56 protein-coding genes (1 of these 56 running past the window's edge) are annotated in these 41233 nt (G+C 72.7%); 9 read left to right on the plus strand and 47 right to left on the minus strand.

Annotated features, from left to right (window positions below; genetic code table 11):
* Positions 1-546, plus strand: the 3' portion of a protein-coding gene (locus ACI782_RS10975; RefSeq protein WP_456909023.1) for a TIGR04222 domain-containing membrane protein. Its footprint begins 177 nt before the window's first position; only the last 546 of its 723 coding nucleotides appear in the window; its start codon lies off the left edge, out of view; it ends in the stop codon at positions 544-546.
* A gap of 64 nt (positions 547-610) precedes the next feature.
* On the opposite strand, the gene ACI782_RS10980 is transcribed toward ACI782_RS10975, so the two are convergent.
* From ACI782_RS10980 to ACI782_RS11020, 9 genes are all read right to left on the minus strand, one after another.
* The gene (locus tag ACI782_RS10980; protein WP_456909025.1) at positions 611-1804 is read right to left on the minus strand and encodes an alpha/beta fold hydrolase; all 1194 of its coding nucleotides are present in this window, start codon (positions 1802-1804) and stop codon (positions 611-613) included.
* Positions 1804-2940 carry an alanine racemase gene (gene alr / locus ACI782_RS10985; RefSeq protein WP_456909027.1) on the minus strand — a complete coding sequence of 379 codons (1137 nt, stop codon included), beginning with the start codon at positions 2938-2940 and terminating at the stop codon, positions 1804-1806. The genes ACI782_RS10980 and alr overlap by 1 nt, the downstream gene beginning before the upstream one ends.
* The gene (locus tag ACI782_RS10990; protein ID WP_456909029.1) at positions 2937-4394 is read right to left on the minus strand and encodes an NAD(P)H-hydrate dehydratase; all 1458 of its coding nucleotides are present in this window, start codon (positions 4392-4394) and stop codon (positions 2937-2939) included. Before ACI782_RS10990 ends, alr begins: the two co-directional genes overlap by 4 nt.
* Positions 4391-4783: a holo-ACP synthase gene (locus ACI782_RS10995; RefSeq protein WP_456909031.1), complete on the minus strand. Its 393-nt coding sequence runs from the start codon at positions 4781-4783 to the stop codon at positions 4391-4393. Before ACI782_RS10995 ends, ACI782_RS10990 begins: the two co-directional genes overlap by 4 nt.
* 159 nt (positions 4784-4942) lie before the next feature.
* Positions 4943-6805 carry a glutamine--fructose-6-phosphate transaminase (isomerizing) gene (glmS, locus tag ACI782_RS11000; protein ID WP_456909033.1) on the minus strand — a complete coding sequence of 621 codons (1863 nt, stop codon included), beginning with the start codon at positions 6803-6805 and terminating at the stop codon, positions 4943-4945.
* A gap of 192 nt (positions 6806-6997) precedes the next feature.
* A complete protein-coding gene (gene glmM / locus ACI782_RS11005; protein ID WP_456909035.1) occupies positions 6998-8341 on the minus strand; it encodes a phosphoglucosamine mutase in 1344 nt (447 codons plus the stop codon).
* A gap of 11 nt (positions 8342-8352) precedes the next feature.
* A complete protein-coding gene (gene rpsI / locus ACI782_RS11010; protein WP_456909037.1) occupies positions 8353-8772 on the minus strand; it encodes a 30S ribosomal protein S9 in 420 nt (139 codons plus the stop codon).
* Positions 8769-9212 carry a 50S ribosomal protein L13 gene (gene rplM, locus ACI782_RS11015; RefSeq protein WP_456909039.1) on the minus strand — a complete coding sequence of 148 codons (444 nt, stop codon included), beginning with the start codon at positions 9210-9212 and terminating at the stop codon, positions 8769-8771. Before rplM ends, rpsI begins: the two co-directional genes overlap by 4 nt.
* Positions 9213-9538: 326 nt before the next feature.
* Entirely contained in the window at positions 9539-10033 is a 495-nt protein-coding gene (locus tag ACI782_RS11020) for a beta-class carbonic anhydrase (protein WP_456909041.1), read from the minus strand.
* A 123-nt stretch (positions 10034-10156) separates the two neighbouring features.
* Here ACI782_RS11020 and moeA point away from each other — a divergent pair, with 123 nt between their 5' ends.
* Genes moeA through ACI782_RS11035 form a run of 3 tightly spaced genes read left to right on the plus strand, consistent with a single transcriptional unit; the run spans position 10157 to position 12395 of the window.
* On the plus strand, positions 10157-11359 hold the full coding sequence (gene moeA / locus ACI782_RS11025; protein ID WP_456909043.1) for a molybdopterin molybdotransferase MoeA: 1203 nt from the start codon (positions 10157-10159) through the stop codon (positions 11357-11359).
* Positions 11356-11904 (plus strand): cyclic pyranopterin monophosphate synthase MoaC, encoded by a 549-nt coding sequence (moaC, locus tag ACI782_RS11030; RefSeq protein WP_456909045.1) that lies wholly within the window; start codon positions 11356-11358, stop codon positions 11902-11904. The genes moeA and moaC overlap by 4 nt, the downstream gene beginning before the upstream one ends.
* A complete protein-coding gene (locus ACI782_RS11035) occupies positions 11901-12395 on the plus strand; it encodes a MogA/MoaB family molybdenum cofactor biosynthesis protein (RefSeq protein ID WP_456909047.1) in 495 nt (164 codons plus the stop codon). The genes moaC and ACI782_RS11035 overlap by 4 nt, the downstream gene beginning before the upstream one ends.
* Positions 12396-12551: 156 nt before the next feature.
* Here the strand turns inward: ACI782_RS11035 and fdhD are convergent, their stop codons facing one another.
* On the minus strand, positions 12552-13379 hold the full coding sequence (fdhD, locus tag ACI782_RS11040) for a formate dehydrogenase accessory sulfurtransferase FdhD (protein WP_456909049.1): 828 nt from the start codon (positions 13377-13379) through the stop codon (positions 12552-12554).
* Between the two features lie 42 nt (positions 13380-13421).
* Between fdhD and mobA the strand changes: the two genes are divergently transcribed.
* Positions 13422-14033 carry a molybdenum cofactor guanylyltransferase gene (mobA, locus tag ACI782_RS11045; RefSeq protein WP_456909051.1) on the plus strand — a complete coding sequence of 204 codons (612 nt, stop codon included), beginning with the start codon at positions 13422-13424 and terminating at the stop codon, positions 14031-14033.
* Positions 14034-14042: 9 nt separating this feature from the next.
* Positions 14043-14705: an NAD(P)H-binding protein gene (locus tag ACI782_RS11050; protein WP_456909053.1), complete on the plus strand. Its 663-nt coding sequence runs from the start codon at positions 14043-14045 to the stop codon at positions 14703-14705.
* Between the two features lie 47 nt (positions 14706-14752).
* On the opposite strand, the gene truA is transcribed toward ACI782_RS11050, so the two are convergent.
* From truA to rpsL, 37 genes are all read right to left on the minus strand, one after another.
* Entirely contained in the window at positions 14753-15637 is an 885-nt protein-coding gene (gene truA / locus ACI782_RS11055; RefSeq protein ID WP_456909055.1) for a tRNA pseudouridine(38-40) synthase TruA, read from the minus strand.
* Positions 15609-15992, minus strand: coding sequence for a hypothetical protein (locus tag ACI782_RS11060; RefSeq protein ID WP_456909057.1), 384 nt, complete (start codon positions 15990-15992; stop codon positions 15609-15611). The genes truA and ACI782_RS11060 overlap by 29 nt, the downstream gene beginning before the upstream one ends.
* Positions 15989-16678, minus strand: coding sequence for a 50S ribosomal protein L17 (gene rplQ / locus ACI782_RS11065; protein ID WP_456909059.1), 690 nt, complete (start codon positions 16676-16678; stop codon positions 15989-15991). The genes ACI782_RS11060 and rplQ overlap by 4 nt, the downstream gene beginning before the upstream one ends.
* Before the next feature lie 158 nt (positions 16679-16836).
* Positions 16837-17910, minus strand: coding sequence for a DNA-directed RNA polymerase subunit alpha (locus tag ACI782_RS11070; protein ID WP_456909061.1), 1074 nt, complete (start codon positions 17908-17910; stop codon positions 16837-16839).
* Between the two features lie 138 nt (positions 17911-18048).
* Positions 18049-18675, minus strand: a complete 627-nt coding sequence (gene rpsD / locus ACI782_RS11075; protein WP_456909063.1) for a 30S ribosomal protein S4 — start codon at positions 18673-18675, stop codon at positions 18049-18051.
* 35 nt (positions 18676-18710) lie between these two features.
* Positions 18711-19118: a 30S ribosomal protein S11 gene (gene rpsK / locus ACI782_RS11080; protein WP_014377968.1), complete on the minus strand. Its 408-nt coding sequence runs from the start codon at positions 19116-19118 to the stop codon at positions 18711-18713.
* A gap of 98 nt (positions 19119-19216) precedes the next feature.
* Positions 19217-19597 carry a 30S ribosomal protein S13 gene (gene rpsM, locus ACI782_RS11085; protein ID WP_091380978.1) on the minus strand — a complete coding sequence of 127 codons (381 nt, stop codon included), beginning with the start codon at positions 19595-19597 and terminating at the stop codon, positions 19217-19219.
* 14 nt (positions 19598-19611) lie between these two features.
* Entirely contained in the window at positions 19612-19725 is a 114-nt protein-coding gene (rpmJ, locus tag ACI782_RS11090) for a 50S ribosomal protein L36 (protein WP_012950458.1), read from the minus strand.
* 72 nt (positions 19726-19797) lie between these two features.
* A complete protein-coding gene (gene infA / locus ACI782_RS11095) occupies positions 19798-20019 on the minus strand; it encodes a translation initiation factor IF-1 (protein WP_012950459.1) in 222 nt (73 codons plus the stop codon).
* Positions 20020-20315: 296 nt separating this feature from the next.
* A complete protein-coding gene (map, locus tag ACI782_RS11100; RefSeq protein ID WP_456909065.1) occupies positions 20316-21176 on the minus strand; it encodes a type I methionyl aminopeptidase in 861 nt (286 codons plus the stop codon).
* A 15-nt stretch (positions 21177-21191) separates the two neighbouring features.
* On the minus strand, positions 21192-21818 hold the full coding sequence (locus ACI782_RS11105) for an adenylate kinase (protein WP_456909067.1): 627 nt from the start codon (positions 21816-21818) through the stop codon (positions 21192-21194).
* Between the two features lie 8 nt (positions 21819-21826).
* The gene (gene secY / locus ACI782_RS11110; RefSeq protein ID WP_456909069.1) at positions 21827-23137 is read right to left on the minus strand and encodes a preprotein translocase subunit SecY; all 1311 of its coding nucleotides are present in this window, start codon (positions 23135-23137) and stop codon (positions 21827-21829) included.
* 185 nt (positions 23138-23322) lie between these two features.
* A complete protein-coding gene (gene rplO / locus ACI782_RS11115; protein WP_456909071.1) occupies positions 23323-23766 on the minus strand; it encodes a 50S ribosomal protein L15 in 444 nt (147 codons plus the stop codon).
* A gap of 13 nt (positions 23767-23779) precedes the next feature.
* Positions 23780-23959 (minus strand): 50S ribosomal protein L30, encoded by a 180-nt coding sequence (gene rpmD, locus ACI782_RS11120; protein ID WP_456909073.1) that lies wholly within the window; start codon positions 23957-23959, stop codon positions 23780-23782.
* A 1-nt stretch (position 23960) separates the two neighbouring features.
* Positions 23961-24575, minus strand: a complete 615-nt coding sequence (gene rpsE / locus ACI782_RS11125) for a 30S ribosomal protein S5 (protein WP_026857030.1) — start codon at positions 24573-24575, stop codon at positions 23961-23963.
* Positions 24576-24615: 40 nt separating this feature from the next.
* Entirely contained in the window at positions 24616-25026 is a 411-nt protein-coding gene (gene rplR, locus ACI782_RS11130) for a 50S ribosomal protein L18 (RefSeq protein ID WP_456909075.1), read from the minus strand.
* Positions 25026-25565: a 50S ribosomal protein L6 gene (gene rplF / locus ACI782_RS11135; RefSeq protein WP_456909077.1), complete on the minus strand. Its 540-nt coding sequence runs from the start codon at positions 25563-25565 to the stop codon at positions 25026-25028. Before rplF ends, rplR begins: the two co-directional genes overlap by 1 nt.
* A gap of 12 nt (positions 25566-25577) precedes the next feature.
* The gene (rpsH, locus tag ACI782_RS11140; RefSeq protein WP_456909079.1) at positions 25578-25982 is read right to left on the minus strand and encodes a 30S ribosomal protein S8; all 405 of its coding nucleotides are present in this window, start codon (positions 25980-25982) and stop codon (positions 25578-25580) included.
* Positions 25983-26136: 154 nt separating this feature from the next.
* Entirely contained in the window at positions 26137-26322 is a 186-nt protein-coding gene (locus ACI782_RS11145) for a type Z 30S ribosomal protein S14 (protein ID WP_113838243.1), read from the minus strand.
* Between the two features lie 22 nt (positions 26323-26344).
* Positions 26345-26929, minus strand: a complete 585-nt coding sequence (gene rplE / locus ACI782_RS11150; RefSeq protein ID WP_456909082.1) for a 50S ribosomal protein L5 — start codon at positions 26927-26929, stop codon at positions 26345-26347.
* Between the two features lie 5 nt (positions 26930-26934).
* Entirely contained in the window at positions 26935-27270 is a 336-nt protein-coding gene (rplX, locus tag ACI782_RS11155) for a 50S ribosomal protein L24 (protein WP_456909084.1), read from the minus strand.
* Between the two features lie 2 nt (positions 27271-27272).
* Positions 27273-27641, minus strand: coding sequence for a 50S ribosomal protein L14 (rplN, locus tag ACI782_RS11160; protein WP_012950472.1), 369 nt, complete (start codon positions 27639-27641; stop codon positions 27273-27275).
* Between the two features lie 231 nt (positions 27642-27872).
* Positions 27873-28184, minus strand: coding sequence for a 30S ribosomal protein S17 (gene rpsQ, locus ACI782_RS11165; RefSeq protein WP_456909086.1), 312 nt, complete (start codon positions 28182-28184; stop codon positions 27873-27875).
* Positions 28181-28414 (minus strand): 50S ribosomal protein L29, encoded by a 234-nt coding sequence (gene rpmC, locus ACI782_RS11170; RefSeq protein ID WP_072919070.1) that lies wholly within the window; start codon positions 28412-28414, stop codon positions 28181-28183. The genes rpsQ and rpmC overlap by 4 nt, the downstream gene beginning before the upstream one ends.
* On the minus strand, positions 28414-28830 hold the full coding sequence (gene rplP, locus ACI782_RS11175; RefSeq protein WP_091362954.1) for a 50S ribosomal protein L16: 417 nt from the start codon (positions 28828-28830) through the stop codon (positions 28414-28416). Before rplP ends, rpmC begins: the two co-directional genes overlap by 1 nt.
* 3 nt (positions 28831-28833) lie before the next feature.
* Positions 28834-29748 carry a 30S ribosomal protein S3 gene (rpsC, locus tag ACI782_RS11180; RefSeq protein WP_456909089.1) on the minus strand — a complete coding sequence of 305 codons (915 nt, stop codon included), beginning with the start codon at positions 29746-29748 and terminating at the stop codon, positions 28834-28836.
* Positions 29748-30182: a 50S ribosomal protein L22 gene (gene rplV / locus ACI782_RS11185; RefSeq protein ID WP_456909091.1), complete on the minus strand. Its 435-nt coding sequence runs from the start codon at positions 30180-30182 to the stop codon at positions 29748-29750. The genes rpsC and rplV overlap by 1 nt, the downstream gene beginning before the upstream one ends.
* Positions 30183-30233: 51 nt before the next feature.
* Positions 30234-30515: a 30S ribosomal protein S19 gene (gene rpsS, locus ACI782_RS11190; protein ID WP_089402109.1), complete on the minus strand. Its 282-nt coding sequence runs from the start codon at positions 30513-30515 to the stop codon at positions 30234-30236.
* 23 nt (positions 30516-30538) lie between these two features.
* Positions 30539-31372 (minus strand): 50S ribosomal protein L2, encoded by an 834-nt coding sequence (gene rplB / locus ACI782_RS11195; RefSeq protein ID WP_387987748.1) that lies wholly within the window; start codon positions 31370-31372, stop codon positions 30539-30541.
* A 48-nt stretch (positions 31373-31420) separates the two neighbouring features.
* Positions 31421-31723, minus strand: a complete 303-nt coding sequence (gene rplW, locus ACI782_RS11200; RefSeq protein ID WP_448610260.1) for a 50S ribosomal protein L23 — start codon at positions 31721-31723, stop codon at positions 31421-31423.
* The gene (gene rplD / locus ACI782_RS11205; RefSeq protein ID WP_456909093.1) at positions 31720-32499 is read right to left on the minus strand and encodes a 50S ribosomal protein L4; all 780 of its coding nucleotides are present in this window, start codon (positions 32497-32499) and stop codon (positions 31720-31722) included. Before rplD ends, rplW begins: the two co-directional genes overlap by 4 nt.
* Positions 32496-33161 carry a 50S ribosomal protein L3 gene (gene rplC / locus ACI782_RS11210; RefSeq protein ID WP_456909095.1) on the minus strand — a complete coding sequence of 222 codons (666 nt, stop codon included), beginning with the start codon at positions 33159-33161 and terminating at the stop codon, positions 32496-32498. The genes rplD and rplC overlap by 4 nt, the downstream gene beginning before the upstream one ends.
* A 15-nt stretch (positions 33162-33176) precedes the next feature.
* Positions 33177-33482 (minus strand): 30S ribosomal protein S10, encoded by a 306-nt coding sequence (rpsJ, locus tag ACI782_RS11215; RefSeq protein WP_014742859.1) that lies wholly within the window; start codon positions 33480-33482, stop codon positions 33177-33179.
* Between the two features lie 166 nt (positions 33483-33648).
* Positions 33649-34842, minus strand: a complete 1194-nt coding sequence (gene tuf, locus ACI782_RS11220; RefSeq protein ID WP_456909097.1) for an elongation factor Tu — start codon at positions 34840-34842, stop codon at positions 33649-33651.
* Positions 34843-35015: 173 nt separating this feature from the next.
* Positions 35016-37115 (minus strand): elongation factor G, encoded by a 2100-nt coding sequence (gene fusA, locus ACI782_RS11225; RefSeq protein ID WP_456909099.1) that lies wholly within the window; start codon positions 37113-37115, stop codon positions 35016-35018.
* A gap of 102 nt (positions 37116-37217) precedes the next feature.
* Positions 37218-37688: a 30S ribosomal protein S7 gene (rpsG, locus tag ACI782_RS11230; protein ID WP_456909101.1), complete on the minus strand. Its 471-nt coding sequence runs from the start codon at positions 37686-37688 to the stop codon at positions 37218-37220.
* Position 37689: 1 nt separating this feature from the next.
* On the minus strand, positions 37690-38064 hold the full coding sequence (gene rpsL, locus ACI782_RS11235; RefSeq protein ID WP_012950487.1) for a 30S ribosomal protein S12: 375 nt from the start codon (positions 38062-38064) through the stop codon (positions 37690-37692).
* Positions 38065-38635: 571 nt separating this feature from the next.
* Here rpsL and ACI782_RS11240 point away from each other — a divergent pair.
* The 3 genes from ACI782_RS11240 (at position 38636) to ACI782_RS11250 (ending at position 41056) form a co-directional block, all read left to right on the plus strand.
* Positions 38636-39613, plus strand: coding sequence for a hypothetical protein (locus tag ACI782_RS11240; RefSeq protein ID WP_456909103.1), 978 nt, complete (start codon positions 38636-38638; stop codon positions 39611-39613).
* Between the two features lie 103 nt (positions 39614-39716).
* Positions 39717-39932 carry a hypothetical protein gene (locus ACI782_RS11245; RefSeq protein WP_456909105.1) on the plus strand — a complete coding sequence of 72 codons (216 nt, stop codon included), beginning with the start codon at positions 39717-39719 and terminating at the stop codon, positions 39930-39932.
* 80 nt (positions 39933-40012) lie between these two features.
* Positions 40013-41056, plus strand: coding sequence for an LLM class F420-dependent oxidoreductase (locus tag ACI782_RS11250; protein ID WP_456909107.1), 1044 nt, complete (start codon positions 40013-40015; stop codon positions 41054-41056).
* The last annotated feature ends 177 nt before the right edge of the window (positions 41057-41233 follow it).

The following is a 41233-nucleotide window of genomic DNA, read 5'->3' on the forward strand; positions in this document are numbered from 1 at the left end:
TACGAGGTCGCCTTCCTCGCCGGTGGTGTGCCGCGGGTCGTCGACACCGCCCTCGTGGCGATGGTCGAGGCGGGGCGCGTCCGCGCGCGGTCCCCCGGCCAGCTCGCCGTCGTCGAGCCGTCCCGGCGGCACCCCGTCGAGGCCGCCGTCCTCGACGCCGTCGGCACCCGCGGGCACCGTTCCGTCGACGTCGTCCGGTGGCGGCTCGCCGACGACGACCGCGTCCGCGCCGTCGGCCGGCGGCTGGCCGCCGAGGGGCTGGTGAGCCGCTGGAGCGGGGTCCTGCGCCGCGGCGACCGGCCTCCGCTCCGGACGGCCGCGGGACGGCGTGCCCTGCGCACCTGGGAGCCGACCGACCGCGCCCTGGACGGCGGGAGCGCGGTCCTCGTCGCCCGGCACGGCCGCACGCACGTCACCGACGTCCTGCTGCGTGCCTCGGTCTTCGAGTGCCCGTCGTCCCCGCGGCCGCCGACGTCACTCGGGGACCGCATCCGGCGCGGCCGCGGCGGTTGGTGGGAGGAGCACGTTCCCCCCGATCCCTTCTGAGACGCCGGCCGTTCCACGGGGTCCGCCTCCCCGGCGCCGCGGCTCCTGGACCGCTCCCGGGCGCTCAGGCGACGTCCGGGAGCCGGGCCACCACCCCCCGCAGCAGCGCCGACAGCGCGGCGGTCACCTCGTCGGGCTTCTCGAGCAGCACCATGTGGCCGGCGTCGGCCACCGTCACGTACTCGACTCTGCCGTCCCCCGCCCACCCGAGCCGCGCCACGATCGCGTCGCTGTGCTCACCGGGGATGAGCGTGTCCTTCGCGCCGGTCAGCACCAGCGTCGGGACGGCGCGCAGCGGCTCCAGGGCGGCCGTGTGGTCCATGCCGGCCAGCGCCGGGTAGAACTCCGCGATCACCTCCACCGGAGTGCCGGCGATCATCGAGTCGACGTAGCGGCCGAGGGCCGGGTCGACGTCGGCGGAGGCGAACGACAGCCCCCAGGTCACTTGCGAGATCAGGTCCGCGGCCAGGCGCCGGGTGCGCTCGGCGAGAGCCGGACGGCGGCGCATGGTGAACGCCGCGACCGGCAGGAGCGCGGCCCGCACCCGCGTCAGCAGCTCCGGCATCCCGAAGTCGAGGTCGGCCAGGTTCCCGCTGGAGGTGCTCAGCAGCGCGGCGCCGACGACCTTGGTGCCGAACAGCTCCGGCCGCAGCGCGGCCAGCGCCATGATGGTCATCCCGCCCATCGAGTGGCCGACCAGCACCACCGGCCCCCGCGGCACCCGGGACTCGACGACCCGCGCGAGGTCGCGGCCCAGCTGCTCCATCGTCGAGTGCTCGGCCGGCCCGCGACCGGAGGAGCCGTGGCCGCGCTGGTCGTAGAAGACCAGCCGGGCCTTCGGGCGGGAGCCGTTGGCGGTGGCCAGTTCCGCGCCCAGCGCCCGCCGCTGGAAGGCCCACGACGCCATCGACAGCGTGTAGCCGTGCACGAAGACGACGGTCAGCGGCGCGTCCGCCGGCCCCACCTCCTCCACGTCGAGCAGCACGCCGTCGTCGGCGAGCACGAGCGCCGTCCGGTCGGCCCGCCGCGCGTCCGGTCCGAGCGGGTCGTCCTCGCGCAGCTCGGCGTCCGACGCGCCGGCCGGCAGCCCCGCCGCAGACCCCAGCCGCTCGGCGCCCACCCGGCGCGCCGCGGCGCGGCTGAGCCCGATGCCGACCGCGGTGCCGGCGGCAGCCAGGCCGAGGACCGCGCCCACGATGCCGACGCGGTGGTGCGGGGATCCCTTCCGCGCCGTCGCCTGCTTCTTGGCCGCCGCCATCAGACCGCACCCGCCGAACCGACGTGGCGGCGGGTGAAGCGGCCCCCGATCCGGGTGACCAGCTCGTAGTGGATGGTGTCGACGGCGTCGGCCCACTGCTGCGCGGTCGGCTCGCCGCGGTCGCCCGGCCCCCAGAGCACGACCTCGTCGCCGGCCCGCACCTCGGCGTCGCCGACGTCGAGCACGAACTGGTCCATGCAGACCCGGCCGGCGATGGTGCGGTGCGCCCCGGCGGCCAGGACGGGGGCCCGGTTCCCCGCCGCCCGCGGCACCCCGTCGGCGTACCCGACCGGCACGAGGACGAGGGTGGTCTCGGTCTCCGGGAAGTAGGTGTGCCCGTAGGAGACGCCCACCCCGGCCGGCACCCGCTTGGTCAGCGCGACCGCGGCCCGCACGGTCATCGCGGGGCGCAGCCCGTGGACCGCGGGGTCCCCGCCCAGCGGGTCCAGGCCGTAGATCGCGACGCCGGGCCGGACCATGTCGTACCAGGTGTCGGGCAGGGCGACGGTGGCCGCGGAGTTGGCCAGGTGCCGCCGGGCGTCGGTCAGCCCGGCCCGCCGGGCGATGGCGACGGCCTCCTCGAACACCCGCACCTGCGCACCGATCGTCGGGTGCGTCGGGGCGTCGGCGTAGGCCATGTGGCTCCACAGCCCGACGACCTCGACCTCGCCCCCGGCCTGCGCGCGGGCCGCGGCGGCGACCAGACCGGGCCAGTCGGCCTCGGTGGCGCCCTCCCGGGACAGGCCGGTGTCGGCGAACAGGTGGAGCCGGGCGGTGCGGCCCGTGGCGCGGGCGGCCGCGAGCACCTCGTCCAGCGCCCACTCGGCGTTGACCGACAGCTCGACGTCGGCGTCCAGCGCGGCGGCGTAGTCGGTGCCCGGGGCGTGCAGCCAGGCGAGGACCGGGGCGGTGATGCCGGCCGCCCGCAGCGCCAGGGCCTCCTCCAGGACGGCGACGCCGAGCGCGTCGGCCCCGCCGGCCAGGGCGGCGCGGGCCGCGGGGAGCATGCCGTGCCCGTAGCCGTCCGCCTTGACGACCGCCATGAGGGGCCGGCCGACCCGCTCGCACAGCACGGCGGTGTTGGCGGCGATGGCGTCCAGGTCGACGACGATCTCCGCTCGCGCTCGAAGGGTCACGCCCTCGAGTCTCCCAGGCGGTCGGCCGGCGCCCCGTGCAACCGGGCCAGCGTCGCGGGCAACCGGCGGACCAGGTCGCCGGCGATCAGCGGGCCGTGCTCGGCGGCCGCCTGCCCCGCCCGGCCGTGCACGTGGGCGGCCACCGCCGCCGCCTCGACCGCGGGCAGCCCGGTCGCCAGCAGCGCCCCACCGATGCCGGAGAGCACGTCGCCGGTGCCGGCGGTGGCCAGCCAGGGGGTGCCGGTGCCGTTGACGTACGCGGTGCCGTCGGGCGCGGCGACGACCGTGGCGTCGCCCTTGAGCAGCACGACGACGCCCAGGTCCGCGGCCAGCCGGCGGGCCGAGCCGACCCGGTCCGGGGTGACGTCGGCGCCGAAGCGCGCGAACTCGCGGTCGTGCGGGGTCAGCACGGTGGCGGCGCCGCGGTCGCGCACCAGGCGCGGCTGCTGCGCGGCCATCGTCAGCGCGTCGGCGTCCACCAGGACCGGCAGGTCGGTGGCCAGCACCTCGGCCAGCACGCTGCGCGCGTCGTCGTCGGTGCCCATGCCGGGGCCGACGACCCAGGCCTGCACCCGGCCGGCGTCGCCCGGCCGGCCCTCGGTGACGATCGCCTCGGGCCACGCGGTCCGCACGCCGGCCGCGGCCGTCCCGGCGTAGCGGACCAGGCCGGGACGGGCCCGCAGCGCGGCGCCCGTGCAGAGGACGGCGGCCCCCGGGTAGGTCGACGAGCCGGCGACGATCCCCACCACGCCCTGCGTGTACTTGTCGTCGCCTGCGTGCGGCGGCCGGATGCGCGCCGCGGCGTCGGCATCGGTCAGCCGGTGGACCGACGCGGCCGGCAGCTCCAGCCCGATGTCGACGAGGTGGACCGTCCCCGCGTACCCGCGGCCCTCCCCCACCACGAGCCCGGCCTTGACCGCGCCGAAGGTGACCGTGTGCTGCGCCGGGAACGCCGCCCCCGGGACCGCGCCGGTGCTGGCGTCGACTCCGCTGGGCACGTCGACGGCGACCATCAGGCCGGGCCCCGCCGCCGCCTGCTCGACCAGCGCGGCGGCCGCCGGACGCAGCTCGCCGGTGGCGCCGATGCCGACGATCCCGTCGAGCACGAGGTCGGCGCGGTCCAGCCCGGTGGGCCCGTCGGGTCCGGTGACCCGCCCACCGGCAGCGCGCAGGGCGGCCAGGCCTGCCGGGTGCGCGCGGTCGGCGTCCAGGAGGACGGCGGTCACCCGCGCGCCGCGCCGGGCGAGGGCGGCGCCGGCGAACAGCGCGTCCCCGCCGTTGTTGCCGGCGCCGACCAGGGCGGTGACCCGGATCCCGACGGCGCGGCCCAGCAGCCGCAGGCACGCCGTCGCCAGCCCGGTGGCGGCCCGCTGCATCAGCGTGCCCTCGGGCGTGGTGGCGAGCAGCGGCGCCTCCGCGGCGCGCACCTCGTCGGCCGTGTAGAGCCCGATCACGGCACGGCGTCCCCGCCGGGGAGGCCCTCCGCGACCACCACGGCCGACGCGATGCCGCCGTCGTGGCTCAGCGACAGGTGCCAGGAGGTGACGCCGAGCTGGGCGGCCCGGCCGGCGACGGTGCCCCGGACCTCCAGGTGCGGCCGCCCGTGGGCGCCGACGGTCACCTCGGCGTCGTGCCACTGCAGGTCCCCGGGTGCCCCCAGCGCCTTGGCGAGCGCCTCCTTGGCCGCGAAGCGGGCGGCCAGCGACTCCCCGGTGCGCGGCGTGCCCGACGGCGTGGTCTGCTCGGCGGCGGTGAACAGGCGGTCGCGCAGCCCGGGCGTGCGGGTCAGCGACGCGGCGAAACGGTCCACCGGCACCACGTCGATGCCGACCCCGATGATCACGGCGCCAGTCTGCCCTGCCGCCGTCCCCCCCGCCGTCCCGGTGCGAGGCCGGCCTCAGCACAGCGCCGCCGACCTCGCGGTGTGCGGCGAGGTCGGCGGCGACGGTGTGCGGTCGGCGGTCAGCTCACTCGACGGCGCCCTGCGTCGGTTCCGGCTCCGTCACTCGACGGTGACGGACTTGGCCAGGTTGCGCGGCTGGTCGACGTCGTAGCCGCGGGTGTCGGCGATCTCGCAGGCCAGGACCTGCAGCGGCACCGCGGTGACCAGCGGCGCCATCAGCGTCGGGGTCTGCGGCACGCGGATGATGTGGTCGGCGTAGGGGACGACGTCCTCGTCGCCGTCCTCGGCGATCACGATCGTGCGCGCGCCCCGGGCCCGGACCTCCTGGATGTTGGAGACCACCTTGCCGTGCACCGACTCCCGCGCCCGCGGCGACGGCACCACGACGACGACCGGCGTGCCCCGGTCGATGAGCGCGATCGGGCCGTGCTTGAGCTCGCCGGCCGCGAAGCCCTCGGCGTGGATGTAGGCGAGCTCCTTGAGCTTGAGCGCACCCTCGAGCGCCACCGGGAAGGCGACGTGCCGGCCGAGGAAGAGGATCGTGTCGGCGTCGGCCAGGGACCGGCCGAGCGCGCGCACCGGCTCCATCTGGTCCAGCACCTCGCGCACCGCGTCCGGCGTGCGGCGCAGGTCCTCGACGATCGCGGCGACCTCGTCGGCGAACTTGATGCCCCGGACCTGGGCGAGGAAGAGCCCGACCAGGTAGCAGGCCACGATCTGCGCCAGGAAGCTCTTGGTCGAGGCGACCGCGACCTCGGGCCCGGCGTGGGTGTAGAGCACCGCGTCGGACTCGCGCGGGATGGTCGACCCGTTGACGTTGCAGATCGCCAGCACGCGGGCCTTCTGCTCCTTGGCGTGCCGCAGCGCCATCAGGGTGTCCATGGTCTCGCCGGACTGGCTGATGACGACGACCAGCGTGGAGCGGTCCAGCACCGGGTCGCGGTAGCGGAACTCGCTGGCCACCTCGACCTCGACCGGGATGCGGGTCCAGTGCTCGATGGCGTACTTGGCGATCAGCCCGGCGTGGTAGGAGGTGCCGCAGGAGACGACGAAGACCTTGTCGATCTCGCGCAGCTCCTGGTCGGACAGGCGCACCTCGTCGAGCACCAGCTCACCGTTGTCGCCGAGCCGGCCCAGCAGGGTGTCGGCGACCGCCTGCGGCTGCTCGGCGATCTCCTTGAGCATGAACCAGTCGTGGCCGCCCTTCTCGGCGGCCGCGGCGTCCCAGTCGACGGTGTAGGCGGTCGGCTCGACGACGGTGCCGTCGAAGCCGGTCACGGTCAGCCCCCGCACGCGGTCGATCTCGACGACCTGGTCCTGGCCGAGCTCGCGGGCCTCGCGGGTGTGCGCGATGAAGGCGGCGACGTCGGAGCCGAGGAAGTACTCGCCGTCGCCGACGCCCACCACCAGCGGGCTGTTGCGGCGCGAGGCGACGAGGGTGTCGGGCTCGTCGGCGTGCGAGGCCACGAGGGTGAAGGCCCCCTCGAGCCGACGGCTCACCGCGCGCATCGCCTCGGCCAGCCGGCCCGGGCCCTCCGGGGTGGCCGCGTACTGCGCCGCGAGCAGGTGCGCGGCGACCTCGGTGTCGGTCTCGGAGGTGAACTCGACCCCGGCGGTCTCGCACTCGACCCGCAGGGCGGCGAAGTTCTCGATGATCCCGTTGTGGACCACCGCCACCTTGCCGTCGGCGGAGACGTGCGGGTGCGCGTTGCGGTCGGTCGGCCCGCCGTGGGTGGCCCACCGCGTGTGCCCGAGGCCGATGGTCGCCTGGGGCAGGGGCCGGTCGGCGAGGACCTTCTCCAGGTTGGCCAGCTTGCCGGCCTTCTTCGCCGTCGCCATCGCCCCGTCAGCGAGGACGGCGACCCCCGCCGAGTCGTAGCCCCGGTACTCGAGCCGGCGCAGCCCGTCCAGGACGACGTCCAGGGCGTTCTGCGGGCCGACGTATCCCACGATTCCGCACATTGTGCCGAGGGTACCGGCGGGGGCCGGACCGATCCGTCCCCGCGCCCCACTTGTCCCCCGCAGGAGCGAGACGCTCGCCTCACTCGAGGCTGACAGGGGTCGACGGGCCGGTCGACGGTGACCCGGGTCGCCGTCCGCGCCGGCCCCCTCCCGGGTCCCGCCCCGAGCTCGCGAGGGTCGGGGAGGAGGGGGTCAGTCGACGGAGGCGACGACCTCGGCCAGCCGGCCGGCGATGCCGTCGGCCTGCTCCTGGGTGGGCGCCTCGACCATCACGCGGACCAGCTGCTCGGTGCCCGACGGGCGCAGCAGCACCCGCCCGTCCTCGCCCAGCTCGGCCTCGCAGGCGTTCACCGCGGCGGCGACGGCGTCGCTCTCCACGACGGCGAGCCGGTCGCGGACCGGCACGTTGACCAGCACCTGCGGCAGGCGCACCACGACCGACGCCAGCTCCGCGAGGGACGAGCCGGTGGCCGCCATCCGCGACAGCAGCGCCAGGCCGGTCAGCAACCCGTCGCCGGTGGTCGCGTGGTCGAGGAACACCAGGTGCCCGCTCTGCTCGCCGCCGAGGCTCAGCCCGTGCTCCCGCAGGGCCTCGAGCACGTACCGGTCGCCGACGGCGGTCGTGTGCACCGCGATGCCGGCGTCGCGCATGGTGTGGTGGAAGCCGAGGTTGCTCATCACCGTCGCGACGACGGTGTCACCGGAGAGCTCACCGCGCTCCTTGAGCGCCAGCGCGCACACGGCGAGGATCGCGTCGCCGTCGACCTGCTCCCCGGTCGCGGTCACCGCGAGGCACCGGTCGGCGTCCCCGTCGTGGGCGATGCCCAGGTCGGCACCGTGCGCCCGGACCGCCTCGGTCAGCGGCCCCAGGTGGGTGGAGCCGATGCCGTCGTTGATGTTCCAGCCGTCGGGCTCCCCGCCGATGACGTGCACCGTGGCGCCGGCCCGGCGGTAGACCTCCGGGGCGACGGTCGCGGCGGCGCCGTGCGCGCAGTCGACGACGAGCGTGAGGCCGGCCAGCGGCTGGGGCACGGTCGACAGCAGGTGCTCGACGTAGGCGTCGGCACCGGCCGGGATGTCGCGCACGCGGCCGATGTCCGCGCCCGAGGGCCGCGGGCCGGACCTCTCGCCGGAGGTGACGATCTGCTCGATCGCGGCCTCGACGGCGTCCGGGAGCTTGTGCCCGCCGCGGCTGAACAGCTTGATGCCGTTGTCGGGCATCGGGTTGTGACTGGCGGAGATCATCACGCCGAGGTCGGCGCCGGTGTGCGCCGTGAGGTGCGCGATCGCCGGGGTGGGCAACACCCCGGCCCGCAGCACCTCGGCACCGGCACTGGCGAGGCCCGCCACGACGGCGGCCTCGAGCATCTCCCCGCTGGCGCGGGGGTCGCGGCCGACGACCGCGACGGGACGCGAGGTCCCGTCGCGGCCGGCGAGCACGCCGGCAGCAGCACGTGCCACCGAGAGGGCCAACTCCGGCGTGAGGTCGGCGTTGGCCCGACCCCGGACGCCGTCGGTCCCGAACAGGCGACCCACGGGCGTACCGGTCAGCGCTTCGAGTACTGAGGCGCCTTGCGCGCCTTCTTCAGGCCGTACTTCTTCCGCTCGGTGACGCGGGCGTCACGCGTGAGGAAGCCGGCCTTCTTGAGGGCCGGACGGTCCTCGGCGTCGACCTCGACGAGCGCGCGGGCGATCGCCAGGCGCAGCGCGCCGGCCTGCCCGCTGACGCCGCCACCCCGGAGGATGCCGACGACGTCGTACTGCTCGGCCCGCTCGACGGTCACCAGGGGCTCACGGATGAGCTGCTGGTGCACCTTGTTCGGGAAGTACTGCTCGATGCTCCGGCCGTTGAGGCGGAACTGGCCGGTGCCGGGCAGCAGCCGCACGCGGACCACGGCCTCCTTGCGCCGGCCTACGGTCTGCACCGGACGCCCCTCGGCGTCGGTCACGGTCAGTGCGCTGGTCACTGGGCCACCTGCTTGATCTCGTAGGGCTGGGGCTGCTGCGCGGCGTGCGGGTGCTCCGGCCCGGCGTACACCTTCAGCTTCTTGAGCATCTGACGGCCCAGGCTGTTGTGCGGCAGCATCCCCTTGATCGCGCGCTCGATGACGCGGTCGGGGTGGGTCTTGAGCTGGTCGCCCACGTTGATGGTCTTCAGACCGCCCGGGTGACCGGAGTGCCGGTAGGCGTTCTTGGTCTCCCGCTTGGTGCCGGTCAGCGCGACCTTGCCCGCGTTGACGATGACGACGAAGTCGCCGACGTCCACGTGCGGGGCGTACTGGGGCTTGTGCTTGCCGCGCAGCAGCTGCGCGGTCTGGCTGGCCAGTCGACCGAGCACCACGTCAGTGGCGTCGATGACGTGCCACGCCCGGCTGACCTCGCCGGGCTTGGGGGTGTACGTGCGCACGGCGCTCGTGTCCTCCGTCGTCGTCGGATCGGCTGGTGGGATCGCCTCACCGAGCACGGGAGACGGTGCAGCACGCGCGGGCACCAGCCGGCCCGCGCGCCAGCCGACGACGATACCAGCCGGCTCCTCCCGCCCCCTCAGCCGTCGACGAGGTCCCGCTGCGCGGGCACAGCTCGTCCGTCCGGGCGACGTCGTCGGCCCGCGGCGGCGCCGAGCACGCCGACGCCGACCAGGTGACTGCCGAACCCGACGTGACAGCGGTGGGAGAAGGCCCCGTCGGCCCCGGCCCTCCAGGAGCCGCGGAGCCGCAGGTCACGACAGGTGGGTCAGGACTCCAGGGCGACCGGGCGCAGCCGGCCGGTCGCGACGTCGTACACGGTGCCGCTGACCTCCCGCGAGACCAGGTAGGGGCAGTCGCGCAGCAGCCGCATGGACTCCCGGACGTCGTCGTCGACGTCGGTGAACGCCCGCGCCGCCCACGGCGGACGGCGGCCGGTGGCCTGCTCGACGAGGTCGGCGAAGGACGTGTCGTCGGTCGCCTGCAGGCCGCAGTTGGTGTGGTGCACGAGCACGATCTCGCGGGTGCCGAGCAGGTGCTGGGAGATGGTCAGGGACCGGATGGTGTCCTCGGTGATCACCCCGCCGGCGTTGCGGATGACGTGCGCGTCACCCACGGCCAGGCCCAGCAGCGGGAACAGCGGCATCCGGGAGTCCATGCACGCCACGATGGCCAGCGCCCGCGCCGGCCGCACCGGCAGCTCGCCGGGGAACTGGCCCACCCACTCCTCGTTGGCCGCCAGGATCCGTTCGATCTCCGCCACGTCCGCCCCTCCCGCCTGCGACTGCGCCGACCCTAGCCGCGGCGCCGGCCGGCCTCACACCGGGACGGCGGTGATCACGGAGCTGTCCGGGGCCCCGGGTGCGGACGCGGGCGATCGGTCAGGATGTGCCCCGTGCGCACGGTCGAGGAACACCAGGCGGTCGTCGCCGCCCTCCTGCCGGACATGGCCGACGAGGAGGTGGCGCTCGCCGCGGCGCACAACCGCGTCCTGGCGCGGGACCTGACCGCCGCGGTGCCACTGCCGGGCTTCGACAACTCCGCGATGGACGGGTACGCCGCGCGGTGGGCCGAGGTGTCCGCTCTGCCGGTCCGGCTGCCGGTCGCCGACGACATCCCGGCCGGGCGCACCGACGTCCGGCCGCTGGCGCCGGGGACGGTGCAGCGGATCATGACCGGCGCCCCCCTGCCGGCCGGCGCGGACGTCGTCGTGCCGGTGGAGCTCACCGACGGCGGCACCCAGGTGGTCGAGATCCGGGACGCCCCCGCGGCCGGCACCCACCTGCGCTGCGCCGGGGAGGACATCGCCGCCGGTGCGGTGGCGCTGACCGCCGGCACCCCGCTGGGCGCCGCCCAGCTCGGCCTGGCCGCGGCCGTCGGGGCGCGGACCCTGACCGTCCGGCGCCGCCCACGCGTTTTGGTGCTCTCCACCGGCAGCGAGCTGGTCGAGCCCGGGGCGCCGCTGCTGCCGGGGCAGATCTACGAGTCGAACTCCGCCCTGCTGGTCGCCGCGGTCGAGGACGCCGGCGGCACGGCCCGGCGGCTGCACTTCGTCCCCGACGACGTCGAGCAGTTCCTCGGCACGGTGCGCGCCGAGCTGGCCACGGCGGATCTGCTGGTGACCAGCGGCGGCGTGAGCGCGGGCGCCTACGAGGTGGTCAAGGACGCCTTCCGGGCGCTGGGCACCGTCGAGTTCGTCAAGGTGGCCATGCAGCCGGGCGGTCCGCAGGGCGCGGGCACGGTGGACGGCGTCCCGGTGGTCACCCTCCCCGGCAACCCGGTGAGCTCGTTCGTCTCCTTCGAGGTCTTCGTGCGCCCCGCGCTGCGCCGGGCGCTGGGACACGCCTCCCCCGGCCGGCTGCGCGCCCCCGCGACCCTGACCGCGCCGCTGCGCTCCCCCGCCGGGCGCCGTCAGTTCCTGCGCGGACGCTACGACGGCGGGCAGGTATCCCAGGTCGGCGGCCCCGGGTCGCACCTGGTGGCCCACCTGGCCCGCGCCAACTGCCTGGTGGTCGTCCCCGAGGACGTCACCGAACTGCCCGCCGGCGCCGAGGTCGACGTCGTGCTGATCGAAGGAGCCCTCCAGTGACCGGTGACCCCGCGAGCATCGACCCGACGGCCGACAACCCGACCCGCGGCGAGGGGGTGGACTCGCCCCTCGCGGAGACGCCGCGGCTCACCCACGAAGACGCCGCCGGCGCCGCGCGCATGGTCGACGTCTCGGCCAAGCCCGTGACGGCCCGGGAGGCGACCGCGGCCGGGCGGGTCTTGATCAGCCCCGAGGTGGTCGCCCTGCTGCGCGGAGAGGGCGTGCCCAAGGGCGACGCCGTCGCCGTGGCGCGCATCGCCGGGATCGCCGGGGCCAAGCGGACGCCGGACCTCGTGCCGCTGTGCCACCCGATCGCCCTGCACGGCGTCACCGTCGACGTGACGGTCGCCGACGACGCGGTCGAGATCACCGCGACCGCGCGCACCGCCGACCGCACCGGGGTGGAGATGGAGGCGCTGACCTCCGTCGCCGTGGCCGGGCTGACCGTCATCGACATGGTCAAGGCGGTCGACCCGCGGGCCACGATCACCGACGTCCGGCTGCTGGCCAAGTCCGGCGGGAAGAGCGGGGAGTGGCGGCGGTGAACGGCCTGCCCGACGACGCGCGCGCCGTGGTGGTGACCGCCTCCAACCGCGCGGCTGCCGGGGTCTACGCCGACCGCAGCGGGCAGGCGCTCGCCGAGGGGCTGCGCGAGCTGGGCTTCACCGTCGGGGGCCCGCACGTGCGCCCCGACGACGTCGCCGAGCTGGAGGTGGTGCTGCGTGAGGCGGTCGCCTCCGGCGCGGACGTCGTCCTCACCACGGGCGGCACCGGGCTGTCGCCCACCGACGTCACCCCCGAGGCGACCCGTGCGGTGCTCGAGCGGGAGGCGCCCGGCATCGCGGAGGCGGTCCGCCGCCACGGCGAGCCGGGGGTGCCGACGTCGGTGCTCTCCCGGGGGCTGGCCGGAACGGCCGGGCGGACCCTCATCGTCAACCTGCCCGGCTCGACCGGCGGCGTGCGCGACGGGCTCGCGGTGCTCGGCCCGCTGCTGCCGCACGTGGTCAGCCAGCTCCGCGGCGGCGACCATGCCTGACGTCGTCCTCCGGACGACACCGCGGCCAGGTGCCGTCCCCGACCGACGCTGAGCTCACTCCGGCGACCCGCCGGGGACCCTCCGGGCCCGCCGCCCGGCCACCGCCTCGCAGGGCGGCTCAGTTGCCGAGTGCGCGAGCACTGGACTTCTGCGCTCTCACACTCCGGTGATGCGCTCCGGGCAGGTGTAGACGTTGCAGCCGTCACCGCGGAGGAACCCGACCAGGGTGATGCCGACGTCGGCGGCGAGCTCCACCGCCAGTGACGACGGCGCCGACACCGCGGCCAGCACCGGGATGCCCGCCATCGCCGCCTTCTGGGTGAGCTCGAAGCTCGCCCGGCCGCTGACCATGAGCACGTGCCCGGCCAGCGGCAGCCGGCCCGACCGCACCGCGTCGCCGACCACCTTGTCGACGGCGTTGTGCCGGCCGACGTCCTCCCGCAGCGCGACCAGCTCGCCGGCGGCGGTGAACAGGCCGGCCGCGTGCAGTCCGCCGGTCTTGTCGAACACCTGCTGGGCCGCGCGCAGCCGGTCGGGCAGCGCGAACAGGGTGGGCAGGTCCAGCCGGACGGGGTCGGCCGCGACGTCGTGGCGGCTCCTCGTCCGGATCGCCTCGATGCTGGCCTTGCCGCACACCCCGCACGAGCTCGAGGTGTAGAAGTTCCGGTCCAGCGCGGTGTCCGGCGCCTCGACCCCGGGCGCGAGGTCGACGTCCACGACGTTGTAGGTGTTGCGGCCGTCGGGGTCGACCGAGTCGCAGTAGCGCAGCCCCAGGACGTCGTCGGCGCCGCCGATCACGCCCTCGGTGGCCAGGAAGCCGTGCACCAGGTCGAAGTCGTCCCCCGGGGTCCGCATGGTCACCGCGAGCGGCGTGCCCGACAGGCGCATCTCCAGTGGCTCCTCGGCCGCCACGGTGTCCGGTCGGGTGGTGCGCGCCGAGCCGCGGATCCGCAGCACCGGCGTCCGGCTCGTGACTCGTCCCACGAGGCGCGACGCTACCCACGTCCGCGCCCTACGGTGCTGCCTGTGCCCGCGCTGCCGCCCTATGCCGCCGTCGTCCTGGCCGGCGGCCGCGCCGCACGGATGGGCGGGCAGGCCAAGCCGCAGCTCGACGTGGGCGGCCGCACCATGCTGGCCGCCGTCCTCGCGGCGGTCGCGGACGCGCAGCCGCGAGTGGTCGTGGGACCGCCCCAGCCGGTACCGCCGGACGTCGTGGTCGTCCGCGAGGAGCCGCCCCGGGGCGGGCCGGTCGCCGCGATGCGGGCCGGGCTGGCCGCCGTCCCCACGGAAGTGGTCGCGGTGCTGGCCGGCGACCTGCCGTTCCTCACCCCCGCGCTGGTCCTCGCCCTGCGCGAGCGGCTGACCGGTGACGGCGTGCTCGTCGTCGACGACACCGACCGCGACCAGCTGCTGCTCGGCGTCTGGCGGACGGCGGCGCTGCGGGCCGCCCTCGACGGTGTCACCGGCCCGACGTCGGTGCGCAAGGTGCTCGCCCCGCTGGCGGTGCGGCGCCTGCGCCCGGCCGTGCCGCCGGGGCAGCCGCCACCGTGGACCGACTGCGACACCCCCGCCGACCTCGCCCGCGCCCGGGCCGCGGCCGCGGAGGCGGCGCGGGTGGGACGGCGGCGCCGCGGGTAGCCCGGACCCGTGCGCATCGTCGTCGCCGGAGCCCACGGGCAGGTCGCCCGCCGCCTCGGTCGCCTGTTGGCCGGCCGCGGGGACACCGTGGTCGGCATCGTCCGCAACCCCGACCACGAGGCCGACCTGAGGGGCGACGGCGTCGAGCCGGTCGTGCTCGACCTCGAGCAGGCCGCGGTCGACCGGGTCGCCGAGGTCGTGCGCGGCGCCGACGCGGTGGTGTTCGCCGCCGGGGCGGGTCCGGGCAGCGGCGCCGCCCGCAAGCACACCGTCGACCGCGGTGCGGCGGTGCTCCTGGCCGATGCCGCCGAGCGCGCCGGCGTCCGCACCTACCTGCTGGTCTCCTCGATGGGCGTGGAGCAGGCCCGCCACGGCACGCCCCAGGGCATGGACCCGGTGTTCGCCGCCTACCTGCAGGCCAAGCTCGCCGCCGAGGACGTCATCCTCCCCCGCCCCGGGCTGGACACCGTGGTGCTGCGGCCCGGACGGCTGACCGACGACCCCGGCACCGGCCGCGTCACGCTGGCCCACGGCGTCCCGTACGGGGAGGTGCCGCGGGACGACGTCGCCGCCGTGCTGGTCGCCCTGCTCGACGCACGGAAGACCGACGAGGTCGTGGAGCTCGTCAGCGGGTCCACCCCGATCGCCGAGGCCGTCACCGCCCTGCCCTGACGGCCGGTCCACGGCACGCGGGGGCCGGGACGGACCGGGGGCCTTCCTCAGTCGCGCCGGGCGCGCGTGACCAGCGCGCGGGCGGCCAGCTCACCGACGGGCGGGTAGTCCACCGCCACCAGCGTGAGACCGGCGGCGGGGGCCACGACCACCTCACCGGCGCGCTCGCTTCGCGGGAGCAGCGAGGCCGGCCACTCGGGGGGACGCCGCCCCTCTCCCACCGCGAGCAGAGCCCCCACCAGGCTGCGCACCATCGAGTGGCAGAACGCGTCCGCCGAGGCTCGCACGAGCACCAGGTCGCCGTCCCGCTCGGCCGACAGCGCCAGCAGCGTCCGGACGGTCGTCGCGCCCTCCCGGCGGCGGCAGAAGGCGGCGAAGTCGTGCTCGCCGAGCAGCAGCCCGGCCGCGAGCGACATCGCCTCGACGTCGAGGGCCCGCGGCCACCCGACGGTGTCGAACCGGCGCAGCGGCGGCGGCCCCGCGTCCACGTCGGTGAGCCGGTAGACGTAGTGCCGGCGGAGGGCACCGAAGCGGGCGTCGAAGTCCGGCGGCGCCTCGGTCACGGCGGTCACCGCGATGTCGGGCGCGAGCACGCCGCGGAGCCGGCGGACCAGCTTCGGCCGCTGCTCGTCCCACGTGCTCCGCGGGACGTCGGCGTGGGCCACCTGACCGGTCGCGTGCACCCCGGCGTCGGTCCGCCCGGCGACGGTCAGCTCGACCGGGGTGCGCAGCACCGTCCCCAGCGCCGCCTCCAGGTCCCCTTGCACCGTGCGCTGCCCCGGCTGGCGCGCCCAGCCGTGCAGCGCCGTGCCGTCGTAGGCGACGTCCACCCGGAGACGGACGAGCCCGCCACCGGGATCGGTGGCGGGCTCGTCGTCGTGGTGCCGGCTGGTCAGTGACCGCTCACTTCGGGTCGGGCGCGGCGTCGCCACCCTCGGTGTGGGTGCCGGCCGTCGCGGCGTCCATCGTCTCCGCCGCGTTCACCTCGGCGGCGGCCGCCTTCTCGAGCTCCGGGGAGAGCGCCGGGTCGTCCACGAGCACGGTGTTGACCGGCTCGGGCTGCGGGGTCACCGCGCCGTCGTCCTGCCGCTCGTCGTCCGGGTTGAAGACGTCGGTCACGACCTGCTGCGCCTCGGGGTCGACGTCCCCGCCGGTCACAGCCGGGGAGGTGTCGCCGCCGGGCCCGGTGGTCTCGCCCGCGAGGGTCGCGCCCTGGTCACCGCCGCTGGCGGGCACCCCGGCGGCGCCGGCGTTGCCGCCCTCGCCCGGGTTCGCCCGGTCGCTCATCGCGTGCCGTCCGCGTCCTCGGCCTGGGTGTCGACGGCGTCGCCGCTGACGTTGCTGCCGGCCTCCGCCTCGTCCGCGACCTCGCCACTCTCGGCGGCCTCGGTGTCGACGGCGTCGCCGCTGACGTTGCTGCCGGCCTCCGCCTCGTCGACGACCTCGGCGCTCCCGGCGGCGTCGGTGGTCTCGGCGGCGTCGGTGGTCTCGGCGGCGTCGGTGGCCTCCAGCGCCTCGGCGGTGACCTCACCGGCGGCCGCAGCCGCGCCGGCGCCGGCGGCGAACCGGGTGCCGCGGGCGCGCTCGGCCTCGCCGACGGCCTGCTGGGCCACGGTCTGCCCCTCGACGAGCTCGATCACGGCCATGGGGGCGTTGTCGCCCTTGCGCGGACCGACCTTGGTGATGCGGGTGTAGCCACCGGCCCGGTTCTCGTAGCGCGGACCGATCTCCGCGAACAGGGTGTGGACGACGTCCTTGTCCCGGATGACGGTCATCACCCGGCGACGGGCGTGCAGGTCACCGCGCTTGGCGAAGGTCACCAGCTTCTCGGCGAACGGGCGCAGCCGCTTCGCCTTCGCCTCGGTGGTGGTGATCCGCCCGTGCTCGAACAGCGACGTGGCCAGGTTGGCCAGCATCAGCCGCTCGTGCGCGGGGGACCCGCCGAGACGGGGGCCCTTGGTGGGGGTGGGCATGTCGGTCCTTCCTCAGGCGGCCGGGCCGCGGTGCCGGCTGCGTTCCGTGGTGCTGCTGTCGATCGGCGCGCTCCGCGCGCGGTGGTGCGTCCGGACCCAGTGTGGCGGCCCGGAGGGCGGGGCCGGACGGCGGGTCCCCCCGCCGTCCGGCAGTCACCTCAGAGCTGCTCGGTCTCCTGGTAGGAGCCGTCGTCGTACTGCGCCTGGTCGTAGGCGGCGTACTCACCGTGCTGCTGGTAGGCGTCGGTCTCGTAGCCCTCGTCGTAGCTCTCGACCGAGGTCGGGATGAACCCGGGAGGGCTGTCCTTGAGCGCGAGGCCCATCGCCGCCAGCTTCATCTTGACCTCGTCGATCGACTTGGCCCCGAAGTTGCGGATGTCGAGCAGGTCCGCCTCGGAGCGGGTGACGAGCTCACCGACGGTGTGCACGCCCTCGCGCTTGAGGCAGTTGTAGGACCGGACGGTGAGGTCCATGTCCTCGATCGGCATCGAGAAGTTCGCGATGTCGGCGGCCTCGGCCGGGCTCGGCCCGACCTCGATGCCCTCGGCGTCGATGTTCAGCTCGCGGAGCAGGCCGAAGAGCTCGACCAGGGTGGAGCCGGCGCTGGCGATCGCGTCGCGCGGGGCGATCGACGGCTTGGTCTCGACGTCGACGACCAGCCGGTCGAAGTCGGTCCGCTGCTCGACGCGGGTGGCCTCGACGGCGTAGGTGACCTTGAGCACCGGCGAGTAGATGGAGTCGACGGGGATCCGGCCGATCTCCTGGCCCGGCTGCTTGTTCTGCGGCGCGGGCACGTAGCCGCGGCCGCGCTCGACGACCAGCTCGATCTCCAGCCGGCCCTTGCCGTTCAGCGTGGCGATGTGCAGCTCGGGGTTGTGCACCTCGACACCGGCCGGCGGCGCGATGTCCGCGGCGGTGACCTCGCCCGGGCCCTGCTTGCGCAGGTACATGGTCACCGGCTCGTCGGAGTCGGAGCTGACGACCAGGCCCTTGAGGTTCAGGATGATCTCGGTGACGTCCTCCTTGACCCCGGGCACGGTGGTGAACTCGTGCAGGGTCCCCTCGATCCGGATGCTGGTGACAGCAGCGCCGGGGATGGAGGAGAGGAGGGTGCGGCGCAGGGAGTTGCCGAGGGTGTAGCCGAAGCCCGGCTCGAGCGGCTCGATGACGAACCGCGAGCGCTGCTCGGAGAGGGTCTCCTCGGTCAGCGTCGGACGCTGTGCGATGAGCATTGCGGTGTTCTCCTTGGGGTCCTCCGGCGCCCGCCATATGACGCCGTGAGGGGTGGTGCGGGCTCCGGCGGGCATCCGTCCGCCCGCAGGAGCCGCTCCGGGACCGGGCCGTCGGACCCGGCCCCGGAGTGCGAGCTCTTACTTGGAGTAGAGCTCGACGATCAGCTGCTCCTGGACCGGGGTGTCGATCACCTGGCGGGGCGGGACGCTGTGCACGAGCACGCGCAGCTGGTTGCTGATGACCTCCAGCCACGGCGGCACGGGACGCTCACCGGCGCGGGCCTGGGCGATCTGGAACGGCACCATCGCCTTGGACTTCTCGGCGACCTCGATGATGTCGTTCGCGCTCACCCGGTAGGACGGGATGTCGACCTTGCGGCCGTTCACCCGGATGTGGCCGTGGCGGACCAGCTGGCGGGCCATGTCGCGAGACTCGGCGAAGCCGGCCCGGTACACGACGTTGTCCAGCCGCGACTCCAGGATCTGGAGCAGGACCTCACCGGTCTTGCCGGTCTTGCGGTTGGCCTCTTCGTAGTAGCCGCGGAACTGCTTCTCCAGCACGCCGTAGATGCGGCGGGCCTTCTGCTTCTCACGCAGCTGCAGCAGGTACTCGCTGTCCTTGCTGCGGCCCCGGCCGTGCTCGCCCGGCGGGTACGGCCGGATCTCGATCGGGCACTTCGGGGACTCGCACTTGCTGCCCTTGAGGAACAGCTTCATCTTCTCGCGCCGACACAGGCGGCAGTCGGCTCCGGCGTAACGGGCCACGTCAGGTACTCCTCGTTCGTCTCGTCAGTGGCCGGTCAGACCCGGCGGCGCTTCTTCGGGCGGCAGCCGTTGTGCGGCTGCGGCGTCACGTCCTGGATCTGACCCACCTCGAGGCCGGTGGCCTGGAGGGATCGGATGGCGGTCTCACGGCCGGAGCCGGGGCCCTTGACGAAGACGTCGACCTTGCGCATGCCGTGCTCCTGCGCCTTGCGCGCGGCGTTCTCGGCAGCCATCTGCGCGGCGAAGGGCGTCGACTTGCGCGAGCCCTTGAAGCCGACGTGGCCGGCGGAGGCCCAGCTGATCACGTTCCCGTTGGGGTCGGTGATCGACACGATGGTGTTGTTGAAGGTGCTCTTGATGTGCGCGGCGCCGTGGGCGACGTTCTTCTTCTCCTTGCGGCGGACCTTCTTGGCACCAGCCGCGGCGCGAGCCCTGGGAGGCATGTCTCTCCGGTTTCCTTCTGATCAGTGGCCAGATGCAGCACGCGGGCGCGCCGTCGCTCCCGCCCTCACGGGTCGCCTGCGACGGCGCGCTGCACGGCTTACTTCTTGCCGGCCTTCTTCTTGCCGGCGATGGTCTTGCGAGGACCCTTGCTCGAGCGAGCGTTGGTGCGGGTGCGCTGACCGTGGACGGGCAGGCCGCGACGGTGACGCAGGCCCTGGTAGCAGCCGATCTCCACCTTGCGGCGGATGTCGGCGGCCACCTCGCGGCGCAGGTCCCCCTCGACGCGGAAGTGCTCGTCGATGTAGTCACGCAGCTTCAGCAGGTCCTCGTCGGTGAGGTCCTTGGCGCGCAGGTCGGGGCTGACGCCCGTCGCGGCCAGGGTCTCCTTCGCGTGGGTCTTGCCGATGCCGTAGATGTAGGTGAGCGCGATCTCCATCCGCTTCTCGCGGGGCAGGTCGACGCCGGCCAGTCGTGCCATGTCCAGGTACTCCCTCAGCCCTGCCGCTGCTTGTGGCGGGCGTTGTCGCAGATGACCATGACCCGGCCGTGCCGGCGGATCACCTTGCACTTGTCGCAGATCTTCTTCACCGACGGCTGGACCTTCACCGGTGCCGCCCCTCATTCCTCAGATCGTGAGCCGCGCGCGCCCGCCCCGGACGGGACGGCACGCAACGGCAGTTACTTGTACCGGTAGACGATGCGACCGCGGGTCAGGTCGTAGGGCGAGAGCTCCACGACCACGCGGTCCTCGGGCAGGATGCGGATGTAGTGCTGGCGCATCTTGCCGCTGATGTGGGCGAGCACCCGGTGCCCGTTCTGCAGCTCGACCCGGAACATCGCGTTGGGCAGCGGCTCGACGACGCGACCCTCGACCTCGATGGCCCCGTCCTTCTTCGCCATACCCGACACGGCCTCCCGGCTCGACTGCGCCCACGCGGAGACCCGCCGGACGCGCTGGTTGATTGCAGAACAGGTGGTGCAGACACTCCCGCGAGGGCGCCCCGTGTCGTACGGCCACAGCACGACAACAGGACGGCGCGAGCGCCAACGGCCACTGTACCCCGCTCCGGCGCGCCTCTCCAACCCGGTCCCGTGTGATCCAGGAGGGTGGAGAGCTCACCCCGAGCGACGGTTCGGCCCCGTCGCAGGGTCCCAGCGCGCGCGGAGCGGGTGCTGGGGGGCGAAGGGGTCCCCTCTCAGGTGCGGGGGGTGATCCCGAAGGGAGCCAGCCCCGCGACGCCGCCGTCCTCCGCGGTGAGGACCCAGGGGCCCTCCGGCGTGATGGCGACGGTGTGCTCGAAGTGGGCCGCACGGGACCCGTCCTTGGTGACCACGGTCCAGCCGTCCTCGAGCTCGACGGTGGCCGGGTCGCCCACGGTGACCATCGGCTCGATGGCCAGCGCCAGCCCGGGGACCAGCCGCGGACCCCGGCCGGGACGGCCGTAGTTGAGCACGTGCGGGTCCTGGTGCATCTCGGTCCCGATGCCGTGGCCGCCGTAGTGGTCGACGATCCCGTAGGAGTGCGTCTCGGCGGTGATCGCCCGCTCGACGGCGTGGCTGATGTCGGTCAACCGGCCACCGGCGACCGCCCGGGCGAGGCCGGCCCACATGGACCGCTCGGTGACGGCGATCAGGGCGGCGTCCTCGGCCGACGGCGGCCCCACCGTCACGGTGACCGCCGAGTCACCGTGCCAGCCGTGCAGGATCGCCCCGCAGTCGATCGAGATGTTGTCGCCCTCGGCCAGCGCGCGGTCCCTACTGGGGATGCCGTGGACGATCTCGTCGTTGATCGACGCGCAGATGCTGCCGGTGAAGCCGTGGTAGCCCAGGAAGGACGGGACCGCGCCTGCGCTGCGGATGTGGTCCTCGGCTATGGCGTCGAGCTCCCCGGTGGTGACGCCCGGCCGCACAGCCGCACGCACCGCCGCGATCGCACCGGCCACGACCAGCCCTGCGGCCCGCATGAGCTCGATCTCGTGCGGCGTCTTGATCTGGATCATCCGTCCACTCCACTTCGCCAGCAGCGGGAGGCGTCCGAGGATCCCGGCGGCCGTCATCTGCGCCGCCGTCCCTCAGCCCGCGCTCGGCTGCCCGGTCGGCCCCTCGGGCTGCGCGGCCACCTCGGCCCCGGCCACCCCGAGGGCCGCCATCGCCCGCGCGGTGACCTCCTCGATCGAACCGATCGCGTCGATGCGGGCCAGCAGCCCCTCGGCCTCGTAGAACCCCGACAGGGGCGAGGTCTGTTCCCGGTAGACCTGCAGCCGGTGCCGCACGGTCTCGGGCTTGTCGTCGTCGCGCTGCACCCACTCGCCGTCGACCAGCATGCGCCGGCCGGAGAGCCGGCGGACCAGCTCGTCCTCGTCGACGACGAGCTCCAGGACGCGGTCGAGGGCGTGGTCGAGGTCGCGCAGCGACTCGCGCAGCTGCTCGGCCTGCGCGATGGTCCGCGGGAAGCCGTCGAGCAGGAAGCCGCCCTTGGCGTCGGCCTCGGCCAACCGGTCCCTCACCATCGCGACGGTGATCTCGTCGGGCACCAGGTCACCGGCGTCCATGTAGACCTTGGCCTCGAGGCCCAGCTCGGTCCGGCCGCTGACGTTGGCCCGGAAGATGTCGCCGGTGGAGATGGCCGGGACGCCGAGCTGGCCGGCGATGATCTGTGCCTGGGTGCCCTTGCCCGCCCCCGGGGGGCCGAGCAGCACGACGCGCACTACTTCAGGAACCCTTCGTAGTTGCGCTGGTTGAGTTGCGTCTCGATCTGCTTCACCGTCTCCAACCCCACTCCGACCATGATCAACACCGCGGTCCCGCCGAACGGGAAGTTCTGGTTCTGTCCCTGCTGCGTGATCGAGAGGAACAGGTTGGGCAGCACGGCCACCAGGCCCAGGTAGATCGACCCGGGCAGGGTGATCCGGGACAGCACGTACTGCAGGTACTCGGCGGTGGGCCGGCCCGGCCGGATACCGGGGATGAAGCCGCCGTAGCGCTTCATGTCCTCGGCCCGCTCCTCCGGGTTGAAGGTGATCGACACGTAGAAGTACGTGAAGAAGACGATCAGACCGAAGTAGATCGCGATGTGCGCGGGGCTGCTCTGGTCGATGACGTAGTTCTCGAAGAACCGCCGCACCGGACCGGTCTCGTTCCCCTGCAGCTGCGTGATCAGCTGCGGCAGGTACAGCAGGGACGACGCGAAGATCACCGGGATCACGCCGGCCTGGTTGACCTTGAGCGGCAGGTACGTCGAGGTGCCGCCGTACATGCGCCGCCCGACCATGCGCTTGGCGTACTGGACCGGGATGCGCCGCTGCGCCTGCTCGACCCAGACCACCGTCCCGATGATCACGACGGCGATGACGCAGACGACGGCGAAGACGAAGCCGCCGCGGGTCTGCAGGATCGAGCCGCCCTCGGCGGGGATCCGCGCGGCGATCGAGGTGAAGATCAGCACGGACATGCCGTTGCCGATCCCCTTCTCGGTGAGCAGCTCACCGAGCCACATGATCACGGCCGTGCCGGCGGTGAGGGCGATGACCAGGACCACCGTCGTCCAGATGGACGTGTCCGGGATGATGTCCTGCGAGCAGCCGGGGAACAGCTGACCGCTGCGGGCCAGGGCGATGATGCCGGTGCTCTGCAGGATCGCCAGGGCGATCGTGAGGTAGCGGGTGTACTGGGTCAGCTTCTGCTGGCCCGACTGCCCTTCCTTCTTCAGCTGCTCGAAGCGCGGGATGACCACGACCAGCAGCTGCACGATGATGCTCGCCGTGATGTACGGCATGATGCCGAGCGCGAACACCGACAGCCTGAGCAGCGCGCCACCGGAGAAGAGGTTGACCAGCGAGTAGAGGTCCCGCTGGTCGGAGGCCTGCGCCTGCTCGAGACAGCTGTTGATGGCCTCGACCGAGACGCCGGGCCCCGGGATCGCGGCGCCCAGCCGGTACACGGCGATGATCGCCAGGGAGAACAGCAGCTTGCGCCGGAGGTCTGGCGTCCGGAACGCCGCGGCGAACGCCTGCAGCACGTGCCCTCCCCTGCTCGGTCGGATGAGGTTAGCAACGGTGGGGTGCGGACCCGTCCAGCACCCGCTCAGGAGGGTGAGGTCGGCGGTCCGCCGCTCGGGGTCGGCCCGGCCCGGGAGCGACCGGACCGAGCAGCAGACGACCCCCGGGGCGGCGGTTCGAGTCGCACCCCGGGGGTCGTCGTCGATCAGATGCGGGTGGTGCTGCCCCCGGCCGCGGCGATCTTCTCCGCGGCGGACGCCGAGAACGCGTGCGCGTGCACGTGCACCTCGACACCGCCCAGGTCGCCGGTGCCGAGCACCTTCACCGGCTGGCCGCGGCGCACCGCGCCGGCCTCGGCGAGGGAGTCGGGGTTCACCGAGCCGCCCTGGGGGAACAGGGACGCGATCCGGTCGAGGTTGACGACCTGGAAGACGACCTTGTTCCGGTTCTTGAAGCCCGAGAGCTTCGGCAGCCGCATGTGCAGCGGCGTCTGCCCGCCCTCGAACCGCGCGGACGTGTTGCCGCGCGCGCCGGTGCCCTTGGTGCCGCGACCGGCCGTCTTGCCCTTGGAGCCCTCACCGCGACCCACGCGGGTCTTCGGGGTGTGGGCGCCCGGGGCCGGACGCAGGTGGTGGACCTTCAGTGTCATAGCGAGTCTTTCCTCAGACTTCCTCGACGCGCACGAGATGCGGCACCGTCGCGACCATCCCGCGGATCTCGGGACGGTCCTCCTGGACGACCGAGTCGTTGATCCGCTTGAGACCGAGCGACCGCAGCGTCTGGCGCTGGTTCGGCTTGGTCCCGATGGCGGACTTGACCTGGGTGACCTTCAGCTGCGCCACGTCAGACCCCCTGACCCGCACGGGCACGCAGCATGGCGGCCGGAGCGACGTCCTCGAGGGGCAGACCACGGCGGGCCGCGATCTCCTCGGGACGGACGAGGTCCTTCAGCGCCTGCATGGTGGCGTGCACGATGTTGATCGGGTTGGAGGACCCGAGGCTCTTCGAGAGCACGTCGTGGATGCCCGCGCACTCGAGGACGGCGCGCACCGGGCCACCGGCGATGACACCGGTACCGGGGCTGGCGGGCTTGAGCAGCACGACGCCGGCAGCGGCCTCACCCTGCACCGGGTGCGGGATGGTGCTGGCGATCCGCGGCACCTTGTAGAAGTGCTTCTTGGCCTCCTCGACACCCTTGGCGATCGCCGCGGGCACCTCCTTGGCCTTGCCGTAGCCGACGCCCACGGTGCCGTCGCCGTCGCCCACGATCACCAGCGCGGTGAAGCTGAAGCGCCGACCGCCCTTGACGACCTTGGACACGCGGTTGATGGCCACCACGCGCTCGATGTAGTTGCTCTTCTCGGCAGGCGCGCCGCCGGGCCCCCGCCCGCCGTCACGACGGTCGCGGCGGTCGTTGCCGCCGCCGGCGCCGCCGCCGCGTCGCTGTGGTCCTGGCATCAGACGTCCCTCTCGATCTGCTCGTTCGCGGTGTAGCTCATCAGAAGTCCAGACCGCCCTCGCGGGCCCCGTCCGCCAGGGCGGCGATGCGCCCCTGGTAGCGGTTGCCGCCGCGGTCGAACACCACCGCGGTGATGCCCGCGGCCTTGGCCCGCTCGGCGACCAGCGCGCCCACCTGGCGGGCGAGCGTGGACTTGTCGCCCTCGGCGCTGCGCAGGCTCGGGTCGAGCGTCGAGGCACTGACCAGGGTACGGCCGGCGGTGTCGTCGACGACCTGCACGTGGATGTGCCGCGTGCTGCGGTTGACCACCAGGCGCGGACGCTCCGGCGTGCCCGAGACCCGCTTGCGCAGCCGGTTGTGCCGGCGCAGGCGGGAGACCCGCCGCGCGGTGCTGACGTCGGTGCCGACGGGCTTGTGGACCCGTGCGGCAGCCTTCTCGGTCTGTGCCATCACTTACCCGTCTTCCCGACCTTGCGCTTGATGACCTCACCCTGGTAGCGCACGCCCTTGCCCTTGTACGGGTCCGGACGGCGCAGCTTGCGGATGTTGGCCGCGACCTGCCCCACCTGCTGCTTGTCGATCCCCTCGACCCGCAGGCGGGTCGGCGTCTCGACGGCGAAGGTGATGCCCTCCGGGGCGCGCACCGGCACCGGGTGGCTGTAGCCCAGGGCGAACTCGAGGTCCGAGCCGCGCGCCTGGACGCGGTAACCGACACCCACGATCTCGAGGGTCTTGGTGTACCCCGTGGTGACGCCGGTGATCATGTTGGCGATCAGGGTGCGCGACAGGCCGTGCAGGGCGCGGCTCTCCCGCTCGTCGTCGGGGCGCTGCACGCTCAGCGTGCCGTCCTCGTCGCGGGCCACGGTGATGGGTGCCGCGACGGTGTGGCTGAGCGAGCCCTTGGGCCCCTTCACGTTGACCGTCTGACCGTCGATGGCGACGTCCACGCCACTGGGCACCGGAATCGGGAGTCGTCCGATCCGTGACATCTGCTCGTCCCCTTACCAGACGTAGGCGAGGACTTCCCCGCCCACGCCCTTCTTGTTCGCCTGCCGGTCGGTCAGCAGACCGGTCGAGGTGGAGATGATCGCCACCCCGAGGCCGCCGAGCACCTTGGGCAGCGCGCTGGACTTGGCGTACACCCGCAGGCCGGGCTTGGAGACGCGCCGGACACCGGCGATGCTCCGCTCACGGTTGGGGCCGTACTTGAGGTCGATGACGAGCTCCTTGCGGGTGGAGCCGTCCTTCTCGACCTCGGCGACCCGCCAGCCGGCGATGTACCCCTCCTGCTGGAGGATCTCCGCGATGTGCGTCTTCAGCTTGGAGGACGGCATCGTCGTGGAGTCGTGGTACGCCTGGTTGGCGTTCCGGATCCGCGTGAGCATGTCCGCGATCGGGTCGGTCATCGTCATGGGTGTGGTGCCTCTCTCGCCGCGGTTCCTCACGCGGGTGTCGCGCGGGCCTCTCGGCGATCGGTGGTGCTCGCTAGGTGACTTGCTGGAACGGCCCGGCTGCAGGGGCCCACGGCGCGCGGAGCGTGTCGTGGGGCAGCCGGGTCCTTCACCAGCTGGACTTGCTGACGCCCGGGAGCTCGCCGGCGTGGGCCATCTCCCGCAGGCAGATCCGGCACAGGCCGAACTTGCGGAAGACGGCGTGCGGACGACCGCACCGCTGGCATCGGGTGTAGCCGCGGACCGCGAACTTCGGCTTGCGGGCCGCCTTGTTGATCAGCGCCTTCTTGGCCATCTGTCTGTCTCCTCGCCCCGGCTCAGCGGGTGGTGGTCACGACGGGCTGGCCGGCGAACGGGAAGCCCAGCAGGCGCAGCAGCTCGCGACCCTCCTCGTCGTTCGTGGCGGTGGTGACCAGCGTGATGTCCATGCCGCGGGGACGGTCGATCTTGTCGACGTCGATCTCGCGGAACATCGACTGCTCGGTCAGCCCGAACGTGTAGTTGCCGTGACCGTCGAACTGCTTGGCGGACAGGCCGCGGAAGTCACGGATGCGGGGCAGGGCCAGCGACAGCAGCCGGTCCAGGAACTCCCACATGCGGTCACCGCGGAGGGTGACCTTGGCGCCGATCGGCATGCCCTCGCGCAGCTTGAACTGCGCGATGGACTTGCGGGCCCGGACGACGGCCGGCTTCTGACCGGTGATCGCGGTGAGGTCGCGGACCGCGCCGTCCATCAGCTTCGCGTCGCGGGTCGCCTCGCCGACGCCCATGTTGACGACGATCTTCGTCAGCCGCGGGATCTGCATGACGTTGTCGTACTCGAACGTCGACTGCAGCGCCGGGGCGATCTCCGCGCGGTAGCGCTCGAGCATGCGGGGCAGCTCACGGGTGGGTGCACTCATGTCGGTCAGAGGTCCTTACCGGTGCGCCGCGAGACCCGGATGCTGCGGCCTTCCTCGTCCTTGCGGTAGCCGACCCGGGTCGGCTTGTCCTCGGAGTCGATCACCATCACGTTGCTGACGTGGATGGGAGCCTCCTGCGTGACGATCCCGCCCGACTGGGCACCACGCTGGTTCGAGCTGATCCGGGTGTGCTTCTTGACCCGGCCGACGCCCTCCACGAGGACCTTCTGCTGCTTGGGGTAGGCGGCGATCACGCGGCCCTTGGCACCCTTGTCCTTGCCGGACAGCACCACGACGGTGTCGCCCTTCTTGACCTTCATCGAGGGGGTCTTCTCCGCCATGGTCACAGCACCTCCGGGGCGAGCGAGATGATCCGCATGAAGCGCTTGTCGCGGAGCTCACGGCCGACGGGGCCGAAGATGCGCGTACCGCGCGGGTCGCCGCTGTCGCGGATGATGACCGCGGCGTTCTCGTCGAAGCGGATGTAGGAGCCGTCCGGACGACGGCGCTCCTTCACCGTGCGGACGACGACGGCCTTGACCACGTCACCGCGCTTCACGCCGGCGCCGGGAAGGGCGTCCTTCACCGTGGCGACGATGACGTCGCCGATGCCCGCGTAGCGTCGCCCGGAACCGCCGAGCACCCGGATGCAGAGGATCTCCTTTGCCCCGGTGTTGTCGGCGACCCGCAGTCGCGACTCCTGCTGGATCACGTCCTACTCCCTGGTGTTTCGTGGTGACAGCCGGGCCGGAACGGTGAACCGGCTGTCCGATACCCACGTGCGGACGCACCGGCAGCGACAGCCGCCGGTGCGTCCGAGGCACGGGTACCGGGATGCGGCGCGCACCCGGAGGGCGCGCCAGTCGTCCAGCGTACCTGCTCCTGGATCTCCCCCGGAGGGGTGCTGGTCACTCGGCCCGCGCGCGGACCGGGTGACCAGCGCTCACTTCGCCTTCTCGAGGACCTCGACCAGCCGCCACCGCTTGGTGGCCGACAGCGGCCGGGTCTCCATGATCTGCACGCGGTCACCGATGCCGGCGACCTGCTGCTCGTCGTGGGCCTTCAGCTTGCTGGTGCGACGGATGACCTTGCCGTAGAGGCCGTGCTTCACGCGGTCCTCGACCTCGACGACGATCGTCTTGTCCATCTTGTCGCTGACCACGAGGCCCTCGCGGACCTTGCGGTAGCCACGGCCGGCCAGGCCGGGACCCGTCGCAGCCGCGGTGTTCGGCTGCGCCGACTGGGGCTCGCTCATGCCACACCCTCGTTCGGGGCGACCGAGAGGCCCAGCTCGCGCTCGCGCATGATCGTGTAGATCCGGGCGATGTCGCGGCGGACGGTCTGCAGCCGCCGGTTGTTGTCCAGCTGGCCGGTGGCCACCTGGAACCGCAGGTTGAACAGTTCTTCCTTGGACTCGCGCAGCCGCGTGGCGAGCTCCTCGGCGGAGAGCTCACGCAGCTCGGGAGCGGTCAGACCGGCGGCCATCACACCTCTCCTTCGCGAGTGATGAAGCGGCACTTCATGGGCAGCTTGTGGATGGCGCGGCGCATGGCCTCGCGGGCCACGGGCTCGGCGACACCCGAGAGCTCGAACATGATGCGGCCGGGCTTGACGTTGGCCACCCACCACTCGGGCGAACCCTTACCGGAACCCATGCGGGTCTCGGCCGGCTTCTTGGTGAGCGGGCGGTCCGGGTAGATGGAGATCCAGACCTTGCCGCCACGACGGATGTGCCGCGTCATGGCGATACGGGCCGACTCGATCTGCCGGTTGGTCACGTAGGCCGGCTCGAGCGCCTGGATGGCGTACTCGCCGAAGTTGATGGCGGTGCCGCCCTTGGCACGACCCGAACGGCTCGGGTGGTGCTGCTTGCGGTGCTTGACGCGCCGTGGGATCAGCACGTGTCAGCCCTCCGTGGTGTTCTGCGCGGCCGTGTTCTCGGCCGCAGCGGTCGCCTCGGCGCCGGCGTTCTCGGCGACGGTCTGCTCGGGAGCGACCTCGCCCGACGTCGCGGCCACGGCGCTGTCGGTGGTGTCGACGGCCGGGCCGGTCGAGGACTCCGCCGCGGCGCGGCCGGCCTCGGTGCCGCCGGCAGTGGTGCCGGACGAGCCGGACCGGCGCGGGCGCTGGGCGCGCTCACGACGCTGCTGGCGCGCCGCGAGGGCCTCGAGGGCCTCCCGCTCGGCACGCGAGCCGCTGACGTCGCCCTTGTAGATCCAGACCTTCACGCCGATGCGGCCGAAGGTCGTGCGGGCCTCGTAGATGCCGTAGTCGATGTTCGCGCGCAGCGTGTGCAGCGGCACACGGCCCTCGCGGTAGAACTCCGACCGGCTCATCTCGGTGCCGCCGAGGCGACCGGAGCACTGCACCCGGATGCCCTTGACCTGCGGGCTGCGCTGCGCCGACTGCATGGCCTTGCGCATGGCGCGCCGGAAGCTCACCCGGCTGGAGAGCTGCTCGGCGACGCCCTGGGCGACCAGCTGCGCGTCGGCCTCGGGGTTCTTCACCTCGAGGATGTTCAGCTGCACCTGCTTGCCGGTGAGCTTCTCCAGCTCGCCACGGATGCGGTCGGCCTCCGCGCCGCGGCGGCCGATCACGATGCCGGGCCGGGCGGTGTGGATGTCGACGCGGACGCGGTCGCGGGTCCGCTCGATCTCCACCTTGGAGATCCCGGCCCGCTCCATCCCCTTGCTCATGAGCTTGCGGATGGCCACGTCTTCCTTGACGTAGTCCTTGTAGAGCTTGTCGGCGTACCACCGCGACTTGTAGTCGGTGGTGATGCCCAGTCGGAACCCGTGCGGGTTGACCTTCTGACCCACTAGCGGGTCCCTCCCTTCGTGTTGCTGCTCTGCTGGGTGGCCGGCCCGGACTGACCGGTGCGCCGGCGGGCCGTGCGCGACTTGCCGGCCAGGTCGGCGTTGGCCGACACCTCGGCCACCTCGACCGTGATGTGGCAGGTGCGCTTGTTGATCCGGTACGCGCGGCCCTGGGCCCGCGGGCGGATGCGCTTGAGCGTCGGGCCCTCGTCCACGTACGCCGCGCTCACGACCAGCGCGGCCGGGTCCAGCCGCAGGTTGTGCTCGGCGTTGGCGACGGCGCTGGCGACGACCTTGAGCACCGGCTCGCTGGCGGCCTGCGGCGCGAAGCGCAGCAGGGCCAGGGCCTCGTCGGTCGGCAGGTAGCGGATGAGGTCCACCACCCGGCGTGCCTTCATGGGGGTGACGCGGACGAACCGGGCCGTAGCCCGGGCCACCGGCGCCTCCTGTCCCACCTGGGAAGTCATGTGGATTCTCTCTCTACCTGGTCAGCCGCGCCGGGACCGGCGGTCGTCCTTGACGTGCCCACGGAAGGTGCGGGTGGGCGCGAACTCGCCGAGCTTGTGCCCGACCATGGCCTCGGTCACGAACACCGGGACGTGCTTGCGACCGTCGTGGACGGCGATGGTGTGCCCGAGCATGTCGGGGATGATCGTCGAGCGGCGGGACCAGGTCCGGATGACGGTCTTGGTGCCCTTCTCGTTCTGCGCGTCCACCTTCTTGAGCAGGTGGTCGTCGACGAACGGGCCCTTCTTCAGGCTGCGTGGCATGTCTGTCGGACTCCTCTACCCGCTCAGCGCTTCTTGTTGGTGCGCCGGCGGCGCACGATCAGGGCGTCACTGGCCTTCCGCTTGCGCGTCCGGCCCTCCGGCTTGCCCTTCGGGTTCACCGGGTGGCGACCACCGGAGGTCTTGCCCTCACCACCACCGTGCGGGTGGTCCACCGGGTTCATGGCGACACCGCGGACGGTCGGGCGCTTGCCCTTCCACCGCATGCGGCCGGCCTTGCCCCAGTTGATGTTCGACTGCTCGGCGTTGCCCACCTCGCCGACGGTCGCGCGGCAGCGGACGTCGACGTTGCGGATCTCGCCCGAGGGCATGCGCAGCTGCGCGAAGCGACCCTCACGGGCCACCAGCTGGACGCTGGTGCCGGCCGAGCGGGCGATCTTCGCGCCGCCACCCGGACGGAGCTCGATGGCGTGGACGACGGTGCCGACGGGGATGTTCCGCAGCGGCAGGTTGTTGCCCGGCTTGATGTCGGCCGAGGGGCCGCACTCGACCGTGTCGCCCTGCTTCAGGCGGGCCGGCGCGATGATGTAGCGCTTCTCGCCGTCCGCGAAGTGGAGCAGCGCGATGCGCGAGGTGCGGTTCGGGTCGTACTCGATGTGCGCGACCTTGGCCGGCACGCCGTCCTTGTCGGCCCGGCGGAAGTCGATCACCCGGTAGGCGCGCTTGTGCCCACCGCCCTGGTGCCGAGCGGTGACCTTCCCGTGGACGTTGCGCCCGCCGCGACCGTGCAGCGGCCGGACCAGCGACTTCTCGGGGTGGTCGCGGGTGACCTCGGCGAAGTCGGCGACGCTGGAGCCACGGCGGCCCGGCGTCGTCGGCTTGTACTTGCGGATAGCCATTGCTGACTCAGTCCCTGTCTTCTATCTCTGGTCCGTTGGTCCGGCCGCTCAGGCGCCCGGGCCGCCGAAGATCTCGATGCGGTCGCCCGGCGCGAGCGAGACGATCGCCCGCTTGGTGTCCTTGCGCTTGCCGAGCTTGTTGCCCCGGCTGCGCTTGCGCTTGCCCTGGCGGTTGATGGTGTTCACGCCGAGGACCTTCACGTTGAAGATCTGCTCGACCGCGATCTTGATCTGCGTCTTGTTGGCCTCGGGCAGGACGACGAACGTGTACTGGTTCTCGTCGAGCAGGCCGTAGCTCTTCTCCGAGATGACCGGGGACAGCAGGACGTCCCGGGGGTCGCGGACGCTCACTTGGTCTCCTCAGCGGTGTCGAGGTCCAGGTCGGTGGTGCCCTGGGCCGGCTGGATCGACGGGATGGCGCCCGGGACGTCCGGCGTCGTGAGGTCGGGCTTCTCGACGCCGCGGCGCTTGCCGGTGGCCGGACCGGCCACGAACTCGGCCAGCGCGGCCTCGGTGAAGACGACCTCGTCGGACACCAGGACGTCGTAGGTGTTGAGCTGGCCGGCCTCGATGAGGTGCACCTGCGGCAGGTTGCGCAGGCTGACCCAGTTGAGGACGTCCTCGCGGTCGAGCACGACCAGGACCCGCTTGGCGGTGGTGATGGCCTCGAGGGTGGCCAGCGCGGCCTTGGTCTTCGGGGCGTCGCCGTCCACGAAGGTGCTCACGACGTGCACGCGCTCCTCGCGGGCCCGGTCGGAGAGGGCACCGCGCAGCGCGGCGGCCTTCATCTTCTTCGGGGTCTTCTGCGAGTAGTCGCGCGGCTGCGGGCCGTGGACGGTGCCACCGCCCTCGAACTGCGGCGCGCGGGTCGAGCCCTGGCGGGCGCGGCCGGTGCCCTTCTGGCGGTACGGCTTGGCGCCACCACCGCTGACCTGACCACGGGTCTTGGTCGCGTGCGTGCCCTGGCGGGCGGCGGCCAGCTGGGCCACCACGACCTGGTGCATCAGCGCGACGTTGGCCGTCGCGTCGAAGAGCTCACCGGGCAGCGTCACGCTGCCGGAGGTCTCCCCGGCCGGCGTCCGGACGTCGACCTGGCGGTCGGTCCGGGTCTGGGTCGACTGGGTCACTGGTCGTCACTCCCCACGGGGCCGCCCTTGACGGCCGAGCGGACGAGCACGAGGCCGCCCTTCGGACCGGGGATCGCGCCCTTGATCAACAGCAGCCCGCGCTCGGCGTCCACCTTGTGGACGTTGAGCGAGAGGGTCGTCGTCTTCACCGCGCCCATGCGGCCGGCCATGCGCAGGCCCTTGAAGACGCGGCCGGGGGTCGAGGCCCCGCCGATGGAACCGGGCGACCGGTGCTTGCGCTGGGTGCCGTGCGCGGCGCCCAGGCCGCGGAAGCCGTGCCGCTTCATGACACCGGCCGTGCCCTTGCCCTTGCTGGTGCCGATGACGTCGACCTTCGCGACGCCGTCGAAGACCTCGGCGGTCAGCTCCTGGCCGACCGTGTAGTTCGAGGCGTCCGCGGTGCGCAGCTCGACCAGGTGACGACGCGGCGTGACGCCCGCCTTGGCGAAGTGCCCGCCCTCGGGCTTGTTCACCTTGCGCGGGTCGATCTCACCGAACCCGAGCTGGACGGCGGAGTAGCCGTCGACCTCGGGGGTGCGCACCTGGGTCACCACACACGGGCCCGCCTTGACGACGGTCACCGGCACGATGCGGTTGTTCTCGTCGAAGACCTGGGTCATGCCCAGCTTCTCGCCGAGGAGACCACGGAATGTGCTCGCCATGTCTGCTGACTGCCCTTACTGGATGTTCACGTCGACCGAGGCCGGCAGGTCGATGCGCATGAGCGCGTCGACCGTCTTCGGCGTCGGGTCGAGGATGTCGATGAGCCGCTTGTGCGTGCGCATCTCGAAGTGCTCGCGCGAGTCCTTGTACTTGTGCGGCGAGCGGATGACGCAGTACACGTTCTTCTCCGTCGGCAGCGGCACCGGGCCGACCACGCGCGCACCGGTCTTGGTCACCGTGTCGACGATGCGCCGCGCCGAGGCGTCGATCGCCTCGTGGTCGTAGGCCTTCAGCCGGATGCGGATCTTCTGTCCCGCCATCGCTGTCTTCTGCTCCTGCCGATCGGTGTCTGTTCTAGCTGGGAACGCCGGGTGGTCCTGACCTCATCCGGTCCGGCCCCAGCGGGGAGGGTGGCGATGCACACACGGCACGCCACCCGGGGACGGGCGGCGGCACACAGGTGCGACCGCCGCCCGTCGGGGGGTGTTACTTGAGGATCTTGGTGACGCGACCAGCGCCGACGGTGCGGCCACCCTCACGGATGGCGAACCGCAGGCCCTCCTCCATGGCGATCGGCTGGATCAGCTCGACCGTCATCTCGGTGTTGTCGCCCGGCATGACCATCTCGGTGCCGGCCGGCAGGGTCACGACGCCGGTGACGTCCGTGGTCCGGAAGTAGAACTGCGGACGGTAGTTGTTGAAGAACGGCGTGTGCCGGCCACCCTCGTCCTTCGAGAGGATGTAGACCGAGCCCTCGAAGTTGGTGTGCGGGGTGATCGAGCCGGGCTTCACGACGACCTGGCCGCGCTCCACGTCCTCGCGCTTGATGCCGCGCAGCAGCAGACCGACGTTGTCGCCGGCCTGGCCCTGGTCGAGCAGCTTGCGGAACATCTCGACGCCGGTGACGGTGGTCTTGGTCGACGAGGAACGGATGCCGACGATCTCGACCTCCTCGTTCACCTTGACGATGCCGCGCTCCACGCGACCGGTGACGACGGTGCCGCGACCGGTGATGGTGAAGACGTCCTCGACGGGCATGAGGAACGGCTTGTCGATCTCACGCTGCGGCTCGGGGATCGCGGTGTCGACGGCGTTCATCAGCTCCATGAGCTTGTCGCCCCACTCCGCGTCGCCCTCGAGGGCCTTCAGCGCCGAGACGCGGACCACGGGGACGTCGTCGCCCGGGAACTCGTACTCGCTGAGCAGCTCGCGGACCTCCAGCTCGACGAGCTCGAGGATCTCCTCGTCGTCGACCATGTCGGCCTTGTTGAGCGCCACGACGATGTAGGGGACGCCGACCTGGCGGGCCAGGAGGACGTGCTCCTTGGTCTGCGGCATCGGGCCGTCGGTCGCGGCGACCACCAGGATGGCGCCGTCCATCTGCGCCGCACCGGTGATCATGTTCTTGATGTAGTCGGCGTGCCCGGGGCAGTCGACGTGCGCGTAGTGACGGTTCTCCGTCTGGTACTCGACGTGGGCGATCGAGATCGTGATGCCGCGGGCCTTCTCCTCGGGCGCCTTGTCGATCTGGTCGAACGCCGACGCCTCGTTGAGGTCCGGGTACTTGTCGTGCAGCACCTTGGTGATCGCCGCGGTCAGGGTGGTCTTCCCGTGGTCGATGTGCCCGATGGTGCCGATGTTGACGTGCGGCTTGGTCCGCTCGAACTTGGCCTTGGCCACTGGGTTCCTCTCCTCGTGGTCTCGCGTCGTGCGCGAACTCTGGGGTGGGCTTGCTGGGGCCCGGACGGGGGGCTACCCCCGTCCGGCAGGTCACTCGCCGGTCGCCTCGGCGATGTCCATGGCTCGGCGCCGGGTTCGTTCCGCGCCGCGGGCCGTGGACGGCCCTACGGTGCTCACTCTCCCGTCGCCTTCGCGATGATCTCCTTGGCGACGTTGGCCGGGACCTCGGCGTACGAGTCGAACACCATGGTGTAGCTCGCCCGCCCCTGGGTGCGGCTGCGCAGGTCGCCCACGTAGCCGAACATCTCCGAGAGCGGGACCAGGGCCCGGACGACGCGGGCGCCGGAGCGCTCCTCCATCGCCTGGATCATCCCGCGCCGGGAGTTCAGGTCGCCGATGACGTCACCCATGTAGTCCTCGGGCGTGACGACCTCGACGGCCATCATCGGCTCGAGCAGGGCCGGGCTGGCCTTGCGTGCGGCCTCCTTGAAGACCATCGAGCCGGCGATCTTGAAGGCCATCTCCGAGGAGTCGACCTCGTGGTACTGCCCGTCGATGAGGGTCGCCTTGACGCCCACGACCGGGTAGCCGGCGAGTATGCCGTACTGCATGGCGTCCTGCATGCCCTGGTCGACCGAGGGGATGTACTCCTTCGGGATGCGACCACCGGTGACGGCGTTGACGAACTCGTAGGTGGCGGAGTCGCCGCTGATCTCCAGCGGCTCCAGGGTCACCTGGACCTTCGCGAACTGGCCGGACCCACCCGTCTGCTTCTTGTGGGTGTAGTCGACCTTCTCGACGGCCTTGCGGATCGTCTCGCGGTAGGCCACCTGGGGCTTGCCCACGTTGGCCTCGACCTTGAACTCGCGCCGCATGCGGTCGACGAGGATCTCCAGGTGCAGCTCGCCCATGCCGGAGATGACCGTCTGACCGGTCTCCTCGTCGAGGCGGACCTGGAAGGTCGGGTCCTCCTCGGCGAGCTTCTGGATGGCGGTGCCGAGCTTCTCCTGGTCGCTCTTGGTCTTCGGCTCGATGGCGACCGAGATGACCGGGGCCGGGAAGGTCATCGACTCCAGGATCACCGGCTTCTGCGGGTCGCAGAGGGTGTCACCGGTGGTGGTCTGCTTCAGGCCCACGACGGCGACGATCTGGCCGGCGCCCACGCCCTCGCGCTCCTCGCGCTTGTTGGCGTGCATCTGGTAGATCTTGCCGATCCGCTCCTTGCGGTCCTTGGTGCTGTTGAGCACCGGGGACCCGGAGGAGACCTTGCCCGAGTAGACCCGGACGTAGGTCAGCTTGCCGAGGTGCTGGTCGGTCTGGATCTTGAAGGCCAGCGCGGAGAACGGCTCCTCCTCGTCGGCGTGCCGGATGACCTCGGTCTCGCCGTCGAGCGCGGTGCCGACGATCGCCTCGATGTCCAGCGGGCTGGGCAGGTAGTCGATGACGGCGTCGAGGAGGGGCTGCACGCCCTTGTTCTTGAACGCCGTGCCGGTCAGGACCGGGTTGACCTGCGCGGAGATGGTGGCCTTGCGGATGGCCGCCTTCAGCTGCTCGACGGAGATCTCCTCGCCGCCGAGGTAGGCCTCCATGAGGTCGTCGTCGGTCTCGGCGATCGTCTCGAGCAGCTTCTCGCGGTACTCGGCGGCCTGGTCGGCGAGCTCGGCCGGGATCTCCTCGACCGAGTAGTCCTCGCCCATCTGGGTCTCGCCACGCCAGGTCAGCGCGCGCATCCCGACCAGGTCGACGACGCCGATGAAGTCGGCCTCGGCGCCGATCGGCAGCTGCAGCACCGCGGGGTTGGCACCCAGGCGCTCGACCATCATGTCGACGCAGCGGAAGAAGTTCGCGCCGGTGCGGTCGAGCTTGTTGACGAAGCACATGCGCGGGACGCCGTACTTCTCCGCCTGCCGCCAGACCTGCTCGGTCTGCGGCTCCACCCCGGCGACACCGTCGTAGACCGCGACGGCACCGTCGAGCACCCGCAGCGACCGCTCCACCTCGACCGTGAAGTCGACGTGCCCGGGGGTGTCGATGATGTTGATGTCGTGGCCGTTCCAGGAGCACTTCGTCGCGGCGGACGTGATGGTGATGCCGCGCTCCTGCTCCTGCTCCATCCAGTCCATCGTGGCCGCGCCGTCGTGGACCTCACCGATCTTGTAGTTGATACCGGTGTAGAAGAGGATGCGCTCGGTCGTCGTGGTCTTGCCGGCGTCGATGTGCGCCATGATCCCGATGTTGCGGGTCTTGGCGAGGGTGGCCTTGGTGTCGGCCATTCGTCTCTCCTCTTTGGTTCGCAGTGCGCGTGCAGGTGGTCTGCGGGGTGGCCCGGACCACCCGCCGGCCGCGGGGGCTGGCGGAGCCAGCCGGGATGGCACTTACCAGCGGTAGTGCGCGAAGGCCTTGTTCGACTCGGCCATCTTGTGGGTGTCCTCGCGGCGCTTCACCGCGGCACCGAGGCCGTTGCTCGCGTCGAGCAGCTCGTTCATCAGGCGCTCGGTCATCGTCTTCTCCCGGCGCGCCCGGCTGTACTGGATCAGCCAGCGCAGGCCCAGCGTGGTGCTCCGTGAGGCGCGGACCTCGACCGGGACCTGGTAGGTCGCACCACCGACGCGGCGGCTGCGGACCTCGAGGGCGGGCTTGACGTTGTCCAGCGCGCGCTTGAGGGTGACCACCGGGTCGGTGTCGGTCTTGGTGCGGCAGCCCTCGAGGGCGCCGTAGACGATCGACTCGGCGACCGAGCGCTTGCCGTCGACGAGCACCTTGTTGATCAGCTGGGTCACCAGAGGCGACTGGTACACCGGGTCGGCGACCAGCGGCCGGCGCGGCGCGGGGCCCTTGCGCGGCATGTCAGCTCTTCTCCTTCTTCGCGCCGTACCGGCTGCGAGCCTGCTTGCGGTTGCGGACACCCTGGGTGTCGAGCGACCCGCGGATGATCTTGTAGCGCACGCCGGGCAGGTCCTTCACGCGGCCGCCGCGCACGAGCACCATCGAGTGCTCCTGCAGGTTGTGACCGACGCCCGGGATGTAGGCGGTCACCTCGATGCCACTGGTGAGGCGGACACGAGCGACCTTGCGCAGCGCCGAGTTCGGCTTCTTCGGCGTCGTCGTGTAGACGCGCGTGCACACACCACGACGCTGAGGGGAGCCCTTCAGCGCCGGGGTCTTGGTCTTCTCGACCTTGTCCTCGCGGCCCTTGCGGACCAGCTGGTTGATCGTGGGCATGGGTGGCCTGGATCTCCTACCTGCGCTGGGTCGTGCTGTGGATGGTGCTCTGGTCTGTCGTGCTCGGGGTGCCGGTCCTGCTGGGGTCGTACCCGGCCCGGGCCGTGACCCACCTCCGGTCCCCGCGGTCGGGCGTGTCGCCTTCCCCGGGACCGGCCGGCGATGTCAACCGGATCGGTCGCCCCCCGCGACTCGGCGCCACCACCTGGTCGGCAGGCGCACCGCGAACGGGAGCAGGCCCAGGGCACCCTGGGCACGGCTGACCACGATACCCGCGTGCCAGAACCCGGTCAAAGCCGGGTCCGCCACATGTCGACAGGCAGTGGTCAGCCCACCCGTCGGACCCGTACGCCGCGGTCAACGCCTCCTCCGGCCGGGGTGTTCCCGGACGTGGCGGACCGGGCAGGGGCCCGGCGGTGCGGGCGACTGTACCGGCTCCATGGCGCCCGGCGGACCGAGCGGCCCGCGACACCCCGGGGCCTCGGGCGGTCGGGAGGGCGCCTGCGCGGCTGTCGTACCCCAGCCCTACGGTCGGTGTCAGGACGCCCACCGACCGCCACCGGAGGATGCCGTGCACGTCGACCTGGCCCGCGAGCTGAAGACCCATCTGGCCGCGCGGCTGGCCGAGACCGGGGAGCGGGTCACCGCCCTGGACGCCCGTGGCGACCGCGGCTGGGCCCGACCGGCCCTGGGCCTGGCCCCCATCGGTCCGGGGCAGGCCCACCTGGCCATCCGGCTGGCGGTGAAGGACGACGCCGACGTCCTCCTGGCCGGCCTGGACGACGCCGTGCTCGAGGAGATCGACGTGCGGGTGATCGGGCCGGTCCGGGCGCTGTCCTCCCCCACCCCGGACCAGCTGCAGCGCCGGACCCGCCCCCTCTACCCCGGCCTGTCGGTGGGCCACGTCGCGGTCACGGCCGGGACGCTCGGCGGGTTCGTGCGGGTGGACGGTCGGCTGGCGCTGCTGTCCAACAACCACGTGCTGGCCGCGAGCGACTCCGCCTCGCTCGGCGACCCGGTGCTGCAGCCGGGCCCCGCCGACGGCGGCGCGCTCGCCACCGACCGCGTGGGCACCCTCGCGGCGTTCGTCCGGTTCCGGGGCGACGGCGGGACCAACCTGGTCGACGCCGCCGCCGCCGTCCTCGACCCGGAGGTGCCGGCCGAGCCGGGTCGCCTCCCGGGCGGCCCACTCGGCGACGAGGCACCGGACGTGGACGACGTCGACCCCGACGAGCGGGTGGAGAAGGTCGGCCGCACCACCGGGCACACGCTCGGCCGGATCACCGCCGTGGAGGTCGACGGGGTGACTGTCCAGTACGACGACGCCGTCCACACCTTCGACGACCAGGTGGAGATGGAGGGGCTCAGCGGGGACTTCAGCGCGGGCGGCGACAGCGGCTCGGTCATCTGGCGGAGCTCGGACCGGGCACCGCTGGGCCTGCTGTTCGCCGGCAGCGAGACCGGCGGGCGCAACGGCGGCGGGGTCACCTTCGCCAACCCCATGGCCAGCGTGCTGGAGCTGCTCGACCTCGAGTGGGTCGCCGGCTGAAAGGAGGACGCCCGGCCCGTGCCCCCGTCGCGAGACTGCGAGGGGTGAGGAGGACGAGTCCTCCTACTGTCGCGCCGGACTGATCGGGGGCACCATGGGTGCCATGACCGACCGCGCCTCCGCCCGAGCCGCCAAGAGCGCCCTCAGAGCGCGGCTGGGCGCCGACCCCGACGTCGTCGGCGTGGGCGTCGCCCGGGGCGAGAGCGGTTACGTGGTCAAGGTGGACCTGGCCGACGCGCACGCGGCCAGCCGTGTCCCCGGCGTGGTGGACGGCGTCCGCGTCGTCACCGAGGTCGTCGGGGTGGTTCGGGCCCTCTGAGCCCGGGTCGGGCGCACGTCACCTGTCGATACGGTCGCAGTGCGGCACCGACGACGGTGCCGCCGACCTGAGGAGTGGACGTGCGCATCGGCATCCAGGCCAGCTACAGCGGCGGCTTCCGCGAGACCGCCGCGGAGATCCGCGACCTCGAGTCCGCCGGGCTCGACCTCGCGATGGTGGCGGAGGTCTACACCTTCGACGCGGTGAGCCAGCTCGGCTACCTGGCCGCGGTGACCGAGCGGGTCGAGCTGATGAGCGGCATCTTCCCGATCTACAGCCGGACCCCGGCCCTGACCGCGATGACCGCCGCCGGCCTGGACTTCGTGTCCGACGGACGGTTCACCCTGGGCCTGGGCGCCTCCGGCCCGCAGGTGATCGAGGGCTGGCACGGGGTCCCCTACGACGCCCCGCTGCAGCGCACCCGCGAGATCGTCGAGATCTGCCGGCAGGTGTGGCGCCGTGAGCGGCTGGTCCACGACGGGCCGAAGTACACCGTCCCGCTCCCGGCCGAGCGGGGCACCGGCCTGGGCAAGCCGCTCAAGCTGATCAACACGCCGGTGCGCGAGCGGATCCCGGTACTGCTGGCCGCCCTCGGCCCGAAGAACGTCGAGCTCGCCGCGGAGATCGCCGAGGCCTGGGAGCCGATCTTCTTCGTCCCCGAGAAGGCGGCGTCGGTGTGGGGCGAGTCCCTGGCCGCGGGCCGGGCCAAGCGCGACCCGGCGCTCGGCGACCTGCAGGTCATGACCGGCGTCCCGGTCGCCGTCGGGGAGGACGTCGAGGGCCTCCTCGACGCCGTCCGCCCGCAGCTGGCCCTCTACATCGGCGGCATGGGCGCACGCGGCAAGAACTTCTACAACGACCTCGCCCGACGCTACGGCTACGAGGACGAGGCCCGCACCATCCAGGACCTCTACCTCGACGGCCGGAAGGACGAGGCGGCCGCGGCGGTGCCCGACGAGCTGGTGCGGGCGACGTCGCTCATCGGGCCGGAGTCGTACGTCGCCGAGCGGGTCGCCGCATTCCGCGAGGCCGGCGTGACGACGCTGATGCTGCAGCCGCTCGACGGCACCCCCGAGGGCCGGCTGCAGACCGTCGAGACGATGCGCCGGATCGCGGACGGGTAGGCAGCCACCTTCCGTCACGTGACGGTAGAGGCCGGGTTCCCATGGGGAGATCCGCTCACCGGGTCGGGGCCGGCAGGTGGCCGGGAGAGTCTCGGGGGGGGGGGGGGGGGGGGGGGGGGGGCGGGGGGGGGGGGGGGGGGGGGCGGCGGGGGGGGGGGGGGGGGGGGGGGGGGGGGG

It is taken from the genome of Geodermatophilus sp. SYSU D00703, assembly GCF_054050155.1.

What these genes read in the sequence shown, in the direction of transcription:
- rpsS (WP_089402109.1), bottom strand. Translation starts at nt 30,515, where the DNA reads ATGCCACGCAGCCTGAAGAAGGGCCCGTTCGTCGACGACCACCTGCTC.
- rpsG (WP_456909101.1), bottom strand. Translation starts at nt 37,688, where the DNA reads ATGCCGCGCAAGGGCCCCGCGCCGCGCCGGCCGCTGGTCGCCGACCCG.
- rplO (WP_456909071.1), bottom strand. Translation starts at nt 23,766, where the DNA reads ATGACACTGAAGGTCCACCACCTGCGTCCGGCCCCGGGCGCCCACACC.
- rpsE (WP_026857030.1), bottom strand. Translation starts at nt 24,575, where the DNA reads ATGCCAGGACCACAGCGACGCGGCGGCGGCGCCGGCGGCGGCAACGAC.
- ACI782_RS11070 (WP_456909061.1), bottom strand. Translation starts at nt 17,910, where the DNA reads ATGCTCATCGCACAGCGTCCGACGCTGACCGAGGAGACCCTCTCCGAG.
- rpsQ (WP_456909086.1), bottom strand. Translation starts at nt 28,184, where the DNA reads ATGAGCGAGCCCCAGTCGGCGCAGCCGAACACCGCGGCTGCGACGGGT.
- rpsH (WP_456909079.1), bottom strand. Translation starts at nt 25,982, where the DNA reads ATGACCGACCCGATCGCGGACATGCTCACGCGGATCCGGAACGCCAAC.
- rplC (WP_456909095.1), bottom strand. Translation starts at nt 33,161, where the DNA reads ATGGCGAGCACATTCCGTGGTCTCCTCGGCGAGAAGCTGGGCATGACC.
- rplF (WP_456909077.1), bottom strand. Translation starts at nt 25,565, where the DNA reads ATGTCACGGATCGGACGACTCCCGATTCCGGTGCCCAGTGGCGTGGAC.
- rpsK (WP_014377968.1), bottom strand. Translation starts at nt 19,118, where the DNA reads ATGCCTCCCAGGGCTCGCGCCGCGGCTGGTGCCAAGAAGGTCCGCCGC.
- rpmC (WP_072919070.1), bottom strand. Translation starts at nt 28,414, where the DNA reads ATGGCCGCCGGTCTGACCGCTCCCGAGCTGCGTGAGCTCTCCGCCGAG.
- ACI782_RS11145 (WP_113838243.1), bottom strand. Translation starts at nt 26,322, where the DNA reads ATGGCCAAGAAGGCGCTGATCAACAAGGCGGCCCGCAAGCCGAAGTTC.
- rplE (WP_456909082.1), bottom strand. Translation starts at nt 26,929, where the DNA reads ATGAGTGCACCCACCCGTGAGCTGCCCCGCATGCTCGAGCGCTACCGC.
- ACI782_RS11060 (WP_456909057.1), bottom strand. Translation starts at nt 15,992, where the DNA reads ATGAGCGACCGGGCGAACCCGGGCGAGGGCGGCAACGCCGGCGCCGCC.
- map (WP_456909065.1), bottom strand. Translation starts at nt 21,176, where the DNA reads ATGACGGCCGCCGGGATCCTCGGACGCCTCCCGCTGCTGGCGAAGTGG.
- moeA (WP_456909043.1), top strand. Translation starts at nt 10,157, where the DNA reads ATGTGCCCCGTGCGCACGGTCGAGGAACACCAGGCGGTCGTCGCCGCC.
- rplQ (WP_456909059.1), bottom strand. Translation starts at nt 16,678, where the DNA reads ATGCCCACCCCCACCAAGGGCCCCCGTCTCGGCGGGTCCCCCGCGCAC.
- rpsL (WP_012950487.1), bottom strand. Translation starts at nt 38,064, where the DNA reads ATGCCCACGATCAACCAGCTGGTCCGCAAGGGCCGCGAGGACAAGGTC.
- ACI782_RS10980 (WP_456909025.1), bottom strand. Translation starts at nt 1,804, where the DNA reads ATGGCGGCGGCCAAGAAGCAGGCGACGGCGCGGAAGGGATCCCCGCAC.
- rplR (WP_456909075.1), bottom strand. Translation starts at nt 25,026, where the DNA reads ATGGCACAGACCGAGAAGGCTGCCGCACGGGTCCACAAGCCCGTCGGC.
- ACI782_RS11245 (WP_456909105.1), top strand. Translation starts at nt 39,717, where the DNA reads ATGACCGACCGCGCCTCCGCCCGAGCCGCCAAGAGCGCCCTCAGAGCG.
- rpsM (WP_091380978.1), bottom strand. Translation starts at nt 19,597, where the DNA reads ATGGCACGACTGGCCGGCGTCGACCTGCCCCGCGAGAAGCGGATGGAG.
- infA (WP_012950459.1), bottom strand. Translation starts at nt 20,019, where the DNA reads ATGGCGAAGAAGGACGGGGCCATCGAGGTCGAGGGTCGCGTCGTCGAG.
- rplX (WP_456909084.1), bottom strand. Translation starts at nt 27,270, where the DNA reads ATGGCGGAGAAGACCCCCTCGATGAAGGTCAAGAAGGGCGACACCGTC.
- glmS (WP_456909033.1), bottom strand. Translation starts at nt 6,805, where the DNA reads ATGTGCGGAATCGTGGGATACGTCGGCCCGCAGAACGCCCTGGACGTC.
- fusA (WP_456909099.1), bottom strand. Translation starts at nt 37,115, where the DNA reads ATGGCCGACACCAAGGCCACCCTCGCCAAGACCCGCAACATCGGGATC.
- rplB (WP_387987748.1), bottom strand. Translation starts at nt 31,372, where the DNA reads ATGGCTATCCGCAAGTACAAGCCGACGACGCCGGGCCGCCGTGGCTCC.
- rpsJ (WP_014742859.1), bottom strand. Translation starts at nt 33,482, where the DNA reads ATGGCGGGACAGAAGATCCGCATCCGGCTGAAGGCCTACGACCACGAG.